The organism is Paraburkholderia fungorum (assembly GCF_902833645.1).
GTDB lineage: Bacteria > Pseudomonadota > Gammaproteobacteria > Burkholderiales > Burkholderiaceae > Paraburkholderia > Paraburkholderia fungorum.
Genome location: NZ_CADFGE010000014.1, coordinates 57672 through 115342, shown reverse-complemented (window position 1 = coordinate 115342; position 57671 = coordinate 57672). Strand labels below are relative to the sequence as shown.

Here is a 57671-nt window from a genome sequence, read left to right as displayed (position 1 = left end):
CTCAAATTCGTCAGCATGATCGGCAATGACATGAAGCTCGATTCGGGCGTCGGCGTGTGCGGCAAGGAAGGCCAGAGCGTGCCGGTCGGCGTCGGTCAGCCGACGCTGCGTATCGACCGGATGACGGTTGGCGGCACGGCCTGATTTTAATGTGGACGCATACTTCGTGCATGATATTCACGAAGTATGCGGATTTTCCGCATTTTTACACCTTGTAGCTTGCCAGCCCAGCTTACCCGGGTTATAAAGTCACTCACCCTTTTTGACCAGCGACCTATTTCGCCATGTCCGCCAAGTTTTACTTTTACTTTTTTTGGCATCTCAGACCGCTGGCGGATCGAGAGGGGTGTTAGTGCACGCAAGACACTCAGAATTCACGAAAACCGCCAGCTAGCCTGGCGGTTTTTTTTTCGCCCCACGTCTTTGAAACTTTTGCCGTTGAAATCTTTTTGATTGTGGTTCGCCCTGGCAGCGCTGCCTGATCGCCGTCTGATCGCAGCCTTCGTTGCCCGCGCGAACACGCTACGACCCGATTCAGGAGAACAAACATGCCCCCGCACAACACCGACGATGTCCGCATCCGCGAATTGAAAGAACTCACACCGCCCGCTCACCTGATCCGCGAATTCGCCTGCGACGAAACGGTGTCCGACGTGATCTACAACTCGCGCAACGCGATGCATCGCATTCTGCACGGCATGGAAGACCGGCTGATCGTCATCATCGGGCCGTGCTCGATTCACGATACGAAGGCGGCAATGGAATACGCCGGGCGTCTCGTCGAACAGCGCAAGCGCTTCGCCGGCGAACTCGAAATCGTGATGCGGGTGTATTTCGAAAAGCCGCGTACGACGGTGGGCTGGAAGGGTCTCATCAACGACCCGTACATGGACAACAGCTTCAAGATCAACGACGGCCTGCGCACCGCGCGCGAACTGTTGCTGCGCATCAACGAACTCGGGCTGCCGGCCGGCACCGAATACCTGGACATGATCAGCCCGCAGTACATCGCCGATCTGATCTCATGGGGTGCAATCGGCGCGCGTACGACCGAATCGCAAGTGCACCGCGAACTGGCTTCGGGCCTGTCGTGCCCGGTCGGTTTCAAGAACGGCACGGACGGCAACGTCAAGATTGCCGTCGACGCGATCAAGGCCGCGTCGCAGCCGCACCATTTCCTTTCCGTCACCAAGGGCGGCCACTCGGCAATCGTCTCGACGGCCGGCAATGAAGACTGCCACATCATCCTGCGCGGCGGCAAAACGCCGAACTACGATGCGGACAGCGTCAACGCGGCATGCGCCGACATCGGCAAAGCGGGTCTCGCGGCGCGTCTGATGATCGATGCGAGCCACGCGAATAGCTCGAAGAAGCACGAGAACCAGATTCCGGTGTGCGCGGACATTGGTCGCCAGATTGCTTCGGGTGACGAACGGATTGTCGGCGTGATGGTGGAATCGCATCTGATCGCCGGGCGCCAGGATTTGCAGGAAGGCTGCACGCTCACGTACGGTCAGAGTATCACCGATGCCTGTATCGGCTGGGACGAAAGCGTTGCCGTGCTGGAAGGTCTCGCCGAAGCGGTCAAGCAACGGCGCGTGACGCGCGGTAGCGGTAATTAAATGCCGCTTCAAGCCCGTTGCGCGCGTTGCGCATCGGTGCGATTACTGTAGTGTTTGCATCGAAAACCCGGCTCGACGAGCCGGGTTTTTTTATTGGCCGAACGGACGAATGGTGCTTCAAGCGCCGCCTATGTACCTTACCAACTCGTTGCCGGGTCGAAGACGACTTGACCGGGCTGAATGATGAGTATAAAATTTTGTACATCAAAGGTGCGTATGGAGCAGGAAAAAGAAATTCGCTGGATGGGCTCCAGCTATCACGATTTACTCACCTTTCCTGAAGAACCACGTCGCCGGGCCGGCTTTCAGTTGGGCAAGATTCAGGCTGGCCTCGACCCCGACGATTGGAAGCCGTTTGATTCGATCGGCGCTGGAACACGCGAGATTCGCATCAGAGAGGCTGATGGCATTTATCGCGTGATGTACGTCACGAAGTTTGTGGAAGCGCTGTACGTTCTGCATTGCTTCCAGAAGAAAACTCAGAAACTTCCGCCCCAGGATAGAAAGATTGCCGAGACGCGGTATCGCGCCATCATCAATGATAGGAAACCTTAACAAATGACGATCGACACAAAAATCCGTCACGTAACCAAACCCGGCGCAAACCTGTTTCTCGAACTCGGCTTTTCCGCCGCAGAAGCGAAGCGTTTGCACGCTGCTTCACAGAAACAGATTAACGACACGCGGCTGCTCAAGGAACAGTTGATGACCGAACTGTCCAGCTGGATCGAACAGCATCATCTGAAGCAGGCCGAGGCCGCTGAGATTTTGATGGTGTCGCGACCGCGCGTGTCGGACGTGGTCAACAAGAAGAGCGCCAAGTTCACCATCGACACACTGGTCGAAATGATGAGCCGGATCGGCAAGCCGGTCACACTGGCGATTGGATAAGGCGCATGCCGGGCCCTACGCGGGCTTTCCCACACCGCTCGCCATGCGCCCTCGCTTCACTGCACCGCGCCTGAACCGAACACTTCAGTGTGAATCCGCGTTGCATCTACACCGAGCGCGGTCAACGACTCGCATTGCGCGCGCATGAACGGCACCGGGCCGCAGATGTAGTAATCCGCGTCGGGAATCATCACCTTGCCGGTAATTTTCGTGAGGTCGAGGCGGCCTTCGAAGTCGTAGTCGACACCCACGCGATCCTCCGTTTCAATGGCTTCGTAGAACACCGCGCGCGTAACATTGGGATGCGCGGCAACCGTGTCGTTAAGCCACTGCCGGAATGCATGCACGCGTCCATTGCGGCAGGCATGCACGAAAGTCACGCTGCGCTCGCTGTGATCGGCGAGCAAGGTGGAGAGCATCGAGGTCATCGGCGTTACGCCCACACCGCCGCTCATCAGCACCACGGGCGTCGTCTTCTTGCGCGCCAGCGTGAAATCGCCCATGGGCGCGCTGACATGCACCACCTCGCCCACTTCCACACCGTCGTGCAGAAGGTTCGATACATGGCCGGGAGCCTGATCTTCGCGCCCCGCCTCGCGCTTCACCGAAATACGCAGCCATTTTCCGTTCGGCGCGTCCGACAAGCTGTACTGCCGCGGCTGATCGACGCCGAGTTCATCCACGAAACGCTTCACGCTCAGATATTGGCCAGGCTTGAAGCCGCAGGCCGGCGAGCCATCGGCGGGCGTCAGATAGAACGACGTGATTTCATCGCTCTCCACTTCCTTGCGCACAACCTTGAACGGCCGGAAACCACTCCATGCCGCACCTTCATAGAGCTTCGCTTCCGCGCCGATAAAGATATCCGCGAGTTGCCCATACGCGACTTCCCACGCGCCAAGCGTCTCCTGATCGACCGCATCGCCGAGCACATCGACGAACGCACCCAGCAGGTGCCGCCCCACGATCGGATACTGCTCCGGCCGGATATTCAGACTCGCGTGCTTATGAGCGATTCGCGAGACAGTCGGGCCCAGCGCGCCGAGATTATCGATATTAGCCGCGTATGCGTACACCGCTTTCGCGAGCGTTTCCGGCTGATTGCCGCTCTTCTGGTGCGTCTGGTTGAACACATTCTTCAACTCAGGATGATGCGCGAACATGCGCTTGTAGAAGTGTTTGGTGATCGTTGTGCCGTGTTCGGCGAGCACAGGTACGGTGGCTTTGACGCGGGCGATCTGGTCGGCGGTAAGAACGGTCATGACTACTTCTCCTTAAAGATGCATTTACGATACATTTTTAAGAAGCAAGTTTGACCCGGACAGATTGTCACAGTACTCATACGGCTTAAAGGGACCGAAGCGCGATGCTAGCCGGCCCTACCGATCGTGCTGCCATAACACGTCGCTACCGCCATCCGCGCGATTGAGTACACGCGCGAGCACGAACAGCAGGTCGGACAGACGGTTCACATACTGGCGCGGTGCCTCATTGATCGCCTCGCTTTCACCCAGGGCCACGATCGACCGCTCGGCGCGCCGGCACACCGTACGGCACACGTGCGCAAGCGCGGCCGCGCGCGAGCCGCCGGGCAAAATGAATTCCTTTAGCGGCGGCAGGGTCGCGTTGTAGTCGGCCAGCCAGCCGTCGAGTTGGCCGAGCTGCTTGTCGGTGATCATCGTATGACCAGGAATGCAAAGCTCGCCGCCAAGATCGAACAGGTCGTGCTGAATTGCGACCAGCGCCGCTCGCACGTTGTCAGGCAGCGTTTCGCACAGCAACACGCCAAGATTCGAATTGAGCTCGTCAACGTCGCCGATGGCGGCAATGCGCGCACTGTCTTTGCGTACGCGGCGGCCGTCGCCGAGACCGGTGGTGCCGTCGTCGCCCGTACGGGTGGCGATTTTGCTCAAGCGGTTGCCCATGATGTCTCCCATGCATTCACATTCAGTAACGATGCGTTGGCGCGGTGCGGCCGAATCCATCCGGCGCATCCGGCAAACAGGCCACCGCGTTAGCCACCGCGTTTATCCATATTGCGCGCATCGCGAGGTCGCCGCCATTATAGGAGCGGCAGCCGCGCCCGACGCCGGTCCCCGGGCGATCGGCGTAAAATGAAGCACAAGCTGTAGAACAGCTCTGCCCTACTATCAGGAGACATGCGTGAATCATCCCGTGCCGCCGGCCCCATTGCGCCGGCCGTTTCCCGCCGAATTGCTGGGCGCCCTCAAAGCCGCGTTCGGCGAGCGCGTCTCTACCGCTGAAGCCGTGCGCGCCCACCATGGCCGCGACGAATCCCCGTTCGATCCGCAACTGCCCGACGCCGTCGTGTTCGCGCGCAACACAGAAGACGTGCAAACCATCGTCAAGCTGTGCGGCCAGTACGACGTACCGATCATCCCTTACGGCAACGGATCGTCGCTCGAAGGGCACCTGCTGGCGGTCCAGGGCGGCGTATCCATCGACCTGTCGGAAATGAACCGGGTGTTGTCGATCAATGCCGAAGATCTGACCGTCACGGTCGAACCCGGCATCTCGCGCAAGCAGTTGAACGAAGCGCTACGCGATACCGGCCTGTTTTTCCCGATCGACCCGGGTGCCGACGCGAGCATCGGTGGCATGTCGGCTACGCGCGCGTCGGGCACCAACGCCGTACGCTACGGCACGATGCGTGAGAACGTACTCGGGCTGACGGTGGTGCTCGCCGACGGCCGCGTGATCAAAACCGGCACGCGCGCGCGCAAGTCGTCGGCGGGTTACGATCTCACGCGTCTGTTCGTCGGCTCGGAAGGCACGCTCGGCGTGATTACCGAAATCACCGTTCGACTGTATCCGCAGCCGGAGGCGGTCTCGGCCGCGGTCTGCACCTTCCCGTCGATGGGCAACGCCGTGCGCGCGGTGATCGAAACGATCCAGATCGGCGTGCCGATCGCGCGGGTCGAATTCGTCGACTCACTGGCGATCCGCTCGATCAATCGCCATGCGAACCTGACGCTGCGTGAAGCACCTACGCTCTTCTTCGAATTCCATGGCACCGAAGCCGGTGTGAAAGAGCAAGCCGAACTAGTGCAGGAAATCGCCGCGCAGAATGCCGGCGAAGGCTTCGAATGGGCAACCCGGCCGGAAGATCGCAGCCGCCTGTGGAACGCGCGCCACAACGCGTACTTCGCCATGCTGCAACTAAAGCCCGGCTGCCGTGCCGTCACAACCGACGTCTGCGTGCCGATCTCGCGCCTTGCGGAATGCGTGGTGGAAACCGAGCAGGATCTGAACGCGTCGCCGCTGCCTTGTCCGATCGTCGGCCATGTCGGCGACGGCAACTTCCACGTTGCGATCCTGATCGATCCGGACAAGCCGGAAGAACTCGCCGAAGCCGAGCGCCTGAACCATCGCATCGTGCAGCGCGCGCTGCGCATGGACGGCACCTGCACCGGCGAACATGGTGTCGGTCTGCACAAGATGAATTTCCTGCTGGAAGAACATGGTGAAGTCGCCGTCGACACGATGCGCTCCATCAAGCACGCGCTCGATCCGCGCAATCTGATGAACCCGGGCAAGATTTTTTCCTGGGCGGCTTGAGGCGCCGGTCGCACCTCGCCCGGTTGCGACAGCGGCACCGGCAGTGGCAACGCCTGCTGCCGCACAACGCGACTCGACCGGGCACGCAGAGTGAACGACATCAGGAGACAAGTCATATGAACGCACCCGTCGAACTGACGGCCGAAGTTCTCGCCCAACGCCAGCGCGAAGTCGTGCAGGCGCTGATGGCCGTGCTGCCGACCCACTGCCTGCTGTATCGCGAAGAAGATACCGTCGCTTACGAGTGCGACGGCCTCGCCGCCTACCGGCGTCTGCCGCTCGCGGTTGCGTTGCCGGAGACGGAATCGCAGGTTCAGCGCATCGTGCAGATCTGTCACCGGCTCGACGTGCCGATCGTGCCGCGCGGCGCGGGCACCGGTTTGTCCGGCGGGGCGATGCCGATTCGTCACGGGGTGGTGGTGTCGCTCGCACGCTTTCGCAAGATCGTCGAAGTCGACTCCTACGCCCGAACCGCCACGGTGCAACCGGGCGTGCGCAATCTGTCGATTTCCGAAGCCGCCGCGCCGTACGGCCTGTACTACGCACCTGACCCGTCTTCGCAGATCGCCTGCACGATCGGCGGCAACGTCTCGGAGAATTCAGGCGGCGTGCACTGCCTCAAATACGGTCTCACCGTGCACAACGTGCTGCGTGTGCGTGCCGTGACGATGGAAGGCGAAATCGTCGAGTTCGGTTCGCTCGCGCCGGATGCGCCGGGGCTCGATCTACTCGCGGTGCTGATCGGCAGTGAAGGCATGTTCGCGATCGTCACCGAAGTCACCGTCAAGCTGATCCCGAAACCGCAAACGGCGCAGGTCATCATGGCCAGTTTCGACGACGTCGTTAAAGGCGGCGATGCGGTCGCCGGCATCATTGCGGCGGGCATTATTCCGGCCGGTCTGGAGATGATGGACAAACCGGCTACGCGCGCGGTCGAAGAATTCGTCAATGCAGGCTACGACCTCGACGCGGCGGCGATCCTGCTATGCGAGTCGGATGGCACGCCGGAAGAAGTGGCCGACGAAATCGTGCGCATGACCGCGGTGCTGCGCGAACAGGGCGCTACCCGTATCCAGATTTCACGCTCGGAAAATGAGCGGCTGCGCTTCTGGTCCGGGCGCAAGAACGCATTTCCGGCGGCCGGCCGCATTTCTCCCGACTACTACTGCATGGACGGCACCGTGCCGCGCCGCAGTATCGGGCCGCTGCTGGCGCGCATCGAAGCGATGGAGAAGAAGTACGGCCTGCGCTGCATCAACGTCTTCCATGCGGGCGACGGCAACATGCATCCGCTGATCCTGTTCAACGGCAACGATCAGGACGAATGGCACCGCGCGGAGGCATTCGGTTCCGACATCCTCGAAACCTGTGTCGAACTGGGTGGCACCGTGACGGGCGAACACGGCGTGGGCATCGAGAAGATCAATTCGATGTGCGTGCAGTTCTCACCCGAAGAGCGCGACACGTTCCACGCGGTCAAACGCGCTTTTGACGCACCCGGCCTGCTCAATCCCGACAAGGGTATTCCCACCCGTGCCCGGTGCGCCGAGTACGGCAAGATGCACGTACGCGGCGGCTTGCTGCCGCATCCGGACTTGCCGCGGTTTTAAACCGGCTGTAAGACCGCTTAGGACGGCCTCGACGGCTTCGACGGCCTCGACGCTGCCGGCTCAAGTCGGGCCCGCAGCGTCTATCGCGTGCCCGCCGCGCGGTCCCGCTTGCCCAGATACCGGGACTTCCACCTCTGCCAGCCTCCGCGCGACTCCCCGCGCCGACGCATTCCGCCTGTGCCGCGCCAGCATGCCTTCCAGCGCCCACCCTGATTACCCGATACGGGTCCGCTCCGGGTTGCCAGCGAGCCGCCGCCCGGTACAATCGATCGAAACACAACGAAGCAGGGCACCATGGAAGAGGATGACATCGTCGCCATCTGGTCTGAGCGCGTGCGTTCAGCCAGCGCCGAAGGGCGCACATTGCGCATCCGTGGCGGCGGCACCAAAGACTGGTACGGCCAGACGCTGGAAGGTGAGATCCTCGATACGCGCGCTTACCGCGGCATCATCGCTTACGACCCGGCTGAGCTGGTTATCACGGCGCGCGCGGGCACGCCCCTGCTGGAGATCGAGGCCGCACTCGCCGAACGCGATCAGATGCTCGCCTTCGAACCGCCGCATTTCGGCTCGCAAGCCACCTTCGGCGGCTGCATCGCGGCGGGCATTGCCGGTCCACGCCGCCCTTCGGCAGGCGCCGCGCGCGACTTCGTGCTCGGCGCGGTGGTCATGAACGGTCAGGGCCAGGCGCTGCATTTCGGCGGCCAGGTGGTGAAGAACGTCGCCGGTTACGACGTCTCCCGTTTGATGGCGGGTTCACTCGGCACACTTGGGCTGATCCTCGAGTTGTCGGTCAAGGTACTGCCGGTGCCGCAAGCCGAAACCACGCTCAAATTCGATATGAACGGCACAGACGCGGTCCGCAAGCTGAACGAATGGGGCGGCCGGCCGCTGCCGATTACCGCGAGCGCATGGCGTCACGGCACGCTGGCCGTGCGGATGGCCGGCGCGGAAGCTGCGGTCAAGGCCGCGCGCACGGCGCTTGGCGGCGAAGTCGTAGACGCGGTCGAAGCGGAGCGTTTCTGGGCCGGCCTGCGTGAACAGACCGACTCGTTCTTCGCGGCTATCCCGCCGAAAGCCGCGCTGTGGCGCCTCGCCCTGCCGTCGATCACCGAGCCGCTGCAACTGCCCGGCGCGCAACTGATGGAATGGGGCGGCAGCCAGCGCTGGTGGATCACCGATACCGACGCACAAACCGTGCGTATCAGCGCCAAACAGGCCGGCGGCCACGCCACCATCTTCCGTACCGGCCACGGCTACGACCGCGGCGCCGGGGTGTTCACGCCGCTGCCCGCGCCGCTGATGAAAATCCATCGCGGCCTGAAATCCGCCTTCGACCCAGCCCGCATTTTCAATCGCGGCCGTCTCTACCCCGACTTCTGAGCCACGCGATGCAAACCAACCTCGCGGACTTCATTCGCAACACGCCCGATGGCGACGAGGCCGATGCCATTCTGCGCAATTGCGTGCATTGCGGTTTCTGCACGGCGACCTGCCCGACTTATCAGATACTCGGCGACGAACTCGATGGCCCGCGCGGGCGCATCTATCTGATCAAGCAGATGGTGGAAGGCGCGGCGGTCACGCGCAGCACCCAGGTCCATCTGGACCGCTGCCTCACCTGCCGCAACTGCGAAACGACCTGCCCGTCCGGCGTGCAATACGGCAGGCTGGTCGAGATCGGCCGCAAGATCACCGAGGAAAAAGTCACACGTCCGCTCGGTCAGCGGATGGTGCGCAGGCTGCTCGCGAGCTTCGTGCCGAACAGCGCGCTGTTCACGCCGACCATGCGCCTCGGTCAGCATGTGCGCGCGCTCCTGCCCAAAAAACTGCGCGACAAGGTGCCCGCCCGGCAGCGTCCGCTCGAATGGCCGACCGCGCAACATCCACGCAAGATGCTGATGCTCGCCGGCTGCGTGCAACCGTCGATGATGCCGAACGTCAACATCGCCACCGCGCGCGTGCTCGACGCCCTGGGCGTGGAAACGCTGATCGCGCCGGAGGCAGGCTGTTGTGGCGCGATCCGGCTGCACCTGGGCTACACCGACGAAGCGCTCGACGACTTGCGCGCCAACATCGACGCATGGTGGCCCTATATCGAGCAAGGTGTCGAGGCGATCGTCATGAACGCGTCCGGCTGCGGCGCGACGGTCAAGGAATACGCGCATCTGCTGCGCAACGATCCCGTGTATGCGGAAAAAGCGCGCCGCGTGACCGAATTGACGCGCGACATCGCGGAGATCCTGCCGGAGTTCGAAGAAGCGCTCGCCGCCGTGACACGTCGCCGCGCGATCCATACGGTGGCGTTCCATCCGCCGTGCACGTTGCAGCATGGTCAGCAGGTGCGCGGCAAAATCGAACATCTGCTGGCGGCGCTCGGCGTGGAAGTGCGCCTGCCCGCCGACAGTCATCTCTGCTGCGGCTCGGCCGGCACTTATTCGCTGACGCAGCCCAGGCTCTCGTACGCTCTGCGCGATCAGAAGCTCGAGCAGCTGCAGGCGCAGGAGCCGCAGGTGATCGTCTCGGCGAACGTCGGCTGCATCGCGCATCTGCAAAGCGGTACGTCCACGCCGGTCGCGCACTGGATCGAACTGGTGGAGCATATGCTGTCCGCCTGAAGCGATCGACTCCGATCGCGAAGCGCGGCGTCCGTATAATTCGACCATTGTCTTTCGCTGGACTTCCGGTTCCATCCCATGCCAGATCTGATCCACAACCTCGAAGCGGTGCGGCAGCGCATCGCCCTCGCGGCGCAAGTCGCCGGACGCGATCCGCATTCGATCACCCTGCTCGCGGTCTCGAAGACGTTTCCCGCCGAAGACGTGCGCGCCGCCTACGCAGCCGGTCAGCGCGCGTTCGGTGAAAACTATGTGCAGGAATCGCTCTCCAAGATCGAAACGCTGGCCGATCTGCGCAGCGCGCTCGAATGGCATTTCATCGGACCATTGCAATCGAACAAGACACGGCCGGTTGCCGAGAATTTTGACTGGGTACATTCGGTCGACCGTCTGAAGATCGCGCAGCGGCTGTCGGAGCAGCGTCCGGACAACCTGCCGCCGTTGAACGTCTGCCTGCAGGTCAACATCAGCGGCGAAGCGTCCAAAAGCGGCGTGAGCATTCCCGAGGCGGTGGAAGTCGCCCAGACCATCGCCGCGCTGCCGAAGCTGAGGCTACGCGGCCTGATGGCGATTCCCGAACCGGCCGGTGGCATCGAAGAACAGCGCGTGCCGCATCGGCAGCTACGCGAGTTGTTCGAACGCCTGCAAAATGACGGCCTTGAACTCGATACGCTGTCCATGGGCATGTCGAGCGACCTCGAAGCCGCCGTGCTGGAAGGCGCGACGATCGTGCGTGTCGGCACCGCGATTTTCGGCGCACGAGATTACTCCAACTGACCGTTTCGGCCCTTGGCGGCCTCACACGGAACTTCTCCCGGAACATCATGAAAATTGCTTTTATCGGTGGTGGCAACATGGCGGCGGCGTTGATCGGCGGCCTCATCAAGCGCGGCGTCGCGCCCGCTGACCTGTACGCGATCGATCCCAACGAAGAGGCGCGCAAGCGCAACGAGCAGCAGTTCGGCATCAAGACCGGCGCCGCCGCGGACGCCGCGCTCGCCCCGTACGACGCCGTCGTGCTGGCGGTGAAGCCGCAGATTCTGAAGAGCGTCGCCGGGTCGCTGGCGCCGCATCTGCAGGCGTCGCAACTGGTCATCAGCATCGTCGCGGGCATTCGCATGGATGACATGTCGCGCTGGCTGAACGGCCATGCCCGCATCGTGCGCGTGATGCCGAATACGCCGGCGCTGATCGGCATGGGCGTAACGGGCCTCGTCGCAACCGGCAGCGTCGACGAGACCGGTCGCGCGCTCGCGTCGCAGGTGTTGGGCGCGGTCGGCGAAACCGTCTGGTTCGACGACGAAGCGAAGATCGACGCCGTCACCGCGATCTCGGGCAGCGGTCCCGCTTACGTGTTTTATTTCATCGAAGCGTTGCAGGAAGCCGCGCGCCAACTCGGCATGGATGAAGCGCAAGGCCGCGCGCTGGCGGTTGCGACTTTCACCGGTGCGGCACAATTGGCCGCGAACTCGGACGAACCCCCGAGTCTGTTGCGCGAACGTGTGACGTCGAAGGGCGGCACCACCGCGGCCGCGCTGGCGTCGTTCGATGCCAGCGGAATCAAGGACGCAATCGTCCGCGGCGCACTCGCCGCCGATGCACGCGCCAGGGAAATGGGCGACGAGTTCGGCAAGCAGTAAGCGCGGTTCGAGATTTGCGGGTTGGCTGGCGCGAAAGAATTAAAACGAAGCAGCCGCGTAATGCGCGGCAATGCCGACAAACAACGCGCCGCCCAACCAGTTGTTATGACGGAACGCCGCGAAGCACGCCATCCGCTCGCGATTGCGGATCAACTTGTAGTGATAGATCGCGCAGCCCACCGCCGCTACCCAGCCCAGCCAATACAACATGCCGAAGCCGAGCACTACGCCGATGCCGACGTAAATGCCCAGCGTGGCCGCGTAGCACAGCATGATCGCCGCCACGTCGAAGCGGCCGAAGGTCAGCGCCGAGGTGCGGATGCCGATCTTGATGTCGTCGTCGCGATCGACCATCGCGTATTCCGTGTCGTACGCAACCGACCAGAATATATTGGCCAGCAGCATGATCCACGCGAGCATCGGCACATGATCCTGAATCGCGGCAAACGCCATCGGAATCCCGAAACCGAACGCAATGCCCAGGTACGCCTGCGGAATCGCGAAGAAGCGCTTTGTGAACGGATATGAACCGGCGACGAACAATGCCGCCACCGATAGCTCCTTGGTCAGCGTATTGAGCGGCAGGATCAGCAAAAACGCCAGCAGCGACAAACCGGCCGCCAGCGCCACCGCCTCCCATGCCTTGATCTTGCCCGACGTGATCGGACGGTTTTCCGTGCGCTTCACATAGCGGTCGAAGTCGCGATCCGCGTAGTCGTTGATCGCACAGCCCGCCGAGCGCATCAGCACCGTACCCACCGTGAAGATCACCAGCAGCGGCCACGAAGGATGGCCGTCGGACGCAATCCACAGCGCATTGAGCGTCGGCCACAGCAGCAGCAGGCTGCCGATCGGCTTGTCCATGCGCACGAGGCGCAGATACAGGGGAAGTCGGGCGAACATGGGTGGATTCGTGAAGTGCGGACGGTGCCGTTATTTTACGGGATGCGGGCGGCGGACGAACCGGCTAGCAGGCAGCCCGAGCCGCGCTTAGAGGGAGTGCCGGTGTTCTCAAGCACTTTTTCCGTTCATTCAGTTGTTTTTGTTGCCGGACTGTCGACCGGCAGAACCAGGCGCAAGACCTGTCCCGAAAGTTACGGAAGCGACGCCAGATTAGGAGTAGTCCTATTTAGATAGTTTACACGGAGATTACATTCTCGTCCCGACTGCGCAACTTTGTGCACGTATTGAAAGCCTTTGCACGAATCACGAAGCGCACGTTACGACGAACATGAAATTTAACTCCATCTCAGAAAAAGCCGCGCATTGCGCGACGGAAAAATATCGCGCGCTTTTAGAAAGTGAAAATTTCACGACACCCGGCGCACCGCTACCCGCGCTGGTCTATGCCGGAGCGTTGCTCGCCACCGTCGCCACGCCCGCACTCGCGCTCGAACCGGTCATCGCGAACCCGATCGACCGAACGCTGCATGAGCAGCAGCAACAACGTCTGCTGGACAACGCACGCACTCAGCGCGAAGAGCTCAGCAAGCAACAACCAGCTGCAGCTTCGGCGCCGCGTCACAGGCAATCGGCGGCGACGAGACTGAATGTCGATGCGGCGCGTTGCGTCGACGTCGCGGACGTCACGTTCCATGGTGCGGACACTCTGCCGAGGTCCGTCAAACTGCGGATTCACGCGAACTATTCGGGCCGGTGCCTGCAACAGGCCGATCTCGACCGCCTGCTCGACGAGGTGAACGACTGGTATGTCGAGCACGGCTACATCACCAGTCACGCCGAATTGCCTCGCCAGAACCTGGACGGCGCGGTGCTGGTCGTGGAGGCGGTGGAAGGCAAACTCGGCCGCATCTATTTCGCTGGCAACGACTACACCGTCGATCAGGCCGCGCGGCTTTCGTTTCCTGGTTCGCCCGGCGACGTGCTCAATCTGCGCAACATCGAGCAGGGCGTCGAACAGATCGAACGGGTCGCGCCCACCGGCGTGAAAGTCGCGATCCGCCCCGCGCCGCTCGAAGGCTATTCGGACGTCGTGTTGACCGGCAGCGCCGCACCGAACGTCGGCATTTCGCTTTCCGCGGACAATAACGGCGCCGAAAACACCGGCCGCAATGAAATCGCCGCAGCGCTCACGTTGAACAACACGCTCGGCTTCGGCGAGCAGATCCAGTTTTCCGCCGATACCACCGCGCCGATCCACGCCGACCGCTTTCGCCGCAACTTCGGCGTCAACGCGTCATTGCCGGTCGGCTACTGGACCTTCAGCTACTCGGCCTCGGGTGGCAACTACGCGATCCCGCTCGAATTCTATGGCCTCGCGTTGAATTACCACGGCAGCAGCATCCAGCACCGGCTCACCGCATCGCGCACTGTACAGCGCAACGCGCGCAGCAAAACCGATGTGTTCGCTTCGCTATCCCACTATAGAGGCGACGTCTATCTGGACGAGTTCGCACTGCAGAACAGCAGTGAACGGCAAAGCGCAGCGCAGCTCGGCATCAGCTATGCGACGCGCGTTGGCAGTGACAGCTATTTCACCGCCGCTCCGGTCTTCACCCAAGGTCTCGCTCCAGGCAGCACCAATCTCGCCGACGCGGGCGGCCCCAATGCGCACTTTCGCAAGGCCGCCGTCAGCGCAAGTTTCTACAAGGCGCTCACGCCGCGCGTCGCGTTTCTATCGTCGGCGTACGGGCAATGGTCGCCGGATGCGCTGTACGGCAGCGAGCGCGTCACGGTCGGCAGCGATGCATCGGTACGCGGCTTTCGCGATCGCTATCTGTACGGCAACACCGGCGCCTATTGGCGCAACCAGATCGACTGGCGTGCACCGGCGCCGTCGTGGGCCGGCCGGGTGACGCTCAGCGCAGCCGTCGACGCCGGCCGTGTCGTACCGGTAGCCGGCGAGCCGTTATCCGGCGGGACCGTGCTCGGCGCGGCGCTAGCGGCTTCGACGGCATACAGAAACGTCGCTGGTTCGGTTTCCGTCGGCACGCCGTTGCGCTTTCCGGCGCAACTCAAGGCCGATCCTATTGTGGTCAACGTCAAGCTGACCACTTCTTTCTAAGCAAAAAGGGAATCTCAATGAAGCAATTCCAATGCAACATACTCGCGCTGGCCGCCATGACCGCCGTCGCGCTGGCGGGCACCAGCGCCTATGCCGGCGGCGTGACCGGCAGCGGCGGCACGCAGGTGAGCAACGTGGGCGCCACGCCGGTCGTCAACATTAACGCGGCCAATGCAGCCGGGATTTCGCGCAACACGTTCAGCAACTTCGACGTCGACAAAAACGGCGTCGTGTTCAACAACATGCTGGCCGACGGCCGTAGTCAGCTGGTCGGCGCGTTGAAGGAGAATGGCAACCTGAAAGGCAGGCAGGCGAGCGTGATCGTGGCAGACATCAATTCGGCACAAGCGTCGAAAATCAACGGCCCGATGGAAGTGGCCGGCGTGCCCGCGCACCTGCTGATCGCCAACGCGGCGGGCATTTCGTGCAACGGCTGTAACACCATCAATGCCCCGATGGTCACGCTCGCCGCCGCGCGCTTCGCCCCGCGCGCGGACAGCCCGCTCGCGCTCGAAGTCGACACCTCGCGCGCCACACCCGCCATGCTCGAAATCGACGGCGACGGCATGGACGCCGGTGCGGGTCAGTTGAACCTGTTGTCGCGCGCCACGAAGATCAACGCGATCGTGAAGGGCTGGAAGATCGATTCGATCACCGGCAGCTCGTTTGACGGCGACGCCAACGGCAACTTCCAGGGCAAACTCGTGCGCGACGTGGCCAACGCGCCGCAAGTCGCGCTCGACGTGTCGGCGCTGGGCGGCATGTACGCGAACAAGATCATGCTCGAAGGTTCGGAGCGCGGCCTTGGCGTGAACAACGCGGGCGTGATTCAGGCCGGCAAGGGTGGCCTGGCCGTTGAACTGTTCGGTGGCAAGCTGAAGAACGAGGCAGGCGCGTCGGCCAGCGGCGAGGTCATGTACACGGTTTGGACGAACCCGGCGAACGAGTTGAACAGCTTCATGTCCGACCGCCGCTCGATGCGCGACCTCGTAGCGATGACGGCGTCCATGCGCGGCACCGACAAGATGGATGGCTGGAGCAACGCGCGCAAGCTCCAGGAATTGAACACTGTTTTCACGAACGCGCCAAAACCGGGTGGCGCCGCTGTGGCACCCACCCCGACCGAGCCGTCGCAAGCCGACGAGCAGGCCCGCGCTGAAGCAGAAGCGAGAGCCCGTGCCGAAGAAAAGGCCCGCGCTGAAGAGGCCCGGATCGCCGCCGAGCAGAAGGCCCGCGAAGAAGCAGCGCGTCTCGCAGCGGACGATAAAGCCCGCGCAGAAGCGGCCTTTAACCCGGCCAGCCATGAAGCCGAACTGGCCGCGCAAGCTGCCTGGCTCAAGGCTAACGAGCAGGCGCGTGCCGACCAGCAGGCTCAACGCGACGCGGAATACTTCGCGCAGCAGGAAGCGAATGCGCGCTACCTGGCGGACAAGCTCGCGAACTACGGAGTGCAACAGCCTGCGGCTCCGACGATGAAAATGGGCTACTCGTACTGAGTGTGCAATTGCGCTATCACATGCGGCTTCTGTTCGGATAAGCCGCCAGACTTCGCGTAAAGAAAAAGGCCCCGCGTGTGCGGGGCCTTTCCGTTTCACCGGTGCCCGTTCTGTTCCGGGCGCCGTTCGAGTCTCTTACGCCAGCATCGAGCGCAGCATCCACGCGGTCTTTTCGTGCGTTTGCATGCGTTGCGTGAGCAAATCGGCGGTCGGTTCGTCGTTAGCCGCTTCCGTCGACGGGAAAATCGCGCGCGCGGTGCGCACCACGGCTTCCTGACCTTCCACCAGTTGACGAATCATTTCTTCCGCGGGCGGCACACCGTCCGCTTCCGGAATCGACGAGAGCTTCGCGAACTCCTTGTAGCTGCCCGGCGCATGCACGCCCAGCGCGCGAATCCGTTCCGCGATCGAATCGACCGCCAGCGCCAGCTCGTTGTATTGCGTTTCGAACATCAGGTGCAGCGTGTTGAACATCGGACCCGTCACGTTCCAGTGGAAATTGTGGGTCTTCAGATACAGCGTGTAGGTGTCGGCGAGCAGTCGCGACAAGCCTTCTGCAATCTTCTTGCGATCCTTGTCGCTGATCCCGATATTGACGTGCTGTACAGCTTCTTTCTTGGCCATGATGACTCCTTTGAAGAGTGATACGAACCGATCGGCAATGTGACGGTGCGCGGTTAGCAAACCCGCAAACCCGGCACCGCGAACGCCCGCCAGTTTATCTTAGAAAGCAAATGCGTTCGTGTGACGCGTGGTCGCTTGCCGCACTCGCCGGCTCGTGCCCGATCACATGCAATTACGTGCAATCACGCACCCAGCGTGTGTTGCAGCGCCTGCGCAACGATCACTGTCCAGCCGCTCAAGACGATCGCGAATCCCACCGACTTGCGCAGCATCAAGGCTTGCCGCTGCTGCGCCGCGCGTTCTGAGGGCACACCGCCGATAGTGGACATCATCATCTGGATCATGATCGTGCTCCTTCGATTCACATCATTACCGGTGGGGCGCCGCTGCGCCCCACCCTGCTGCATCAACTCAATTCAAGTCAACTGCTTACTTCTTGCTACTTTCGGCGAGTTCGGCCAGCGCGGCGATCACGCCTTCCGCGTATGCCGGATCGGCGCGGCGGAAATGCTCGATCTGACGCACGACGATCTCATGCGGCACACCGTTGATATGACGTGCGATATTGCCGAACAAGCGCTGACGTTGCGCTTCGTCGAACAGGGCAAACAACATACCCGGCTGCGTGTAGTAGTCGTCGTCCGCGCGATGGTCATAACGATCCACCGTACCCGCTGCGAGCGGCGGCTCCGACGCGTTGCCGTCCTGCGCGAAATCGCCGAAGCGATTCGGCTCGTAGTTCACGCTGCCGCCGAGATTGCCGTCCGTGCGCATCGCGCCGTCGCGATGGAACGAATGGTGGACCGGGCAGCGCGGCGCATTCACCGGAATCTGATGGTGATTGACGCCGAGGCGATAGCGCTGCGTATCGCCATACGAGAACAAACGGCCCTGCAACAGACGGTCCGGGGAGAAGCCGATACCCGGCACCACATTGGCCGGCGTGAACGCGGCTTGCTCCACGTCCGAGAAGTAGTTAGCCGCGTTGCGGTTCAACTCGATCGTGCCGACGTCGATCAACGGGTAGTCCTTCTGTGACCACACCTTCGTGATGTCGAACGGATTGAAGCGATAGCTCGCCGCTTCCGCTTCCGGCATCACCTGAATCGCAAAACGCCATTTCGGGAAGTTGCCGGCATCGATGCTCGTGAGCAAATCCTGTTGCGCGCTTTCACGATTCTGTGCAACCACTTGCGCCGCTTCGGCGTCGGTAAAGTTCTCAATGCCCTGCATCGACTTGAAGTGGAACTTCACCCAGAAACGCTCGTTGTTCGCGTTGATGAACGAATACGTATGCGAACCGAAGCCGTGCATCTGCCGGTAGTTCTTCGGAATGCCACGATCGCTCATCAGAATGGTGACCTGATGCAACGACTCCGGATGACGCGACCAGAAATCCCACGCCGCAACATTGCTGCGCATGTTGGTGTACGGGTCGCGTTTTTGCGTGTGAATGAAGTCCGGGAACTTCAACGGATCGCGGATAAAGAACACCGGCGTGTTGTTGCCGACCACGTCCCAGTTGCCTTCTTCGGTGTAGAACTTGATCGAGAAACCGCGCACGTCGCGTTCCGCGTCGGCGGCGCCGCGCTCACCCGCCACCGTCGAAAAACGCATGAAGAGCGGTGTGTCCTTGCCGACTTGCGCAAACACTTTGGCCTTCGTGTAACGTGAGATATCGTGCGTGACCTTCAGCGTGCCGAATGCGCCGGAACCCTTGGCATGAACGCGGCGTTCCGGAATCACTTCGCGATCGAAGTGAGCGAGTTTTTCGAGCAACCACACGTCTTGCAGGACGACCGGACCCCGCGCGCCGGCGGTCATCGAATTCTGGTTGTCGGCGATGGGTGCGCCGGCTGCATTGGTGAGCTTACGTTCGGACATGGGGAACTCCTGTGTGGCTTTTATCGGAAACAGAATGCGGGAGGTGGTGCGGCGCGCTAACGCTACGGCTCAAGCGAGTCAAGCGGCTCAAGCTGACAGGGCCCGGTCGACCAGCAAGGACAGCGCAACCGTGCGCAAACCCCGCACCGATGCGGCGAAGCTGCCGTTGGTCACGCGAGTGGCTTGAGCGGCGACGGCTTGGACTTGCTGCGGGTTCGACTGCGTCATGATTTCCTCCGGGTCTTGGGGATCGGGCGATCCATGGAGGACACTATATCAATGCTATCGAATTATCGTGTTTGATTAATTTTATCTATTCGATAGGGACGGCAGCTATCGGCACCAAGGCGGCTGGCCGCTGGCCGCTCACGGCGGTGCACGGCGGCCGGCCTGGGTACGTCGTGCCGCCTAGTTGACGGCGACAGGCAGATCGAGCTTTTTGACACCCGCCAGATCGCAGGCGTTGATGGCGTCGCAGATCGCTTCGATCGCGGGCATCCGCGTGAAACTCTTGCGCCAGGCGAGCACGACGCGGCGATCCGGCACCGGTTCGTCGAAGGCGACATAGCTGAGCAAGCCTGCGTCGATGCCGCCGGCGTGCGGCTTGACCTCAGTCACCGACATGCGCGGCAACACGGTTATGCCGACGCCGCTTGCCACCATATGACGGATGGTTTCCAGCGACGACCCTTCGAAGGTCTTCTGGATGCCGTCTGCGTTCTGCGAGAAACGCATCAGTTCAGGACACACGCCCAGTACGTGGTCGCGGAAGCAGTGGCCGCTGCCGAGCAGCAGCATGGTTTCCTGCTTGAGATCCTCGGCATCGATCCGCGGGCGGTTTTCCCACGCATGACCGGACGGCAGCGCGACGACGAACGGTTCGTCATAGAGGGGCCGCAGCATCAGACCCGTTTCCGCGAACGGCAGCGCCATGATGGCGACGTCGATTTCGCCCTGCTTGAGCAGTTCGATCAGCTTGACCGTGTAATTTTCCTGCAGCATCAGCGGCATCTGCGGAACGCGCTTGATCATCTGCTTGACGAGGGTAGGCAGCAGATACGGCCCGATCGTATAGATCACGCCCAGCCGCAGCGGTCCGACCAGCGGGTCTTTACCCTGTTTCGCGATTTCCTTGATGGCAAGCGTTTGTTCAAGAACCCGCTGAGCTTGCGTGACGATCTGTTCGCCGATCGGCGTGACACTCACTTCGCTGGTGCCGCGCTCGAAAATCTGCACGTTGAGTTCGTCTTCGAGCTTTTTGATGGCCACCGACAGAGTCGGCTGGCTGACGAAACACGCTTCGGCGGCCCGGCCGAAGTGCCGCTCGCGGGCAACCGCGACGATGTATTTCAATTCGGTGAGCGTCATTGGGGGACCAATCAGTGCGGATAGTTCGATAGGTTCTAGTTATACACCTATAGGGTCGGTTCGCCAACTTTTTGGTCCTTCCGGCGTCAGGCGGACGGGTTTGTCCGGTATCAAAAGGCCCTTTTCATGCCTTCAGATATTGCTCGCGAGCTCCGAGCCAGCGGGCCAGGTGCTGCAAAACCACATCGGGATACTTCTCGAGCAAAGCCGCGGCGGCTTCTCTCGCCGGCTCGATGAGCCACTGATCGTTCTGCAGATCGGCGAACCTCAACATGGCCGCGCCCGACTGCCGGGCACCGAGAAATTCCCCCGGACCGCGAATCTCCAGGTCACGCCGGGCGATTTCGAACCCGTCGGTCGTCTCCCGCATGGTCTGCAAGCGCGCTCGCGCCGTCATCGACAATGGCCCCGTATAGAGCAGCACGCAAACCGATGCCGCGCTGCCGCGCCCTACCCGTCCGCGCAACTGGTGCAATTGCGCGAGGCCGAAGCGCTCGGCATGCTCGATCACCATCAGCGACGCATTTGGCACGTCGACCCCCACCTCGATCACCGTGGTCGCCACCAGCAACTGCACCTCGTTGCGCGTGAACGCATCCATCACCGCGGCCTTCTCCGCCGGCGCAAGGCGGCCGTGCACCAGCCCAACCTTCAGTTCGGGCAACGCGGCCACCAGCGTCTCGTAGGTCTCCACCGCGGTTTGCAACTGCAAGGTCTCGCTTTCCTCGATCAGCGGACACACCCAATACACTTGCCGACCCGTCAGCGCGGCCTCGCGCACGCGGCCGATCACCTCTTCGCGCCGCGCGTCGGAGACCAGCTTGGTCAGAATCGGCGTGCGCCCGGGTGGCAGTTCGTCGATGGTCGAAACGTCGAGGTCGGCGTAATAGGTCATTGCCAGCGTGCGCGGAATCGGCGTCGCGGACATCATCAGTTGATGCGGTTGGAAATCGTGCGCGCCGTCGGCGGCGTTCTGCGCCTTGGCGCGCAACGCGAGGCGTTGCGCCACGCCGAAGCGATGCTGTTCGTCGACGATGACCAAGCCCAGCCGCGCGAATTCGACCGCATCCTGAATAATCGCGTGCGTGCCGATCACGAGTTGCGCCGTGCCGAGCGCCGCCGCTTCGATCGCGGCGCGCTTCTCTTTGGTTTTCAGACTGCCAGCCAGCCACGCGACGCTCACGCCCAGCGGCTCCAGCCAGCCGCGCAATTTGCGCGCGTGCTGTTCGGCGAGGATTTCCGTGGGCGCCATCAGCGCGGCCTGGTAACCGGCGTCGATCGCCTGCGCCGCAGCGAGCGCGGCCACGATCGTCTTGCCACTGCCGACATCCCCCTGCAGCAGCCGCTGCATCGGATGAGGCTGCGTCAGATCGAGCGCGATCTCGCCACCCACGCGCTCCTGCGCCTTCGTCAGCGAGAACGGCAATGCCTTCAGCAAACGCGCCACAAGCGCCGTTTCGTCGCCCAGCTTGCGGCGCGGCATGGCCGGCGCCGCCCGCGTGCGACGCTCGTCATGCGCGCGCTTCAACGACATCTGCTGCGCGAGCAGTTCCTCGAACTTGATCCGCACCCATGCCGGATGCGTGCCGTCGATCAACGCGGTCTCGTCGGACTGCACGCCCGGATGATGCAGCGTGCGCACCGCGTCCATCAGCGTCGGCACGCCGAGCGGCTGCATATAAGTTCGCGCGATCGGCTCGGGCAGCAATTCCGGCAAGGACGTGCGCGACAACGCGTTGTCGATCGACTTGCGCAGATATGCCTGTGTCACGCCCGCGGTGCTTGGATAAACCGGCGTCAACGCCTGCGGCAGCGGCGTGTCTTCGTCGACCACGCGCACCGCGGGATGCACCATCTCCATGCCGAAGAAACCGCCGCGCACATCACCGCGCACCCGCAATCGCGCGCCGATCGCCATCTGCTTGACCTGCGAGCCGTAGAAATTCAGAAAGCGCAGCACGAGTTCGTCGCCGGCGTCGTCGCGCAGTTTCACCAGCAACTGCCGACGCGGGCGATAGGCAATCTCGTTGTCGAACACCACGCCTTCTGTCTGCGCAATGCCACCGGGCAGCAGGTGCCCGATCGGCGTCAGGGAAGTCTCGTCTTCGTAGCGCATCGGCAAATGCAGGACGAGGTCGATGTCACGCGTAAGGCCCAGTTTGGCGAGCTTGTCGGCGGGTTTGGCCGCGGGTTTGGCGCCCGCCTTGGCCGCCGGCCCGGCGGCGGTTTTGCCTGCGGGCTTGTCGCCGAAGGGATTGACCGGCTCAGCTTCGCGCGCGGCCGGTTCGCTCGGCGGGCTGTCGCCCGCGCCGATGTCGTTCGACCCCGCCGCCGCCTTGTCCCGCGCGCCGCGGCGCTTGGGCTCGGCGCTCACTTCGTCGGTGGCGGAGGGCATTCGGCGTTCGGACAAAGGCATGGGTTGCTTCGCAAGTACAATATCGGCTGTCAAAGGTGTTGGCGCCAGGCAGCGCGCGGGCTCGCGGGCCGCTCCGGCGTCCCGCAATCATAGCCGCCCGGCTCCGGCTTCGGCTCAATTCAGTCTCAATTCGCTTCCAGTCGTCCGCATGTTTACGCTTTCCGATTTCGATTTCGATCTGCCACCCGAGCTGATCGCGCAAGTCGCGCTGCCTGAGCGCAGCGCCAGCCGTTTGCTCGAAGTGGACAACACGGTGAACCCCGCGCGCCTTACAGACCGCGGCTTTGCCGAACTGCCCGAATGCATCGCGCCCGGCGATCTGCTGGTCTTCAACGATACCAAAGTCCTGAAGGCGCGTTTCCTCGGCCAGAAGGCCAGTGGCGGCAAGATCGAAGTACTGGTGGAGCGCCTGACCGGCGAGCGCACCGCCCTCGCGCAGATCCGCGCGAGCAAGAGTCCGCAGCCGGGCACCACGATTCGTCTGGCCGACGCGTTCGACGTAACGGTCGGCGAGCGCGTCGAGCCGTTCTACACGCTGCATTTCCCGGACGACTGCCTGACGCTGATCGACCAATTCGGCCGCCTGCCGCTGCCGCCGTACATCGAGCACGACCCCGACTCGACCGACGAAACGCGTTACCAGACGGTGTTCGCGCAGAATCCCGGCGCGGTGGCCGCGCCCACCGCCGGCCTGCATTTCGACGACGCGCTGCTCGCGCGGCTCAACGCCCGCGGCGTGGAGCGTGCGACCCTCACGCTGCACGTCGGCGCCGGCACCTTCCAGCCGGTGCGGGTCGAAAATATCGCCGAACACAAGATGCACAGCGAGTGGTATCACCTGCCGCAATCGCTCGCCGACAAGATCGCGGCGACGCGTGCGCGCGGCAACCGCGTGATCGCGGTGGGCACGACGTCGATGCGCGCGCTCGAAGCCGCCGCGCGCGACGCGGAAGCGGCTGGCCGCCCACTCGGCGCGGCCAGCACGGAAACCGATATTTTCATCACACCCGGTTATCGATTCCGCGTGGTCGACCGCCTGGTGACGAATTTCCATTTGCCGAAATCGACGCTGCTGATGCTGGTGTCGGCATTCGCGGGCGTCGATACAATTCGCGAGGCCTACCGCCATGCGATCGAACAGCGCTACCGCTTTTTCAGCTATGGCGACGCGATGCTGCTGACGCGCCGCGACGCCTGACATCCGGCACGCCGCTTCAAAGTTTTTGTCATCCCCAAGCCGCCGCGAGACTTTCCGGCGGCGATTAACATTTGCGCCGGACTGTTTTCCGGTAGCACAGGAGTTAGCCCATGACCGACGGTCATACCCACGATACGAGCGGTACCTGCAATACCTGCGCGAGCCACGGCGAGCGCCCTGAAAACGGCCTCAAATTCGAACTGCTCGGCACCGACGGCCAGGCGCGGCGCGGCCGCGTCACGCTGAATCACGGCGTGGTCGAAACGCCGATCTTCATGCCGGTCGGCACCTACGGCACGGTGAAGGCGGTCCAGCCGCGCGAGCTCGAAGAAATGCACGCGCAGATTATCCTCGGCAATACGTTCCACCTGTGGCTGCGCCCGGGCCTGGAAACGATCGAGGCGCACGGCGGCCTGCACGGCTTCATGGGATGGAAGAAACCGATCCTGACCGACTCGGGCGGTTTCCAGGTGTTTTCGCTCGGCGATCTACGCAAGATCACCGAAGATGGCGTCACGTTCGCGTCGCCGATCAACGGCGACAAGCTGTTCCTGTCGCCGGAAGTATCGATGCAGATCCAGAAGGTGCTGAATTCGGACATCGTCATGCAGTTCGACGAATGCACGCCGTACGCGACCAACAATGTGCCGACTTCGCATCAGGAAGCCGCCGATTCGATGCGAATGTCGATGCGCTGGGCCAAACGCTCGATCAATGAATTCAACCGCCTCGGCAATCCGAATGCGCTGTTTGGCATCGTCCAGGGCGGCATGTTCGAAGATCTGCGCGACGAATCGCTGGCGGGTCTCGCGGAGATGGATTTCCACGGCCTCGCGATCGGCGGCCTGTCGGTCGGCGAACCGAAAGAAGACATGATGCGCGTGCTGAACCATATCGGCCCGAAGCTGCCGGCCGACAAGCCGCATTACCTGATGGGCGTCGGCACGCCGGAAGACCTGGTGGCGGGCGTGGCCGCCGGCGTCGACATGTTCGACTGCGTGATGCCGACCCGCAACGCGCGCAACGGCTGGCTCTTTACCCGCTTCGGCGACATCAAGATCCGCAACGCCGCGCACAAAAACTCACTGCGTCCGCTCGACGAGCAATGCGGTTGCTACACCTGCCGAAACTTCACCCGGGGCTACCTGCACCATCTGCATCGTGTAGGGGAAATCCTCGGTGCGCAGTTGAACACGATTCACAACCTGCACTATTACCTCGAGTTGATGCAGGAAATGCGCGACGCGATCGACGCAAAACTGTTCGGGCCGTTCCGTCAGCGCTTCCACGAGAACCGCGCGCGCGGCATCGATTAGCCGGCAAATGGAAATCAACTGACGAATTTGACGGCGGAATCCGTCGGCGCTGCACGGAAAACCTTACAATTAACTTTCGGATGCAGCAGAAAAGGCTTTAAACGGTTGATCGGAAAGCCGATTCGCCGCGCCGACCCCCGTCAGGCCAGTGGTAGAATAACCGGCTGATTTTTTTGATCGTTTTGATTTATAACGGAGAGACCAACGTGTCGTTCATTTCCAATGCCTTCGCCCAAGGCACAGCAACAGGTGGCATTGAATCGAACCTGATGAGCTTCCTGCCGCTGATCCTGATGTTCGGCGTGCTGTACTTCATCATGATTCGCCCGCAAATGAAGCGCCAGAAGGAGCATCGCAACATGCTCGCCGCCATGGCCAAGGGTGATGAAGTGGTGACGAATGGCGGCATCGTCGGCAAGGTGACCAAGGTGGGTGAAGCTTACGTCGGCGTCGAAATCTCGGAAGGCACGGAAATCACCGTGCAAAAAGCGTCGGTCACGACGATTCTCCCGAAGGGCACGATCAAGTCGCTGTAAGGCCTGCTCTCTCGCGTCCGGCGCGGCCTCGCCGGCGGTTCTCGCGGAACATCGCTGAGCCGCCCGCGCTCATCGCCGGACGCATCGCTTCCAAGCCAACCTTCCCGTTGGACCACTCATGAATCGCTACCCCCTCTGGAAATACGCCGTGATGCTGGTGGCTCTGGTCATCGGCCTCGTGTACACGCTGCCCAATCTGTTCGGCGAAGCGCCGGCGGTGCAGGTGTCGAGCGGCAAGGCAACCGTCAAACTCGACTCGACCACGCTGTCGGCCGTCGAAGCCACGCTTGCCGCCAATCAGATCAAGCCTGACGAAGTCACGTTCGACAATTCGTCGACCAACGCGAACATTCGCGTGCGTCTGCTGGACACCGACACGCAACTGCGCGTGAAGGACCTGCTGCAAAAATCGCTGAACAGCGACCCGACCGATCCGCAGTACATCGTCGCACTGAACCTGCAGAGCGCTTCGCCGCGCTGGCTGACCGCCCTGCACGCGCTGCCGATGTACCTCGGCCTCGATCTGCGCGGCGGCGTGCACTTCCTGCTGCAGGTCGACATGGCCGGCGCGCTGAACAAGAAGCTCGATTCCGACGCCTCGGATGCGCGCACCATGCTGCGCGACAACAACATCCGCGACGGCGGCGTGAACCGCGTCAACCAGACGGTGGTGATCAATTTCGCCGACCAGGCGACGGCGGACGCGGCCATCAAGCAACTGAGCCGCGGTATCAGCGAACTCCAGTGGGCCTCGCAAACCAATCCGGACGGCGGTGTGCAACTGGTCGGCACGTTCACGCCGGCGGTGCAGAAAGCCGTGCAGGACGCCGCGCTCAAGCAGAACATCACCACGCTGCATAACCGCGTGAACGAACTCGGCGTGGCCGAGCCGGTGATCCAGCAGCAAGGCTCGGACCGTATCGTGGTCGAACTGCCGGGCGTGCAGGACACGGCGAAGGCGAAGGACATCATCGGCCGCACGGCAACGCTTGAAGCGCGCCTCGCCGATCCGGTCAACACGCATCCGAATCCGGGCGATCCGGTGCCGCCGGGCGACGAGCTGTTCACCCAGGGCAACCAGACGCCGGTGCTGCTGCGCAAGCAGATCATCTTCACGGGTGACCGCATCATCGACGCGTCGGCCGGCTTTGACGAGCATCAACGTCCGTCGGTCAACATCCGCCTGGATTCGGCGGGTGGCCGTGCGGTGCGCAGCGTCTCGCGCGACAACATCGGCAAGCCGATGGCGATGGTGCTGTTCGAGAAGGGCAAGGGCGAAGTGCTGACCGTGGCGACCATCCAGTCTGAACTGGGTGACCGCTTCCAGATCACCGGCCAGCCGAACCCGCAAGCTGCCGCCGACCTCGCGCTCCTGCTGCGCGCCGGTTCGCTCGCCGCGCCGATGGACATCATCGAAGAACGTACGATCGGCCCGAGCCTCGGCGCGGACAACATCAAGAAGGGCTTCCACTCGGTGGTCTGGGGCTTTGTAGCGATCGCTGTCTTCATGATCGCGTACTACATGCTGTTCGGCGTGATCTCGATGATCGGCCTGTCGGTCAACCTGCTGCTGCTGATCGCCGTGCTGTCCATGTTGCAGGCCACGCTGACCTTGCCGGGTATCGCCGCTATCGCGCTCGCGCTCGGTATGGCGATCGATGCGAACGTGCTGATCAATGAGCGCGTGCGCGAAGAACTGCGCCACGGCGCGCCGCCGCAACTTGCGATCCAGAACGGCTACGCGCATGCATGGGCGACGATTCTCGACTCGAACGTCACCACGCTGATCGCCGGCCTCGCGCTGCTCGCCTTCGGCTCCGGCCCGGTGCGCGGCTTCGCGATGGTTCACTGTATCGGCATCTTGACGTCGATGTTCTCGGCGGTGTTCTTCTCGCGCGGTATCGTCAATCTCTGGTACGGCGGCAAGAAGAAGCTCAAGTCGCTGGCTATCGGTCAGGTGTGGCGTCCGCAACCGGAAGGTATCGACGGCGCCGCGGCTTACCTCAGCAACGACGACACCACGACCGATACGGCACGGGCCGTCGCCGCGGCAAGCGCCAAGCCCAAGGCCAAAGCCGCCCCGGCCCAGGCGCGTGCCGGCAAGCCGACTGTGCGCCGCCGCAACGCGTCCAATACGCCGCAGAAACCGGGTTCATCCCGCTGAGTCCCGGAGAACAAGACCATGGAATTTTTCCGTTTCCGCAAAGACATTCCGTTCATGCAGCGTGCGTTGATCTTCAACGCAATCTCGCTGCTGACGTTCATCGCCGCTGTATTTTTCCTGCTGCATCGCGGGCTGCATCTGTCGGTGGAATTCACCGGCGGTACCGTCATCGAAGTGCAGTATCCCGGTGCGGCACCGCTTGACCCGGTACGCGGCACGCTCAACAAGCTGGGCTATCCCGACGCGCAGGTGCAGAACTTCGGCACCTCGCGTGACGTGCTGATCCGTCTGCCGCTCAAGCAGGGCTACACGTCGGCGCAACAGAGCGACCAGGTGATGGGCGCGCTGAAGGGCGAGGACCCGCAGGTGCAGTTGCAACGCGTCGAGTTTGTCGGCCCTCAGGTCGGCAAGGAACTCGCAACCGACGGCCTGCTGGCGCTGGCCTGTGTGGTGATCGGCATCGTGATCTATCTGTCGTTCCGCTTCGAATGGAAGTACGCGGTCGCCGGCGTGATCGCGAACTTGCACGACGTGGTGATCATTCTCGGCTTCTTCGCATTCTTCCAGTGGGAGTTCTCGCTCTCGGTGCTGGCCGCGGTGCTCGCGGTGCTCGGCTACTCGGTGAACGAATCGGTCGTTATCTTCGACCGGATTCGTGAAACCTTCCGCCGCGAACGCAAGATGACCGTGATCGAGGTGATCAACCACGCGATCACCAGCACCATGTCGCGCACGATCATCACCCACGGCTGTACGCAGATGATGGTGCTGTCGATGTTCCTGTTCGGCGGCCCCACGCTGCACTACTTCGCACTGGCGCTGACGGTCGGTATTCTGTTCGGTATCTACTCGTCGGTGTTCGTCGCGGCGGCGCTCGCCATGTGGCTCGGCGTGAAGCGCGAAGACCTGATCAAGGACAAGAAGGAACGCGTCGATCCGGACGATCCAAACGCAGGCGCGCAAGTCTGACTCTGCTGCAGGCAGACATCTGACTCGATCGCAAAAAGAAAGGCCGGTTCTCTCGAACCGGCCTTTTACGTTTACCGCCTGTGCGCCTCAGCGAAACCCGAGCTTGCGGCGCGCCGCCATCAGCGCCGCCAGGCTAATAGCCGCGGCGAAAATCATGTAGTAGCTTGGCGCGGCCTTCGAGCCCGTAAAGCTGATCAGCCACGCGATGATGAACGGCCCGAAACCGCCGAAGATCGTCACGGCGATGTTGTAGGCCAGCGACATGCCGGTCGTGCGCGTCTGCACCGGAAACATCTCGGAGAGCAAACCCGGCAGCGCGGCAAAGTAGCCGGTCATCAGAAAGCCGAACACGATCTGCAACGCGATCAGCGTGCCGAAGGTCGGATGCGCGACCAGATACACGAAAGCCGGATTGATCAGGATGAGCAGCAGCAGCGCCGAAATCAGCATGATCGTGGTGCGCCCATGGCGATCCGACAGATGGCCGATCAGCGGCGAGAAAACCATCTGGATCAAGCCGGTCAGCGCAATTGCCGCGAATGCAACCGAAGGCGCGAGCCCCAACTGCTTCACGCCGTACGTTGGCATAAACAGCACCAGATAGGTCGACACCGTACCGAGCACCACCACGCCGATCGCAATCACGAGGCGCAGCTTCTGGCTGCTGAAGGTATCGCGCAGCGGCGTGGCGGTGGTTTCCGCCGCGAGGAACTCAGGCGTTTCGTCGAGTTTGGTCCGGATATACCACGCCACCGGCCCGATCAGAAGACCAAAGAAGAACGGCACACGCCACCCCCACGAGGCCATCTGCTCCGGCGACAGTTTGCCGGTCAGCACCACGCCGAAGCCGGCTGCGAGCAGCGTGGTGAGCCCCTGGCTCGCGACCTGCCAGCTTGCGAAGAAGCCGCGCCGCCCCGGTACGTGTTCCGCGAGAAACGCCGTGGCGCTGCCGAACTCGCCGCCCGCCGAAAAACCTTGCATCAGACGCGCGATTACGAGAATGATCGGCGCCGCAATGCCGATGCTTTGATACGTCGGCAGAACCGCGATGATCAGCGTGCCGCACATCATCAACAGAATCGACAGCGTGAGCGCCGCCTTGCGTCCGGCGCGGTCGGCGTAAGCACCGATCACGATCGCGCCGAGCGGCCGCATGAAGAACGACACGCCGAAGGTGCCGAGCGTCAGCAGCAACGAAACCGTGTCGTTGCCCGCCGGGAAAAACAGCTTCGCGATGATGACCGCGAAAAAACCGTACACCACCAGATCAAACCATTCCAGCGCGTTGCCGATCGAGGCGGCCACCACCGCGCGCCATGAATTCTGGCGGCTCCGCGCGAGGCTTGCCGTTGCCGTTGTGTTCATAAAGATCTCCAATGCGCGCGAAATATTTTTCACGTAAGTTTTACGCCGGGTATTGCCCGACTGGATGCGCGCACAACCAGTTCGGAACCAGCGCTCTATGTACCTGAAAAATTAAACGGAGGCGAGCGGCAAATCACCCGAGGCCGCCGCACAAGGCTTCCGGCGCTTCAGCCGGACAATAAAAAACCGCTTCATCGCAAATGCGAACGAAGCGGTTCTTTTTGTTGCGACGCAGCGGCCGCACCCTGACGCGCCTTGAATACCGAGTGGCGCAAGGCTCGTTGAGGCGCTTATTGCTTGATGCCTTCCGACTGGATATGCAGCTTGGTGTCCATGCTGAAGCCGTACTTGGCGCCGAAATCCATGCCGTACTGGCTGCGGTCGAAATGCGCGCTCGCTTCCACGCCGCACACTTCGCGCTTGAGCACCGGGTGCTGCATGCACTTGAAGGATTCGATCTTCAGATTCAGCGGCTTGGTCACGCCGCGGATCGTCAGGTTGCCGATCACTTCGACGGGCTTGTCGCCGTCGAACCTGATCTCCGTGCCCTTGTAAGTCACCGACGGATACTTGGCGACGTCAAAGAATGCATCCGTCTTCAGATGTTCGTCGAGCTTGCTGTTGCCGGTATCGACCGACGCCGGATCGACCGTGACGTCCACCGTACCGGTTTTCGCCGCGCGGTCGAGGGTGACGGTGCCGGAGCTCTTGGTGAACTTGCCGCGCCATACCGAGAGGCCGCCGAAGTGGTCCGCCTCGAAGCTCGGATAGGTGTGGGTCGGGTCGAGTTGATAGGTGTCGGCGGCAGCCAACGCGCCAAGCGAGAACGATGAGGCCAATGCGCCGACGGCGATCAACAGGGAAGTTTTCAATTCAGGCTCCTTACGTTTTCTGAAATGCTTGAAGGATAGCGGCTACGCCCAACCAGCGCGGCGAACCTCACTTGCGTGCGGCAACAATATGAAATTTGATCACCACCTCGTCGGCGACCACCGAGGTGTCTTTCCATTCGCCGGTGCCGATGTCGAATTGCGAACGCTTGATCGGCAGCGAGCCGTCGAACGTCTGCGTCGCGCCCTGCTGGGTGACCGTGACCGGCACCACGACAGTCTGCGATTTACCCTTGATGGTCAGCTTGCCGGTGACCTTGAACTGATTGCCGCCGGCCGGGGCGATCGCGCTCGACACAAAGGTGGCAGTCGGATAGGTCTTTGCGTCGAACCAGTCCTTGCCACGCACCTGATCGTTGTAGCTTTCGTCGCCGAGGTCGTAGCTGCCGACGTCGATACTGAGCTGTGCACTGCCGTCGGCCGGTTTTGCCGGGTCGAACTTCACCTGCGCGGTAAATTTACCGAACTTGCCTTCCACCGGCACGTTCATCTGCTTTGACGTGGCCGTCACCGAGCTTTTGGCGACGTCGACTTGCGCGAGCGCGCTGCCGGCCGCGGTCAGCGAGGCTGCTGCGAACGCGGCGAGCATATAGCGATAAAACGAAACTTTCATGGTTATCCTTATTTGATGAAAGGGAGCATGCGCGACAACAGACCGTCGCGGTCCAGCCATTGATGCTTGAGCGCCGCCACGACGTGCAGCGCGACCAGCACGAGCAACGTGTAATTCAACGCAATATGCACGTTCTTCAACAGTTCCTTGAGGTGCGGGTCCGGTGCGATCAGACGCGGCAGCGGAATCAGGCCGAGGTACACCACCGGTATATTGGCCGCCGAGCTATACAGATAGCCGGAAGCGGGAATCACGATCATCAGCACGTAGAGCAGCAGATGCGTGAGATGCGCGGCGCCGCGCTGCCAGGCCGGCATGCGGCGCGGCAGCGGCGGGGCCGCGTGCGTGGCGCGCCACAGAATGCGCAGCACGGCGAGCGCGAACACCGTCACACCGATCCATTTATGCCACGAGAAATAGCGCAGCTTGGTGGGCGTAAAGCCGGGGATGTCGGTCATCACCCAACCGAGCGCGAAACCGCATACGATCAGCAGCGCGATCAGCCAGTGAAAGGCGATGGCAGTCCGCGTGTAGGACTCCCGGCCACCGAAAGAAGGATTGAGTGCCATGACAGGTCAACGCAAGCTAAGAGAGGATAACGGCGCAGCCGGCCCTGCTATTCCATGCTGCATCGTACAGTTCGATAAAAAGCGTGGCGGCTGCGGCACACGCCAAGGCCGCCATGCTACCGCAAGCGGAAGAAGCTGGCTTGGCCTGGTCCGATGCGAAGCGGGTGGCCGGGATCGCCGCCGGTTAGAAAATTTTCCCGCGTATCGAACGGTATTGAACAATTGGGGACGGAGAGTGTCAGAATCAGTCGATTGTATGTAAGACTAGTCGTGATGCCGACGTCGCCCGCACACAACAGCGCCTGGGCCAACGGCCGGCCCGGCGGCGAAGCGCGTTTGATACTATTGCTCCAGGCTTACAGTTTCACTTTTTCTCCGGCCTGCCGCGAAACCGGCATTGCACGCCTGTCCTCACGTCGTTAGCCCTTCTGCCGTATGGAACATAACAACCTGATTGCGTGCCATGAATGCGATGCGCTGTTCAGCAAGCCCCGGCTTGTCGGGCGGTCGGTCGCGCGCTGCCCGCGCTGCGGCGCGACGCTCTATCGCGGTGTCTCCCGCAAGCTCGACAGCATCTGTGCGATGACACTGGCTGCGCTGATCACCTTCATCATTGCCCAGGCTTTCCCGATCGTCGAACTCGAAACCAACGGCATCACCTCGCAAACCACGCTGTTCGGCGCGCTCATCGCGCTATGGGGCGAGGACATGCAGATCGTCGCGGTCATGGTGTTCTGCTCGACCATCCTGTTCCCGCTGACCGAACTGGTCGCGCTGCTTTATGTGCTGATCCCGCTGCGCGCCGGTTACGTGCCGGTCGCCTTCAATCATGTGTTGCGCGCCATTCAGTTCGTGCGGCCGTGGGGCATGATCGAAGTATTCATGCTTGGCGTGCTGATTACCATCGTGAAGATGGTGAGTCTCGCTCGCGTGATTCCCGAAGCGGCGCTCTTTGCGTTCGGCGTGCTGACGCTGATGATCGCCGTGGTCCTCACGTTCGATCCGCGCGTGCTGTGGGACCTCGCCGACGAAATGAACGACCGCAGCAAGAAACCGCTGCCGCGCACCGCTGCGGATAGCGCAGCGGCTGCCGTCAGTTCCCTCGATACGCCGCCCGCGTCGCCCGATGTCCAGGGCACGAATCAATCCGCATTGCCGCCGGCTGTCCCGCCGGCGCCGCACCAGGGATGAGCGCACGATGAAATATGTGACCGCGAAGAGCGCGGGTCTGGTCTCCTGCCACGCATGCGGACGCGTGGAGCCGCGCATCCGCTCGGTCACGGCCCAACACTGCAGCCGCTGCGGCGCGGTGCTGCACCGGCGCAACCCCGACAGCCTGATGCGCACCTGGGCGCTGCTGATCGCAGCGGCCTTGCTGTATATTCCCGCAAATTTGCTGCCGGTGATGCATACGTCGTCGCTGCTAGGCTCGGAGGACGACACCATCATGAGCGGTGTCGTGTACTTCTGGACCTCGGGTGACTGGCCGTTGGCCGTGATCGTGTTTATCGCCAGCATCATGGTGCCGATGCTCAAACTCAGCGTGCTCGTGCTGCTCACCGCCACTGCGCAGCGCCGCTCGCGCTGGCGGCCTGAGCAACGCACCACGCTCTACCGGATGGTCGAGCGGATCGGGCGCTGGTCGATGCTCGACGTGTTTGTCGTCACGCTCACCGTCGCGCTGGTCCGCTTCAAGTCGCTTGCCGTGATCACGGCCGGACCGGGCGCGATCGCGTTCGGTTCGGTGGTGATTCTGACGATGATGGCATCCATGCAATTCGATCCACGGCTCATCTGGGACAACGTGGAAGGCAGTACCCAAAAACCCTCAGGACCTCGACCATGACTAGCCCGCAAGGACCGACGCCCGCCTCCGATGCGCCGCGCAACGATTCGAACGGACCGAAGCTGCCGCCCCAATTGCCGGACCCAGACATCGAACCGCGCAGCCGGTGGCTGCCCTCGCTCGTCTGGGTCATTCCGTTGATCGCCGCACTGATCGGCCTCGCGCTCGTGATCAAGTCGGTGACCGAGAAAGGCCCGACCATCACGATCAGTTTCATTAGCGCCGAGGGCCTCGAACCCGGCAAGACCAAGGTCAAGTACAAGGACGTCGACGTCGGCTCGGTGAAGACCATCACGTTGTCCAAAGATCTTTCGCACGTGCTGGTTCAGGTGCAGCTCACCAAGGAAGGCGAAAACTTCGCAGTGAAGGATTCGCGTTTCTGGGTGGTGCGCCCTCGCATCGGCGCGAGCGGCGTGTCCGGGTTGACCACGCTGCTCTCGGGCGCATATATCGGCGCCGACGCCGGCCATTCGCCGGACACCGAAAAGAACTTCGTCGGCCTCGAAACGCCCCCGCCTATCACGGGCGACCAGAAGGGCCACCAGTTCATTCTGCACGGCGACTCGCTCGGCTCGATCGACATCGGCTCGCCAATCTTCTACCGGCGTGTGCAGGTTGGCCAGGTGGTCGGCTTCTCGCTCGACAAGGACGGCACCGGCGTAACGATGCAGGTGTTCGTGTCGGCGCCGTTCGACCAGTACGTCGGCACCAATTCACGCTGGTGGCATGCGAGCGGCGTCGATCTGCGGCTCGACTCGAGCGGCTTCAAGCTGAACACGCAATCGCTCGCGACGGTGATCGTCGGCGGTTTGTCGTTCCAGTCGCCGCCGGGCCAGGGCGTGGGCGCGCAGGCGCCGAACAACATGACGTTCCGCCTCGCCTCGGATGAACAGGACGCGATGCGCGAGCCGGATGGCGTGCCGTTGCGCGTGGTGATGAACTTCAACCAGTCGCTGCGTGGGCTGTCGGTCGGCGCGACCGTCGATTTCCGCGGCATCGTGCTGGGTCAGGTGACCAACATCGGCATCGACTACGATCCGAAGACGCGCAGCTTCACGATGCCGGTCACGATGAATCTGTATCCGGACCGTCTCGGCAAGCGCTTCCGCGAAACCGCGCCGACCCCGGGCACGCTCGCCGGCCAGACCTTGCTGCAACAGCTCGTCAAGCACGGCTTGCGCGGCCAGTTGCGCACCGGGAATCTGATTACGAGCCAGTTGTATGTGGCGCTCGATATTTTCCCGAAAGCGCCGCCGGCCACGGTTGACGTAACGGGCGATCCGCTCGAGTTGCCGACCATTCCGAACACGCTCGACGAACTGCAACTGCAAGTTGCCGACATTGCGAAGAAGCTCGACAAGGTGCCGTTCGACGAGATCGGGACGAACCTGAACAGCGCGTTGAAGAATGCCGACCAGCTGTTCACGCGACTCGACAAGGAAGTCGTGCCGGAGGCCCGCGACACGCTGGCCTCGGCGAAGCGCACGTTCGGTTCGGCGGAGGCGACGTTGCAGCAGGACTCGCCGTTGCAGTCGGATGTTCATCAGGCGTTGCAGGAACTGACACGCACGTTGCAGTCGCTGAATGCGCTGTCGGATTATCTGGAGCGTCATCCGGAATCGCTGTTGCGCGGTAAATCAGGAGATAAACCATGACGTTTGCCCGGCTCCCCCGCCCGCCGCGCGGGCTTGTGCGCGGCGCTGTTTATGTCGGCGCTCTGGCCGGACTGATGGCGATGGCGGCGTGTTCGTCGCCGAGCAGCCGCTTTTATACGCTCGGCGCGGATGGCGCGCCTGCCGGTTCTGCGGCGCCGGTCAGCGCCCGGACGGCTGCGCCTGCATGGCTGATCGAAGTCGCGCCGATCGATGTGCCGCCGCAAGTGGCGAAGAATCAGTTGGTGGTGCAGACGGGGCCGACGCAGGTCCAGGTACTCGAACAGGAGCGTTGGGCTTCGTTGCCCGGTGACGAGATTCGTCGGGCTTTGTCGACCAGTCTGACGCAGCAGTTGGGCACGATCGATGTGTACGGCACCGCGTATCCGGATACGACGCCGGTGTACCGGGTCAGCATGAATGTGCAGCGGTTCGAGTCGTGGCCGGGGTCGCATGCGTTGATCGATGCGGTGTGGAGTGTGCGGGCTGTGCGTGGGACGGCTGTGATGACGTGCCGGAGTGTGGTGAGGGAGCCGGTTAGCGGCGGCTACGATGCGCTTGTTGATGGGCATCGGGCTGCGTTGCAGAGGATTGCTTTGCAGGTGGCTCGTGGTGTGCAGGCTATGGCTGCTGCTAAAGGTGGCTCCGCCGGGAAGGGGGGTGGGGTTGCTGTGCCGGTGTGTCCTCCCGCTGTGGAGGCTGGTGCCGCTGGCAGTTGAAAAAGGGTTTTGCCTTGTCGGCGGTCTGGTTGTCCGTGCGCTTGGGGTGTTGGCCTTTCCTTGCTTTGTTCGTGGTCTATTAGCGTTGCCCCTGTGCGGGGCGGCACCTACTTTTCTTTGCCTGCCGCAAAGAAAAGTAGGCAAAAGAAAGCGGCTCAAACCGCTAATTCTTAAGCGGGTCCCCCGCACAGCCACGGTAGTGGTGCATCTGGAATCCGTCACCTCGCACACTCCGCGTTAGTGACAAAGCACTCATCAGCTCCCACTCCGCACTGCGTGCGTCGCGGACGGGTCTGCCAAGGAAACCGGCGGCCGGGTGGGGCGCCTGGTACACTTGGTACACCTGATGGTTTGGGAAACGGGTATCGGCGCGCGCAGCGCCGCCGGAGGTATGACTGCCTTGTCACTAAGGCGAAGTGTGCGAGGCGACAGATTCCAGATGCACCACTACCGCTACTGTGCGGGGGACCCGCTTATGAGCTGGCGGGGTGAAGCCGCTTTCTTTGCTTATCTTTCTTTGCGGCGGCAAAGAAAGTAAGTGCCGCCCCGCACAGGGGCAACGCTAATAGACCACGAACAATTCAAGGAAAGGCCAAAAAGGCTAAAAGACCAAAGCACAGATCAACAAGGAACCCGCCGAAACAGGCAAACAAAGCAAAATGTTCACTTCAATCAAAAGATTCATAAAAAAATGGCGTGCCTCCCGCGACGGCGGCCACCAGTTGGACGCCCTGCTAGCGATCGCAGACAAAACCGCCCCTTATCCAGACCGCAGCGAATGGCTGATCGAACTCGCCCACTGGATCCACCGCGGCCGCACAGTCCAACCCGACCATCTCGACGCCGCCGAAACCACCACCCCAGCGCACACAAGAATCCGCTATCTCCTCCACGTGCTGGACCGCAACCCGGCCTGGAAAGCCAACGTCGCCGGCATTCTCCGCGCGCTCCTGCGCGAAAGCGACGGCCTCTCGCTGCTCTGCGACGCCGGCATGCCCGTCCACTCCGGGTTCTTCGGCGCACTCTTCGAACGCCTCGAAGCCTCGCTCATCCCGCCCGCGCCAAACCGCCGCGACCTGCGAGCAATCGTCACGCTGATGTTCGGCCAGCAACGCGACGCCGAATGGATCGCCAATCTGCCCACCGATCTGCTCACCCGCATCCGCGCCCTCCTCGACTACGACCAGAACGACAGCGAACAACGCGACGTCACCCCTTTCTCGCTCGACCTGCTGGCCGCGCTGCACAACCTCACCTGCCAGATCAGCTCAACCGGTCTGTCGCAAACCGTCCGCAGCCGGCTCGGCGAAGTCGACCTCCGCGATGCCGGCGATGTACGCGTCGCCATGGAAAAGCAGCCGTTCTACCGGCTCACGCGCGCCATGCTGGCCGTCGAAGCAGCCCATCAGGCCGTCAGCGCAGGCGGCCCGCAAGACAAGCTGCTGCATGAGGTCAACTACCTGCGCCTGCTGCTCGACGAATGCCGCAGCGCCACCGACAACGTCTTCGCCCATCTTTACCGCAATGGCGTCAGTGTCGACATCGTGTTCCAGGTCGAACGCATGCGCATGCGCATCGTGCGCGCGGAACATCTGCTGAACGCCTGGATGACGCAGGACGATCCGCACGCCAGCGCACGTCTCGCCGCCGAACTGGTGAACGCGAATCACGCGAGCCAGAGCGTCGCCCATCTCGTACGCAGCAATTTCTCGCTACTGGCGCGCAAGGTCGTCGAGTACAGCGCCGATACCGGCGAACACTACATCGCGCGCGATCGTGCCGAATACCTGAAGATGCTGCGCATGGCAGCTGGCGGCGGCCTCGTGACCGTCGTCACGGTCTGCGTGAAATTCGCTATCACCGGTGCACATCTGCAATCGATGTTCGAAGGGCTGCTCGCCGGCATCAACTACTCGGCCAGCTTCCTGCTGATGCACTTCCTGCACTTCTCGCTCGCCACCAAGCAACCAGCAATGACCGCGCCCACCCTCGCCCGTGAACTGGACGGCGTCGGCACGCCAGCAGGCGTGGACAGCTTCGTGAGTTCGGTGACCGCACTGATGCGCACCCAGGCAGCCGCGGTGCTCGGCAACGTGCTACTGGTGTTTCCGGTGTGCTTCGGCGTGCAATTGCTGTGGCATGCGCTCTTCAATGCCAACATCATTTCGCCGGAGAAGGCGCACGCCACGCTGCACTCGTTCTCGCTGCTCGGCCCGACACCGTTCTATGCCGCGTTGACGGGCGTGCTGCTGTGGTCGTCGAGTTTGCTGTCGGGCTGGGCGGACAACTGGTTCGTCCTGCATCGCGTGGCCGACGCGCTTGCCTATAACCGGCGCCTGCGCATGACACTCGGCGTGGCCGGCGCCGCCCGGCTCGCCGCGTTTTGCCGCTCGAACGTAGCCGGCGTGGTGGGCAATATCACGCTCGGCCTCATGCTCGGACTCGTGCCAGCGATCCTGACCGCGTTCGCCTTCACTTTCGAAGTGCGTCACGTGACGCTCAGCGCCGGCTCGATCGGCGTGGCGCTCGGCGTGCTGGGTAAGGACGCGCTGAAACTACCGGAGCTGTGGTGGGCGGTCGCGGGCGTCGGCAGCATGGCGATCCTCAACGTGGCCGTGAGTTTCGCCCTCGCCTTCTACATGGCGGTGAAATCGCGCGACTTGCGGCGCAATGCGGTGCGCTCGCTGCGTGGCGCGATCTGGCAGCGGGTGTTCAGGCATCCGCTCGAGCTGGTATGGCCGGCCAAAGCGGCGCCACAAGACAAATAGAGCCATTCGCGGGGGTCGCCCGGCAATCGGCTGCCATGCCTTCCATGTGCGGCGCCGGGCGTCCCTGAAACCACGCGCTGCTCATGCGCTGCTCATGCGCTGCTCATGCGCTACTCACGCATTACTCACGAGCGCAGGCCGCGCGCATACACCGCCGCGCCTCCGGGAACGCCCCCTGCCTGGGCCGTCACCCCGACCGCGTACAATAGCGCCTTATCTAACGCCTTCCGGCAACCTCAATGTCCTTCGATTTCTTCCTTCCCTGTCCGCGCGGCCTTGAAGCCTCGCTCGCCACCGAGCTCGCCGAAATTGCCGCGAAGCACCTGAACGGCGCACCGTTCACGGCCGGCGCGCAAGTGCCCGGCGGTGTGCATTTCCGCGGCGGCTGGGCCGCCGGCATGGCCGCCAACCTGTACTCGCGCCTCGCGAGCCGCGTGCTGCTGAAAATCGCGCATCGGCCGTATCGCAGCGAACAGGACATTTACGCGCTCGCGCTCGAACAGCGCTGGGAGCAGTGGTTCTCGGCGAATGAAACGCTGCGCGTGGACGTCACCGCGATCAAATCGCCGCTGCGCAGCCTCGAATTCACGACGCTGCGGGTCAAGGACGCAATCTGCGACCGTTTGCGCGAAGTGAGCGGCGCCCGTCCGAGCATCGATACCGCCATGCCCGACGTGCGCGTGTTCGCGTTCCTCACCGCCACCGATTGCACGCTGTACCTCGACACCTCCGGCGATCCGCTCTTCAAGCGCGGCTGGCGTCTCGACAAGGGCGCGGCGCCACTGCGCGAGAATCTCGCGGCGGGCATCCTGCGCCTGACCGGCTGGACTGCCGGCACGCCGCTGTACGACCCGATGTGCGGCAGCGGCACCTTCCTCGCGGAAGCCGCGCAAGTGGCGCTGAATATCGCGCCAGGCGCGGAGCGCCGCTTCGGCTTCGAGAAGCTCAAGCAATTCGAAGCCAAAACCTGGCAACCGATGAAGGCCGCCGCGCTCGACGCCAAACACGCCGCCCGTAGCTCGCGCGCCGATCTGCAGATCTTCGGCAGCGACATTTCCGGGGACATGCTCGACAAAGCACGCGCTAACTTCCAGCGCGCCGGCCTGCCGACTATTCCGCTCAAGCAGGTTGACGCGCGCGGCATGACGGCGCCGTCGGCCGAACCGGGCATTCTCGTGGCGAATCCGCCGTATGGCGAACGGATCGAAGTGCGCGGCCGCAACGCACGCGGCGAAATCCGCGAAGGTCGCGCCACGCGTGAAGGCCGCGACGACGATAGCTTCCGCCGCGCTCAGGAAGAAACGCCGGACAGCGAATTCTTCCAGTCGCTCGGCGATGCGCTGAAGCAGCGCTTTACCGGCTGGCATGCGTTCATTCTGACGTCGGATCGCAAGCTGCCGGGCCAGATGCGTCTGCGCGAGTCGACCAAGACGCCGCTCTTTAACGGCGCGCTCGAATGCCGGCTGTTCCGCTTCGATCTGATCGCGGGCAGCGTGCGCCAACGGCCGCAGAACAACGACACGCCGGCGGCCTAAGCCGGAGCAGAACGACATCGAACAACCGCGGACCTGGTCCGCGGTTTTTTTTCGCCCGCACCTCAGTATTGCGGCACCCGCGACTCCCGCGATTCCCGCCACGCCCTACTGACACTACGCTGTCAGTAGCCCTCACGCACACTCCTTCTCACGCCATCCGGCGCTTTGCACGGCTTACCGCCATTCACAGGAGAGTGTCATGTCCGCTTCATCCAAAGTTGTTGCATGGTTCGAGATTCCGTCCGTCGATTTCGCTCGCGCCGTGCGCTTTTACGAAGCCGCGCTCGACGTCAAGCTGCGCCATGAGGAAGTCGGCGGCCAGCCGATCGCCATCTTCGGTTATGAGGAACCGGCCACCGGCGGCGCAATCGTCCATAGCCCGTCGACGACGCCGAGCGGCGACGGCGTGCTCGTCTATCTGAACGCCCAGCCGACGGTCGACGCCACCCTCGCCCGTATCGAAAAGGCCGGCGGCAAAACCGACGGTCCGGTGATCAAGCTGCCGCAGGACATCGGCTACATCGCGTTCTTCACCGATACGGAAGGCAACCGCCTCGGCCTGCACTCGCTGACCAACGGTTGAGCACGTGACTCGGCGCATCAGCGCGGCGGCCGGCAGGCGCCGCACGGAACGCTGACCGGAGCGCGGCATGCGGCGCTATCATCGTGGGTCTGTCCCCGTCCTTTTCTACAAGACGCCCACGATGACGCGACGCGCCGACCGCCTGTTCCAGATCGCCGAACTGTTACGCGGCCGACGTCTGACCACCGCGCAACAACTCGCCGACTGGCTGAATATCTCGCTGCGCACGGTCTATCGCGACGTGCGCGATCTACAGCTCTCAGGTGTGCCAATCGAAGGCGAAGCGGGTATCGGCTACCGCCTGAGCCGCGCGGCGAGCCTGCCGCCCCTCACCTTCACCGCCGACGAGTTGGCCGCGCTCGCAGCGGGCGCACGCATGCTCGAATCGTGGGGCGGCGCCGGCTTCGCGAGCGGCGCACGCGGGGCGTTGGCGAAGATCGCCTCGGCAATGCCCGCCGACAAACGCGCCACGCTCGAACGTCTGGCGATCTTCGCGCCGTCGTTTCATATCAAGGCGGATTTTTCGGCGAAGGTAGACGTGCTGCACCGGGCGATCGATGCACGTCAGGTGGTGAGCTTCGCCTATACCGATGCGAACAGCGCGGAGACCGAGCGGCGCGTGTGGCCACTGTCGATGGCTTATTGGGGGGCGCGCTGGACGCTCGGCGCGTGGTGCGAATTGCGCGGCGATTTCCGCAATTTCGGGCTGGAGAGAATCCGCGATCTTCAGGTGCTTGAAACGTATCCGGATCAGGAAGGACGACGATTGGCGGATTGGCTACGGCACGTGACTGGAAAGCCGCGGTAGCGTCATGGGATACGCTTTGGTGACGCGAGTGCGCGCGCGTTGGAGAACCCGATGTCCGTCCGGGCGATTCGCGGCCCACCACGAGGCAGGCCGCGCAACAACAGTTGCCCGTATTATTCCACCGCCTTCACCATATCTTCGATCACCTTCTTCGCGTCGCCGAACACCATCATCGTCTTGTCCATGTAGAACAGGTCGTTGTCGAGACCGGCGTAACCCGCTGCCATCGAACGCTTGTTCACGATGACCGTGCGCGCCTTGTACGCCTCGATGATCGGCATGCCCGCGATCGGCGACTTCGGATCGTTCTTCGCCGCCGGATTCACCACATCGTTCGCACCGAGCACCAGCACCACGTCCACCTGACCGAACTCGCCGTTGATGTCGTCCATTTCGTAGACCATGTCGTAGGGCACTTCGGCTTCCGCGAGCAGCACGTTCATGTGCCCCGGCATGCGCCCGGCCACCGGGTGAATCGCGTACTTCACCTCGATGCCCTTTTCGACCAGCTTGTCGGTGAGTTCCTTCAGCGCATGCTGCGCACGCGCCACCGCCAGCCCGTAACCCGGCACGATCACTACGGTTTCGGCATTGCCGAGCATGAACGACGCATCGTCGGCGGAACCCGATTTCACCGGACGCTGCTCGGCCGCGCCACCCGCCGCCGCCGCGCCCGCCTCGTTGCCGAAGCCGCCGAGAATCACGTTGAAGAACGAGCGGTTCATCGCGCGGCACATGATGTACGACAGGATCGCACCCGACGAACCCACCAGCGAGCCCGCGATGATCAGCATCGGATTGTTCAGCGAGAAGCCAATGCCTGCCGCCGCCCAGCCCGAATACGAGTTCAGCATCGACACCACCACCGGCATATCCGCGCCGCCGATCGGGATGATGATCAGCACGCCGAGCACGAACGCGATCAACGTCATGATGATGAACGGCAGCCACGACTGCGTGAGAAAGAAGATCACGCCGAAGCCGAGCATCCCGATCGCAAGGAACAGGTTGATCAGGTGCTGCCCGGCGTAAACCACCGGTGCGCCCTGGAACAGCCGGAACTTGTACTTGCCCGACAGCTTGCCGAACGCAATCACCGATCCCGAGAACGTGATTGCGCCGACGAACGTGCCGATAAACAGTTCGATCCGGTTACCGTAAGGCAGGAAACCCGGCAGCGTATTCTCCGGATCGACCAGACCGAAGGCCGCCGGCTCCGACACCACCGCGTAGGCAATACACACGGCCGCCAGACCGATCAGCGAGTGCATCGCCGCAACCAGTTCCGGCATCTTGGTCATCTCGACGCGCGCCGCGACGAACGCGCCAATCGCGCCGCCGATCACCAGCGCGACCAGCAGCAGGCCGAGCCCGAGGCCAAGATTCGAGCCGAGCGCGTTCGCCTGTTTGACGATCAGCGCGATGGTCGTGAGGATCGCAATCGCCATCCCGACCATACCGAACGTATTGCCCGTGCGCGCCGTCTTCGGATTCGACAGCCCCTTGAGCGCCTGAATGAAACAGACCGACGCGACCAGATAAAGCAGCGTGACGACGTTCAGACTCATTACGCGTTCTCCTTGGCGGTCTTATCGGCGATCAGCTTCTTCGGCTCTTTCTTGCGGAACATTTCCAGCATTCGCCTCGTCACGAGAAATCCGCCGAACACGTTCACCGCCGCAAGCGCGACGGCCAGCGTGCCGAAGAACTTGCCGGTGTCGCCCACGGTGAGGCCTGCCGCCAGCATCGCGCCGACGATCACGATCGCCGAGATCGCGTTGGTCACCGCCATCAGCGGCGTATGCAGCGCGGGCGTGACGTTCCAGACGACGTGGTAGCCGACGTAGATCGCCAGCACGAAGATGATCAGGTTGATGACGGTGTGGTTGATGACTTCCATCGCCGCTCTCCTATGTATTGATTCGATGTCGGCCGGAGTTGGCGCTTTAGCTCTCGATCAGCGTTGGCGCTTACTTCGGTCCCATGTAATTCATTTCTCAGGTCTTGCGCGTGACTTCGCCGTCGCGGGCCAGCAGCGTGGCAGCGACGATGTCATCCGCGAGATCGATGTTCAGGGCGCCTTCCTTGCTGATGATCAGCTTCAGGAAGTCGAGCAGGTTGCGTGCGTAGAGCGACGACGCGTCGGCGGGCACCATCGAGGCGAGATTCGTATAACCGAGGATCGTCACTCCATGCTTCACGACAACCTGGTCCGCTTCAGTCAGCGGGCAGTTGCCGCCGCGCCGGCCTTCGTACTCGGCGCCGCGTCCAGCGGCCAGGTCGACCAGCACGGAGCCCGGTTTCATCGCCTGCACGGTTTCCACCGAGATCAGCGTCGGTGCGGCGCGGCCTGGGATCAGGGCGGTCGAGATCACCACGTCGGCCTGTTTCGCTCGTTCGTGCACCAGCGCGGATTGACGCGTGAGCCACGAAGGCGGCATCGGCCGCGCGTAGCCGCCGACGCCCTGCGCGGCTTCGCGCTCTTCATCGGTTTCGTACGGCACATCGAGGAATTTGGCGCCGAGGGATTCGATCTGCTCCTTGACCGCGGGCCGCACGTCGGAGGCTTCGATGACCGCGCCCAGGCGCTTGGCGGTCGCGATGGCCTGCAATCCGGCCACACCCGCGCCGAGTATCAGCACACGGGCCGCTTTTACGGTACCGGCTGCCGTCATCAGCATCGGCATGAAGCGCGGATAGAGCGTGGCGGCCAGCAGCACCGCCTTGTAGCCCGCAATGTTCGCCTGCGAGCTCAGTACGTCGAGGCTCTGCGCACGGGTGGTTCTTGGCGCGGCTTCGAGTGCGAACGCGGTCACGCCGGCAGCCGCCAGCTTTGATGAGTTTTCGGCATTAAACGGATCGAGCATGCCGACCAGCGTCGCGCCGCGCTTCAGAAGCGGCAGTTCGGCGTCGGTCGGAGACTGGACCTTCAGAACGAGATCGGCCCCAAAGGCGGTCGCGGCGTCGACAATTTCCGCGCCGGCGGCCGCAAAGGCTTCGTCAGGAAAGCTCGCGCCGGTGCCGGCGCCGCTCTGGATCGTGACCCGGTGGCCCTGGGTCACATATTTCTTGACCGCTTCGGGCGTCGCGGCGACGCGGGTTTCGTGCGCGCGCGTCTCGGCTGGCACTCCGATGTGCATCTTTTTTCCTCCTCGACTTCCTGTTTTACGACAGAGCTGCCGACGAGGCACGCCGGCTTGCAAGTGCAACGGCTAACGGCGTCACTTTAACCGAAACCTGGGGGTGTGCAGAAATCGGGGACAATCCGGGGGTCGCGGCCCGACGGGCGCCTTGCAGGATGCCGGCCGTGGGCTACCGGTCATGCTGCTCATGCCGCTTGCGCGTGAGTGGCCAGTCGCCCGCCGCCGGTCGCCCGCTGCCGGTCGCCCGCTGCCGGTCGCCCGCTTCCCGGCAGCCCAGGCCTATAAACGGTAAAATGCGCACCCATGAAACCGGAAACCTGGCTGCCGCACGTTACCGTTGCGGCGATTGTCGAGCGTGATGGGCGTTTTCTCGTCGTCGAGGAACATACCGCCGACGGCCTGCGCCTGAATCAACCCGCCGGCCACCTGGAAGCGGGCGAAACGCTGGTGGAAGCGGTCATCCGCGAGACGCTCGAGGAAACCGCGCATCCTTTCACGCCCGAGGCGCTAGTCGGCATGTATATGACGCATTTCGAGCGGCCCGGCAGTGAGGGCGTGACGTATCTGCGCTTCACCTATTGCGGCACGAGTGGCAGAGCGGTTGCAAAGCGCGCCCTCGATCCCGACATTGCCCGCACGCTGTGGATGAGCGCCGACGAATTGCGCGCCTGCCCTGAACGGCATCGCACGCCGCTCGTCATGCAATGTCTCGACGACTACCTCGCGGGGCGGCGTTTCCCGCTTGATTTCGTGCACACGCATTCGGTCGGGCGCAAACAGGCAGAGTAAGCAGGCAGCAACAGACGTCCCAAGGTCTAACCCGTCAAGCAAGCCGGATCCGTCACGAGCGGCCAGGCAGGCGGGCGAGTAACACGGTCAACCCACGATCCATGAAGTCACGCAGTACCCAGTGAGCACCTTATGAGCAAGCAGAAAGTCGTAGTAGGCATGTCAGGCGGCGTCGATTCGTCCGTTACCGCGTGGCTGCTGAAGGAACAGGGCTACGACGTGGTCGGCCTGTTCATGAAAAACTGGGAAGACGACGATGACAGCGAGTACTGTTCGACCCGGCAGGACTGGATCGACGTCGTCTCGGTGGCGGACCTGATCGGCATCGACGTCGAAGCGGTCAACTTCGCCGCCGAATACAAAGACCGCGTGTTCGCCGAATTCCTGCGCGAGTATTCGGCCGGACGCACGCCGAATCCCGACGTGCTGTGCAACGCCGAAATCAAATTCAAAGCCTTCCTCGATCACGCCATGTCGCTTGGCGCGGAAACCATCGCGACCGGCCACTATGCGCGCGTGCGAGAGAACAATGGCCGCTTCGAATTGCTGAAGGCCTTCGATCATACGAAGGACCAGTCGTATTTCCTGCATCGGCTAAACCAGGCGCAATTGTCGAAGACGCTGTTTCCGCTCGGCGAGATTCCCAAGACGAAAGTGCGCGAGATCGCCGAACAGATCGCGCTGCCGAATGCGAAGAAGAAGGATTCGACCGGCATCTGCTTTATCGGCGAACGGCCGTTCCGCGATTTCCTGAACCGCTATCTGCCGACCAAACCGGGCCCGATGAAAACCCCCGACGGCAAAGTGATCGGCGAACACATCGGCCTCGCGTTCTACACGTTCGGGCAACGCAAGGGCATCGGCCTTGGCGGCAGTAAGGACGGCAGCGGCGAGCCGTGGTTCGTTGCCGGCAAGGACATTGCGTCGAATACGCTGTATGTCGTCCAAGGCCATGACCATCCGTGGCTGCTGAGTCATACGTTGAGCGCGGGCAATACGAGCTGGGTCGCGGGTGAACCGCCGGCTGAAGGTTTCGCATGCGGCGCGAAAACCCGCTATCGGCAAGCGGATGCACCGTGCACCTTCAGCGCGGCCGGTGTCGGCGAAGGCCTCTTCGAACTGAATTTCGACGCCGCTCAATGGGCTGTCACACCGGGGCAATCCGCGGTGCTCTACGATGGCGACGTGTGTCTCGGCGGCGGCATCATCGAACACGCTGTGACCGGGCAACCAACCGTGCGCGAGGCGCAACAGGCAGTGTTGCTGACCGCCCGTTGACCTGCGGGTTTGAGCCAGCTTCCCTTGAGCCGGCTTCCCTTGCACCAGCTTCCCAATAACAAGCAGTCGTTCGTTTCCCTTCGCGGCTGATTCCGCCTGCGCCGAGCGCGTCGACGATCCCTCCGCGACGATCCCCACTGCACTGGAGTCCCCATGCTTTCTCGACGTTATCTGGCAATGTGGTGCGCAGTCATTCTGCTCGCAGCCTGTGCGGTGCTCGCTGCGGCGCATCACATTTCGTGGTTCTGGATCATCGTGCCGGTGGCGCTCGTCGCGCTGGGTTTGTTCGATCTGACGCAGCAACGCCATGCGATTCTGCGCAACTATCCGCTGTGGGGCCACTTCCGCTTTCTCTTCGAATTCATCCGCCCGGAAATCCGCCAGTATTTCGTCGAGGACGACACCGACGAGAAACCGTTCTCTCGCGCGCAACGCAGCATCGTCTATCAGCGTGCGAAGAACGACGTCGATAGCCGCCCGTACGGCACCGAACTCGATGTCAAAGCCGTCGCGCACGAATGGATCAGCCACTCGCTCGCGCCGACCACGATCGCCAGCCACGACTTCCGTATCGTCGTCGGGCCCGACCGTGCGCAGCCTTATTCGATGTCGATCTTCAACGTCTCCGCGATGAGCTTCGGTTCGTTGTCGGCGAACGCGATCATGGCGCTGAACCTCGGCGCGAAGAAAGGCAACTTCGCGCACGACACGGGCGAAGGTTCGATGTCGAAATACCACCGCGAGCATGGCGGCGACATCATCTGGGAAATCGCTTCGAGTTACTTCGGCTGCCGCAACGACGACGGCACCTTCAGCGCGGAGAAGTTCGCGAAGCAGGCCGCCGAGCCGCAAGTGAAGATGATCGAAGTGAAGCTCTCGCAAGGTGCGAAGCCCGGTCACGGCGGCGTGCTGCCGGCCGCCAAGATCACACCCGAGATCGCGGAAACGCGCGGCGTGCCGATGGGCCGCGATTGCATCTCGCCCGCCACCCACGCCGAATTCTCATCGCCGCGCGGCCTGCTCGAATTCGTCGACCGCTTGCGCACACTGTCCGGTGGCAAGCCGACCGGCTTCAAGCTGTGCATCGGGCATCCGTGGGAATTCTTCGGCATAGCGAAAGCGATGCTGGAAACGGGCATTCTGCCGGACTTCATCGTGGTCGACGGCGCGGAAGGCGGCACGGGTGCGGCGCCGCTGGAGTTCACCGACCACGTCGGCGTGCCGTTGCAGGAAGGCTTGCTGCTGGTGCACAACACGCTGGTCGGCATTGGTTTGCGTCAGCGCATCCGCATCGGCGCAAGCGGCAAGATGATCACCGCGTTCGACATCACGAAGACGCTGGCGATCGGCGCGGATTGGGTCAACGCGGCGCGTGGCTTCATGTTCGCGGTCGGTTGTATTCAGGCGCAGACCTGCCACACCGGCCGCTGCCCGACGGGCGTCGCGACGCAAGACCCGGTGCGCCAACGTGCGCTGGTCGTGCCGGACAAGGCCGATCGCGTGTTCAACTTCCATCACAACACGTTGCATGCGCTGAAGGAAATCATTCAGGCCGCGGGGCTCAAGCATCCGGCGGAGCTGCGCGCGCATCACATCGTGCGGCGTGTGTCGTCGCATGAGGTGCAGTTGATGTCCGAACTGCTGAAGTATCTCGATCCGAACGACCTGCTGAACGGCAACTATCGCTACACGCTGTACGAGAAATATTGGCCTATGGCGCAAAGCGATTCGTTTGCGCCGAAGATTGAACTGGCCGCGACGTAGGCCGGTTGTGACGGCGGTGGGTTCTTATTGAACCGATCGCCGTCTGATTCTTAAGTTTTGGCGGGGATTTCTTTCAGAAAAATAAGAATCCTTAGGAACCCGTCTTATATACAACTGCTGCGACGGATCGTACATTGGCGGGTCTTCTGCACCCGCTTAATGTTCATGCTCACATCCTCTTATGCTCCGCTGCCGCTTGCCGCTCATACGCAACTCGTCCAGACCCGGCACGGCTGGATGCTTGCCAATCCCAACGACTTCTATCTAGGCCGGGCGCTCATCGAATACGGAGAGTGCTGCGAGTTGGAGTCCGCCGTGCTGCGACAGTTACTGGTGCAGCCGGGGATCGTTGTGGAAGTCGGCGCGAATATCGGCGTGCATACCGTCATGCTGGCTCACGAGGCGCTGGCGCGACGCCAGGTGCTGGTTGCATTCGAGCCGCAGCCGGTGATCTTTCAGAACCTCTGTGCGAATCTCGCGGCCAATGGTTTGCGTAACGTGCTGGCCTGGCCGTATGCATGCGGGGCGAGTGCGGGCACACTGCATTTTTCGCGGCCCGACTACGACGCGCCGGGCAACTTTGGCGCCGTGTCGATGCAGACCGAGGCTGCGGCAAACACGATTCCGGTTCCGTGCGTCCGGCTTGACGATGTGCTGCGCTCGCATACGGTCGGCTTGCTGAAGCTCGATGTGGAGGGCTTCGAGTTAAGCGCGCTGCAAGGGGCGGAGGAAACCATCGCCCGCTCGCGGCCGGTGATTTACGTGGAGAACGACCAGCGCGATCGTTCGCAGGCGTTGATCGAGTGGCTGTGGTCGAAGGACTATCGGATGTGGTGGCATTTGCCGCCTTTATTCAATCTTGGGAATTTCTTTGGGCGCGCGGAGAATATTTACGACAGTGTGGTGTCGTGCAATATGCTCGCTCTGCCGCGGGAACTGGAGATGGAGATCGAGGGGTTTGAGGAGGTGACGGATTCGTCAGTGCATATGTTGGTGGGTGGGAGTGGCTAACCGCGAAACACCTCCCACGAACACGAACCACAACCGGCCGCCGAAAGCGGCCTTTTTTCGTTTGGGGAACACTTCAGTTCCCGTCAGACCCCGCAAAACGGACACCCCCCTCCCTTTCCGTTAAAATCTATGGTTTAGCACTTCGCTCCACGGTCAGCCCGCGCGCTCCGGCGTTTGCGGCGCGGCCCTATGCCCGAAAGGCACTTCATGCTCACGTTTCAGCAAATCATCCTGACACTGCAGTCCTACTGGGATAAGCAGGGTTGCGCGTTGCTCCAGCCGATCGACATGGAAGTCGGCGCGGGCACGTCCCACGTCCATACCTTCCTGCGCGCAATCGGTCCGGAACCGTGGCGCGCCGCCTATGTTCAGCCGTCGCGCCGCCCGAAAGATGGCCGCTACGGCGAGAACCCGAACCGCTTGCAGCATTACTACCAATACCAGGTGGTGCTCAAGCCGGCGCCGGAAAACATCCTCGATCTGTACCTCGGCTCGTTGGAGGCCCTCGGCTTCGATCTGAAGCAGAACGACGTGCGCTTCGTCGAGGACGATTGGGAAAACCCCACGCTCGGCGCCTGGGGCCTCGGCTGGGAAGTGTGGCTGAACGGCATGGAAGTGACCCAGTTCACCTACTTCCAGCAGGTCGGCGGGCTGGATTGCAAGCCGGTGCTCGGCGAAATCACCTACGGCCTGGAACGTCTCGCGATGTACCTGCAGAAGGTGGAAAACGTCTACGACCTAGTCTGGACCGAATGGGAAGAGCAGGGCCCGAACGGCCCGGAACTGCGTCGCCTGACTTACGGCGACGTGTACCACCAGAACGAAGTCGAACAGTCGACCTACAACTTCGAGCACGCGAACGTCGATCTGCTGTTCACGTTCTTCAACAGCTACGAAGCGGAAGCCAAGCGCATGATCGAAGCGCAGATCGCGCTGCCCGCTTATGAACTGGTGCTGAAGGCCGGCCACACGTTCAACCTGCTCGACGCCCGCGGGGCAATCTCCGTCACGGAACGTGCGGCCTATATCGGCCGGATCCGCGCGCTGTCACGTCTGGTCGCGCAGGCTTACTACGAATCGCGCGAAAAGCTCGGTTTCCCGATGCTCGGCAATCCGGTGCACGGCGTGCCAGGCCTCACGACCGACGAACAGGATGCAGCCAAGCCCGCATGGGCACCTCCGCTGAAAATCGAACGCAAGATCGATCCGGACTGACGAGAACATCAAGAAATGACTCAACCCCATCAAGCTACCCTGCTCGTCGAGCTGCTGACCGAAGAACTGCCGCCGAAAGCGCTCGCGCGCCTCGGTGACGCGTTCGCCGAAGGCATTGCGCAGCGCCTCGCGGCGCGCGACCTGATCGAAGGCGAACTGTCGTTCGAACGTTACGCCACGCCGCGCCGTCTCGCCGTCACCATCAAGAACGTACGTGCGGTCGCGCCGGAAAAACACGTGCGCGAAAAAGTGCTGCCGGTTTCGGTCGCGCTCGATAAAGACGGCCAGCCCACCGCGCCGCTCGCCAAGAAACTGGCCGCGCTCGGCTTCCCCGACTTCTCGGTGAACGACCTGGAACGCGCGCAGGACGGCAAGGCCGAAGCCTTCTTCCTGCGCTACGCCGCGCCGGGCGCCACGCTCGTCGAAGGCCTGCAAAGCGCGCTCAACGAAACGCTCGCCAAGCTGCCGATCCCGAAGGTGATGACGTATCAGCGCCCGGACGGCACCAACGTGCAGTTCGTGCGTCCGGTGCATCGCCTGACCACCCTGCACGGCGACCAGGTCGTGCCGGTCACGGCGCTCGGTATCGACGCCGACGACACCACGCTCGGCCATCGCTTCCTGTCCGAAGGCCTCGTGCAGATCCAGCACGCGGACTCGTACGCCGATACGCTGTTGCACAAGGGCCGCGTGGTCGCGAATTTCGCCGACCGCAAGGAAACCATCCGCACGCATCTGCTCGCGCAAGCCGACGGCGACCAGGTCGTGATGCCCGAATCGCTGCTGGATGAAGTGAATTCGCTGGTCGAATGGCCGGTGGTCTACGCCTGCCGTTTCGAGGACGAGTTCCTGCAAGTACCGCAGGAATGCCTGATCCTGACCATGCAGACGAACCAGAAATACTTCGCGTTGACGGATGCGAACGGCAAGCTGCGCTCGCGCTTCCTGATCGTGTCGAACATCGAAACGAAGACGCCGGGCGATATCGTCGAAGGTAACGAACGCGTGGTGCGTCCGCGTCTGGCCGATGCGAAGTTCTTCTTCGAGCAGGACAAGAAGAAGCCGCTCGCCGAGCGCGTCCCGCTGCTCGCCAATGTCGTCTATCACAACAAGCTGGGTTCGGCGCTGCAACGCGTCGAGCGCGTCGAAGCGCTGGCGGGTGCAATCGCCTCGTTGATCGGTGCGGATGTCGGACTGGCAAAGCGCGCCGCGCGCCTCTCGAAGGCCGACCTGATCACCGACATGGTGGGCGAGTTCCCCGAGTTGCAAGGCACGATGGGCACGTACTACGCGCGCCACGACGGCGAGCCGGAAGAAGTCGCGCTGGCCTGCTCGGAACACTATCAGCCGCGTTTCTCCGGCGATGCATTGCCCGCCACGGCAACCGGCACCGTCGTCGCGCTTGCCGACAAGCTCGAAACGCTGGTCGGCATCTGGGGCATCGGCCTGCAACCGACCGGCGAGAAAGACCCGTTCGCGCTGCGCCGTCATGCGCTGGGCGTGCTGCGGATTCTGGTCGAGAAGCAATTGCCGGTCGATCTGATCGAACTGTTGCGCACCGCTTACGCGCAATTTGCCGCCGTGCCGGGTGTCGCCGATTCGACGCAGGCAATTTACGAATTCAGCATGGACCGCCTGCGCGGTCTGCTGCGCGAACGCGGCTACGCGCCGGGCGAAATCGACGCGGTGCTGGCACTGAACCCGACGCGCTTCGACGACATCGTCGCGCGTCTGGATGCGGTGCGCGAGTTCGCGGCGCTGCCGGAAGCGGCCTCGCTCGCGGCGGCCAACAAGCGCATTTCGAACATCCTGAAGAAGTCGGAAGGCTCGGTCACCGGCGGTGTGCTGGTCACGCTGCTGACCGAAGCGGCGGAAAAAGCCTTGCATGCGCAACTGGAGCAGGTCGCACCGCGCGTGCAATCGCAACTCGCCGTGCGCGACTACACCGGCGCGCTGACCGCGCTCGCCGCATTGCGCGAACCGGTCGATACGTTCTTCAACGACGTGATGGTCAACGCCGAAGATCCGGCGTTGCGCGCCAACCGTCTGGCTTTGCTCGGCGCGCTGCATCAGCAGATGAATTGCGTCGCCGACATTTCCCGACTCGCCGCCTGAGCCCCGCGCCATGCCGACCAAAAAAGTGGTGATCCTCGACCGCGACGGCGTGATCAACGTCGATTCCGACGCGTTCATCAAGTCGCCGGACGAATGGGTCGCCCTGCCCGGCTCGCTAGAAGCGATCGCGCGGCTCAACCAGGCGGGTTATCGCATTGCGGTCGCGACCAACCAGTCGGGCATCGGCCGCGGTCTCTTCGACATGAACGCGCTCAATGCGATGCATCTGAAAATGCATCGCATGGCGGCGGCAGTCGGCGGGCGTATCGACGCAGTGTTCTTCTGCCCGCATACGGCGCAGGATCACTGCGAATGTCGCAAGCCAAAGCCCGGTATGCTGAAGATGATCGCCGAACGTTTCGAAGTCGATCCGCAGCATACGCCGGTGGTCGGCGACGCGATGCGTGACCTGGAAGCGGGCGCGTCGCTCGGACATCCAACCCACCTGGTGCTGACCGGCAAGGGCCGCAAAACGCTCCAGGCCGGCGGACTGCCCGAAGGCACGCGCGTGCATGACGACCTGCGGGCGTTCGCGCTCGACTTCCTTTCCGACGCTCAAGAGTGACTCGCACCACGCGCGTCCCCAACCCTCACAGACCACGCCGATGCGCTTCATTCGTTCCCTGCTGCTCCTGATCTATTTCGTGCTCTTCACGGTGCCGTATGCAACCGCGTGCTTCATCGCGTTTCCGTTCATGCGCGCCGACAGCCGCTACTGGATGGCAGCCGGCTGGTGCCGCGCCACGCTGCGCACGGTGCGCTGGCTGAACGGCATCCGCTACAGGATCGAAGGCTTCGAGAATCTGCCCGACGGTCCGGCCGTGCTGCTGTCCAAGCATCAATCGGCGTGGGAAACGCTGGCGTTTCCGGCGCTGATGCCGCGGCCGCTGTGCTACGTGTTCAAGCGCGAGCTGCTGTACGTGCCGTTCTTCGGCTGGGCGCTCGGCATGTTGAAGATGGTTCACATCGACCGCAAGGAAGGCAAGTACGCGTTCGAATCAGTCATCAGGCAAGGCAAGCAGCGCATGGCGGAAGGCGCCTGGGTCATCATGTTTCCGGAAGGCACCCGTACGCCCACCGGCAAGCAGGGCAAGTACAAAACCGGCGGCGCGCGTTTCGCGATTGCCACCGGCGCACCCGTCGTGCCGATCGCGCACAACGCCGGGCGCGTGTGGCCGCGTAACTCGTTTCTCAAATATGCGGGTATAGTCACAGTGTCGATCGGCAAGCCGATTGACACGACGGGGCTCACGCCCGATGAAGTGAACACGCGCGTCGAACAATGGATCGAAGCAGAAATGCGTCGCATCGATCCTACTGCGTACCGCGCGGCGGATAGCAGTTCCGCCGCCGCACCAATCTGACGCGCCCGCGCCCTCGAAGGCGCATTTGCGCGAAGCCGAATCCGATGCAGAAGTCTCCTACGTCGCAGCCCGCTGTGGCGCTCGATAACCGGCAGCTCGATCTCCCGCTCTTCGCCGAGCCGGGGTCGACGTCGTCGTCCCCAACACCCTCCGCTCCGTCCGCGGGTTCGCAAGGCGGGCAGCAACCGGCCGTGCCGCTCGCACCGGATGGTACCAAGCTGCGCAGTATCACCATCGGTTCGCGCACGCTGCACTATGTGCTCAAGCGCTCGGCCCGCCGTTCGATCGGGTTTGCAATCGACAGCACCGGCCTGATGATTACCGCACCACGTTGGGTCACGCTCGCCGATATCGAAACCGCGATCACCGAAAAGCAGCGCTGGATCTTCACGAAGCTGATCGAGTGGCAAACGCGTGTCGAACAACGCGCGCTGCCCAAGGTCGACTGGAAAGACGGTGCCGAAGTGCCGTATCTCGGCCAGCCGGTGCGTGTGAAGCTCGGCTCGCCGCAAGGCACGCTCGCGTTCAATGCGGATGAAGCCGCGTTGCAGGTTCCACTGCCGTTGCAAGCCGATCCGCAGCAGATCAAGGATCGCGTGCAAGGCTGGCTGCAGGGCGAAGCAAAACGTCTGTTCGGCGAGCGCCTCGCGATCTACGCGGAAAAGCTGGGTGTCAACTATCGTGCGTATGCGCTCTCTTCAGCGGCCACCCGTTGGGGCAGTTGTTCAAGCGACGGCAAGATCCGCCTGAACTGGCGGCTGATTCACTTTCCGTTGTCGATCATCGACTACGTCGTGGCGCACGAACTCGCGCATCTGCGGGAGATGAATCACAGTCCCCGCTTCTGGCAGACGGTCGAATCGATTTTTCCGGAATTCCGCGAAGCGCGGCAGACGTTGAAGTCGCATCCGCCGGAATTATTGCCGACGCTTTAGAACCTTCGGGCTTTCTTCGGCACAAAGCCGCGAAACCTCAAAAAGCCGGTGCCTCAGCCCAAAGCCGACGCACCGGCGTTCCAAAACCCGCCACTTACTCCGTGCAGAAGGTTTCCTGCAGGTGACGCCACATCACCTTGCCGTGTGCGTCGAGTTCCAGCACCGCTGTCGAGCGTCGCACGTTCGCATTGCCCGCGCTGTCGCGTTGATACTCGCGATATTTCACCACCGCGCCCGACGGATACTCGGCGACGATTTCCATATCGCGGATAGTGATCTGCGAGCCGGGACGCGCGCCGCTCAGCTTCGTGAAAGTCGCGCGCAGACCCGCGTGGTCGAGTACGAGACCGGACGGCATGACCAGCGTGAACTGCGGGGCAAAGCGCGCCATGATGCGTTCCAGCGCGCCGTGATCCGCGGAGCCGTCAAACAGCGCCTGAATTTCGACGTGAATGTCGGCAAGTTCGTTGAAGTAGGGATTGCTGTTATTCATCGCTTGTCCTCGCCCTGCCGCTTAAGTCATTTTTTCTTCTGGATGAACTCGATCTTGTAGCCATCCGGATCTTCGACGAAAGCGATCACGGTAGTGCCGTGCTTCATCGGGCCGGCTTCGCGCACGACCTTGCCGCCTTGCGCCTTGATCTTGTCGCACGCTGCATAGGCGTCTTCCACTTCAACCGCGAGGTGGCCAAAGCCGTTGCCGAGGTCGTACGACGGCGTGTCCCAGTTATGTGTCAGTTCGAGAACGGTACCGCTGCGTTCGTCTTCATAGCCGACAAACGCCAGCGTGAATTTACCTTCCGGATAATCCTCGCGGCGCAGCAATTTCATGCCGAGCAGGTCGGTGTAAAAAGCAATCGAACGGTCCAGGTCGCCGACCCGGAGCATGGTGTGAAGCAGGCGCATCGTGTACTCCCTAGTGCGTGGTGTCGAGAACAAGAATGTACCCGGAATTACGCCACGCTGCAGGGAGCCTCAACGTTGCAGCATGTCGGACACCCAAGTCAGGACACACGACACGCCCGTTTTCAGCCCGCGCTTTTCACCTCGTCGCGCAATACGCGCCGCAAAATCTTCCCGACGTTAGTCTTTGGCAGTTCGCTGCGAAACTCGATGATTTTGGGGCGCTTGTAACCCGTCAGTTGCTCCTTGCAGAAGGCGAGAATCTCCGCTTCGGTGAGCGCCGGGTCTTTCTTGACCACATAAAGCTTCACCACCTCACCCGCCTCGGCGTCCGGCACGCCGACCGCGACCACTTCGAACACGCCCGGATGCTTCGCCACCACGTCCTCGATTTCGTTCGGATAGACGTTGAAGCCCGACACCAGAATCATGTCTTTCTTGCGATCGACGATTTTCACAAAACCTTCTTCCGTCATCAGGCCAATGTCACCAGATTTGAAGAAGCCATCCGGCGTCATCACCTTCGCGGTTTCATCGGGACGGTTCCAATAGCCGGCCATCACCTGCGGTCCGCGAATGCAGATTTCGCCGCGCTCGCCGAGCGGCACTTCGCGACCGGCGTCGTCGCGAATCGAAATATCCGTGGACGGCAACGGCAAGCCGACGGTCCCGGTGAATGCGGTGGACGTCGGCAGATTGGTGGTGGCGCACGGCGAGGTTTCCGAGAGCCCATAACCTTCGACGATCGGCACGCCAGTCAGCGCTTGCCAGCGTTGCGCAACGGCTTGCTGCACCGCCATGCCGCCGCCGTTCGATTGCACCAGCTTCGAGAAGTCGAGCGTCTTGAAGT

52 protein-coding genes and 1 pseudogene (2 of these 53 cut by a window edge) are annotated in these 57671 nt (G+C 62.6%); 34 read left to right on the top strand and 19 right to left on the bottom strand.

The genetic code is table 11. The features are described 5' to 3' along the window. From tldD to HWX91_RS33135, 4 genes are all read left to right on the top strand, one after another. A protein-coding gene (gene tldD / locus HWX91_RS33150) for a metalloprotease TldD (protein ID WP_028198840.1) crosses the window boundary here: on the top strand, positions 1-144 show its end. Its footprint begins 1323 nt before the window's first position; the window shows 144 of its 1467 coding nt (coding positions 1324-1467); its start codon lies beyond the left edge, outside the window; it ends in the stop codon at positions 142-144. Positions 145-548: 404 nt separating this feature from the next. Then, positions 549-1622, top strand: a complete 1074-nt coding sequence (gene aroG, locus HWX91_RS33145) for a 3-deoxy-7-phosphoheptulonate synthase AroG (protein ID WP_028198841.1) — start codon at positions 549-551, stop codon at positions 1620-1622. 216 nt (positions 1623-1838) lie between these two features. Beyond that, positions 1839-2177 (top strand): type II toxin-antitoxin system RelE/ParE family toxin, encoded by a 339-nt coding sequence (locus tag HWX91_RS33140; RefSeq protein ID WP_028198842.1) that lies wholly within the window; start codon positions 1839-1841, stop codon positions 2175-2177. A 3-nt stretch (positions 2178-2180) separates the two neighbouring features. Then, positions 2181-2513, top strand: coding sequence for a helix-turn-helix domain-containing protein (locus HWX91_RS33135; protein ID WP_028198843.1), 333 nt, complete (start codon positions 2181-2183; stop codon positions 2511-2513). A gap of 56 nt (positions 2514-2569) precedes the next feature. Here the strand turns inward: HWX91_RS33135 and hmpA are convergent, their stop codons facing one another. Then, positions 2570-3775, bottom strand: a complete 1206-nt coding sequence (gene hmpA, locus HWX91_RS33130; RefSeq protein WP_028198844.1) for an NO-inducible flavohemoprotein — start codon at positions 3773-3775, stop codon at positions 2570-2572. 117 nt (positions 3776-3892) lie between these two features. Next, entirely contained in the window at positions 3893-4438 is a 546-nt protein-coding gene (locus HWX91_RS33125) for a cob(I)yrinic acid a,c-diamide adenosyltransferase (RefSeq protein ID WP_028198845.1), read from the bottom strand. A gap of 238 nt (positions 4439-4676) precedes the next feature. Between HWX91_RS33125 and HWX91_RS33120 the strand changes: the two genes are divergently transcribed. The 6 genes from HWX91_RS33120 (at position 4677) to proC (ending at position 11960) form a co-directional block, all read left to right on the top strand. Continuing rightward, a complete protein-coding gene (locus HWX91_RS33120; protein ID WP_028198846.1) occupies positions 4677-6092 on the top strand; it encodes an FAD-linked oxidase C-terminal domain-containing protein in 1416 nt (471 codons plus the stop codon). A 116-nt stretch (positions 6093-6208) separates the two neighbouring features. After that, positions 6209-7702 carry an FAD-linked oxidase C-terminal domain-containing protein gene (locus HWX91_RS33115; RefSeq protein ID WP_028198847.1) on the top strand — a complete coding sequence of 498 codons (1494 nt, stop codon included), beginning with the start codon at positions 6209-6211 and terminating at the stop codon, positions 7700-7702. 294 nt (positions 7703-7996) lie between these two features. After that, positions 7997-9085, top strand: coding sequence for a glycolate oxidase subunit GlcE (glcE, locus tag HWX91_RS33110; protein ID WP_028198848.1), 1089 nt, complete (start codon positions 7997-7999; stop codon positions 9083-9085). A gap of 8 nt (positions 9086-9093) precedes the next feature. Further along, positions 9094-10320, top strand: a complete 1227-nt coding sequence (glcF, locus tag HWX91_RS33105; RefSeq protein ID WP_028198849.1) for a glycolate oxidase subunit GlcF — start codon at positions 9094-9096, stop codon at positions 10318-10320. 78 nt (positions 10321-10398) lie between these two features. Then, positions 10399-11097 carry a YggS family pyridoxal phosphate-dependent enzyme gene (locus HWX91_RS33100; protein ID WP_028198850.1) on the top strand — a complete coding sequence of 233 codons (699 nt, stop codon included), beginning with the start codon at positions 10399-10401 and terminating at the stop codon, positions 11095-11097. Positions 11098-11144: 47 nt separating this feature from the next. Beyond that, positions 11145-11960: a pyrroline-5-carboxylate reductase gene (proC, locus tag HWX91_RS33095; protein ID WP_028198851.1), complete on the top strand. Its 816-nt coding sequence runs from the start codon at positions 11145-11147 to the stop codon at positions 11958-11960. 39 nt (positions 11961-11999) lie between these two features. Here proC and ubiA read toward each other — a convergent pair whose 3' ends face one another. Then, complete coding sequence (ubiA, locus tag HWX91_RS33090; protein WP_028198852.1) at positions 12000-12863, bottom strand: 4-hydroxybenzoate octaprenyltransferase; 864 nt, start codon at positions 12861-12863, stop codon at positions 12000-12002. A 328-nt stretch (positions 12864-13191) separates the two neighbouring features. On the opposite strand from ubiA, the gene HWX91_RS33085 reads away from it, so the two are divergent. After that, positions 13192-14985 carry a ShlB/FhaC/HecB family hemolysin secretion/activation protein gene (locus tag HWX91_RS33085; protein WP_028198853.1) on the top strand — a complete coding sequence of 598 codons (1794 nt, stop codon included), beginning with the start codon at positions 13192-13194 and terminating at the stop codon, positions 14983-14985. Positions 14986-15002: 17 nt separating this feature from the next. After that, entirely contained in the window at positions 15003-16481 is a 1479-nt protein-coding gene (locus tag HWX91_RS33080; protein WP_052660803.1) for a filamentous hemagglutinin N-terminal domain-containing protein, read from the top strand. A 135-nt stretch (positions 16482-16616) separates the two neighbouring features. Here the strand turns inward: HWX91_RS33080 and HWX91_RS33075 are convergent, their stop codons facing one another. The 6 genes from HWX91_RS33075 to recG form a co-directional block, all read right to left on the bottom strand. Continuing rightward, the gene (locus HWX91_RS33075; RefSeq protein WP_028198854.1) at positions 16617-17105 is read right to left on the bottom strand and encodes a Dps family protein; all 489 of its coding nucleotides are present in this window, start codon (positions 17103-17105) and stop codon (positions 16617-16619) included. A 182-nt stretch (positions 17106-17287) separates the two neighbouring features. After that, entirely contained in the window at positions 17288-17449 is a 162-nt protein-coding gene (locus HWX91_RS33070) for a hypothetical protein (protein WP_167346780.1), read from the bottom strand. A gap of 85 nt (positions 17450-17534) precedes the next feature. Next, on the bottom strand, positions 17535-18989 hold the full coding sequence (locus HWX91_RS33065; protein ID WP_028198855.1) for a catalase: 1455 nt from the start codon (positions 18987-18989) through the stop codon (positions 17535-17537). A gap of 87 nt (positions 18990-19076) precedes the next feature. Next, complete coding sequence (locus HWX91_RS33060) at positions 19077-19217, bottom strand: hypothetical protein (protein ID WP_167346781.1); 141 nt, start codon at positions 19215-19217, stop codon at positions 19077-19079. A 180-nt stretch (positions 19218-19397) separates the two neighbouring features. Beyond that, positions 19398-20357, bottom strand: coding sequence for a LysR substrate-binding domain-containing protein (locus tag HWX91_RS33055; protein ID WP_028198856.1), 960 nt, complete (start codon positions 20355-20357; stop codon positions 19398-19400). Between the two features lie 124 nt (positions 20358-20481). Next, positions 20482-22773, bottom strand: a complete 2292-nt coding sequence (gene recG / locus HWX91_RS33050) for an ATP-dependent DNA helicase RecG (RefSeq protein WP_028198857.1) — start codon at positions 22771-22773, stop codon at positions 20482-20484. A 148-nt stretch (positions 22774-22921) separates the two neighbouring features. On the opposite strand from recG, the gene queA reads away from it, so the two are divergent. From queA to secF, 5 genes are all read left to right on the top strand, one after another. Continuing rightward, on the top strand, positions 22922-23971 hold the full coding sequence (gene queA / locus HWX91_RS33045; RefSeq protein WP_028198858.1) for a tRNA preQ1(34) S-adenosylmethionine ribosyltransferase-isomerase QueA: 1050 nt from the start codon (positions 22922-22924) through the stop codon (positions 23969-23971). Between the two features lie 110 nt (positions 23972-24081). Continuing rightward, a complete protein-coding gene (tgt, locus tag HWX91_RS33040; protein WP_028198859.1) occupies positions 24082-25287 on the top strand; it encodes a tRNA guanosine(34) transglycosylase Tgt in 1206 nt (401 codons plus the stop codon). A 206-nt stretch (positions 25288-25493) separates the two neighbouring features. Beyond that, complete coding sequence (gene yajC / locus HWX91_RS33035; protein ID WP_007179286.1) at positions 25494-25823, top strand: preprotein translocase subunit YajC; 330 nt, start codon at positions 25494-25496, stop codon at positions 25821-25823. Positions 25824-25941: 118 nt separating this feature from the next. Continuing rightward, the gene (gene secD / locus HWX91_RS33030; RefSeq protein WP_028198860.1) at positions 25942-27987 is read left to right on the top strand and encodes a protein translocase subunit SecD; all 2046 of its coding nucleotides are present in this window, start codon (positions 25942-25944) and stop codon (positions 27985-27987) included. A gap of 18 nt (positions 27988-28005) precedes the next feature. Then, complete coding sequence (secF, locus tag HWX91_RS33025; protein ID WP_028198861.1) at positions 28006-28956, top strand: protein translocase subunit SecF; 951 nt, start codon at positions 28006-28008, stop codon at positions 28954-28956. Positions 28957-29043: 87 nt separating this feature from the next. Here the strand turns inward: secF and HWX91_RS33020 are convergent, their stop codons facing one another. The 4 genes from HWX91_RS33020 to HWX91_RS33005 form a co-directional block, all read right to left on the bottom strand. Then, positions 29044-30321, bottom strand: coding sequence for an MFS transporter (locus tag HWX91_RS33020; protein ID WP_028198862.1), 1278 nt, complete (start codon positions 30319-30321; stop codon positions 29044-29046). 290 nt (positions 30322-30611) lie between these two features. After that, a complete protein-coding gene (locus HWX91_RS33015; RefSeq protein ID WP_028198863.1) occupies positions 30612-31181 on the bottom strand; it encodes a YceI family protein in 570 nt (189 codons plus the stop codon). Between the two features lie 79 nt (positions 31182-31260). Then, entirely contained in the window at positions 31261-31824 is a 564-nt protein-coding gene (locus HWX91_RS33010) for a YceI family protein (protein WP_028198864.1), read from the bottom strand. A gap of 8 nt (positions 31825-31832) precedes the next feature. Then, complete coding sequence (locus HWX91_RS33005; protein WP_028198865.1) at positions 31833-32393, bottom strand: cytochrome b; 561 nt, start codon at positions 32391-32393, stop codon at positions 31833-31835. Positions 32394-32828: 435 nt separating this feature from the next. On the opposite strand from HWX91_RS33005, the gene HWX91_RS33000 reads away from it, so the two are divergent. From HWX91_RS33000 to HWX91_RS32965, 8 genes and pseudogenes are all read left to right on the top strand, one after another. Continuing rightward, positions 32829-33584: a paraquat-inducible protein A gene (locus HWX91_RS33000; protein WP_028198866.1), complete on the top strand. Its 756-nt coding sequence runs from the start codon at positions 32829-32831 to the stop codon at positions 33582-33584. A gap of 7 nt (positions 33585-33591) precedes the next feature. Beyond that, positions 33592-34243: pseudogene (locus HWX91_RS32995) on the top strand (paraquat-inducible protein A). Continuing rightward, positions 34236-35894 carry a PqiB family protein gene (locus HWX91_RS32990; protein ID WP_028198867.1) on the top strand — a complete coding sequence of 553 codons (1659 nt, stop codon included), beginning with the start codon at positions 34236-34238 and terminating at the stop codon, positions 35892-35894. The pseudogene HWX91_RS32995 and the gene HWX91_RS32990 overlap by 8 nt, the downstream one beginning before the upstream one ends. After that, positions 35891-36610: a PqiC family protein gene (locus tag HWX91_RS32985; RefSeq protein WP_028198868.1), complete on the top strand. Its 720-nt coding sequence runs from the start codon at positions 35891-35893 to the stop codon at positions 36608-36610. Before HWX91_RS32990 ends, HWX91_RS32985 begins: the two co-directional genes overlap by 4 nt. A 659-nt stretch (positions 36611-37269) precedes the next feature. Continuing rightward, on the top strand, positions 37270-39378 hold the full coding sequence (locus HWX91_RS32980) for a site-specific recombinase (RefSeq protein WP_028198869.1): 2109 nt from the start codon (positions 37270-37272) through the stop codon (positions 39376-39378). 239 nt (positions 39379-39617) lie between these two features. Then, positions 39618-40913 (top strand): THUMP domain-containing class I SAM-dependent RNA methyltransferase, encoded by a 1296-nt coding sequence (locus HWX91_RS32975; RefSeq protein WP_028198870.1) that lies wholly within the window; start codon positions 39618-39620, stop codon positions 40911-40913. 199 nt (positions 40914-41112) lie between these two features. Further along, complete coding sequence (locus HWX91_RS32970) at positions 41113-41496, top strand: VOC family protein (RefSeq protein ID WP_028198871.1); 384 nt, start codon at positions 41113-41115, stop codon at positions 41494-41496. A gap of 67 nt (positions 41497-41563) precedes the next feature. Next, positions 41564-42304, top strand: a complete 741-nt coding sequence (locus HWX91_RS32965; RefSeq protein ID WP_028198872.1) for a helix-turn-helix transcriptional regulator — start codon at positions 41564-41566, stop codon at positions 42302-42304. A 113-nt stretch (positions 42305-42417) separates the two neighbouring features. On the opposite strand, the gene HWX91_RS32960 is transcribed toward HWX91_RS32965, so the two are convergent. The 3 genes from HWX91_RS32960 to HWX91_RS32950 form a co-directional block, all read right to left on the bottom strand. Continuing rightward, positions 42418-43872 carry an NAD(P)(+) transhydrogenase (Re/Si-specific) subunit beta gene (locus HWX91_RS32960; RefSeq protein WP_028198873.1) on the bottom strand — a complete coding sequence of 485 codons (1455 nt, stop codon included), beginning with the start codon at positions 43870-43872 and terminating at the stop codon, positions 42418-42420. Further along, entirely contained in the window at positions 43872-44204 is a 333-nt protein-coding gene (locus HWX91_RS32955) for an NAD(P) transhydrogenase subunit alpha part 2 (protein ID WP_028198874.1), read from the bottom strand. Before HWX91_RS32955 ends, HWX91_RS32960 begins: the two co-directional genes overlap by 1 nt. Positions 44205-44301: 97 nt before the next feature. Further along, positions 44302-45444: a Re/Si-specific NAD(P)(+) transhydrogenase subunit alpha gene (locus tag HWX91_RS32950; RefSeq protein ID WP_028198875.1), complete on the bottom strand. Its 1143-nt coding sequence runs from the start codon at positions 45442-45444 to the stop codon at positions 44302-44304. Between the two features lie 306 nt (positions 45445-45750). On the opposite strand from HWX91_RS32950, the gene HWX91_RS32945 reads away from it, so the two are divergent. From HWX91_RS32945 to HWX91_RS32905, 9 genes are all read left to right on the top strand, one after another. Then, positions 45751-46236, top strand: a complete 486-nt coding sequence (locus tag HWX91_RS32945; RefSeq protein WP_028198876.1) for an NUDIX hydrolase — start codon at positions 45751-45753, stop codon at positions 46234-46236. Positions 46237-46368: 132 nt separating this feature from the next. Next, positions 46369-47514: a tRNA 2-thiouridine(34) synthase MnmA gene (gene mnmA / locus HWX91_RS32940; protein WP_028198877.1), complete on the top strand. Its 1146-nt coding sequence runs from the start codon at positions 46369-46371 to the stop codon at positions 47512-47514. A gap of 153 nt (positions 47515-47667) precedes the next feature. Next, on the top strand, positions 47668-49278 hold the full coding sequence (locus tag HWX91_RS32935) for an FMN-binding glutamate synthase family protein (protein WP_028198878.1): 1611 nt from the start codon (positions 47668-47670) through the stop codon (positions 49276-49278). A gap of 165 nt (positions 49279-49443) precedes the next feature. After that, on the top strand, positions 49444-50289 hold the full coding sequence (locus tag HWX91_RS32930; RefSeq protein ID WP_208459052.1) for an FkbM family methyltransferase: 846 nt from the start codon (positions 49444-49446) through the stop codon (positions 50287-50289). A gap of 207 nt (positions 50290-50496) precedes the next feature. Continuing rightward, on the top strand, positions 50497-51504 hold the full coding sequence (glyQ, locus tag HWX91_RS32925; protein ID WP_081833198.1) for a glycine--tRNA ligase subunit alpha: 1008 nt from the start codon (positions 50497-50499) through the stop codon (positions 51502-51504). Positions 51505-51519: 15 nt separating this feature from the next. Beyond that, entirely contained in the window at positions 51520-53619 is a 2100-nt protein-coding gene (gene glyS / locus HWX91_RS32920; protein WP_028198879.1) for a glycine--tRNA ligase subunit beta, read from the top strand. Positions 53620-53629: 10 nt separating this feature from the next. Continuing rightward, positions 53630-54184, top strand: coding sequence for a D-glycero-beta-D-manno-heptose 1,7-bisphosphate 7-phosphatase (gene gmhB / locus HWX91_RS32915; RefSeq protein WP_028198880.1), 555 nt, complete (start codon positions 53630-53632; stop codon positions 54182-54184). 40 nt (positions 54185-54224) lie between these two features. Next, positions 54225-54983: a lysophospholipid acyltransferase family protein gene (locus tag HWX91_RS32910; RefSeq protein WP_028198881.1), complete on the top strand. Its 759-nt coding sequence runs from the start codon at positions 54225-54227 to the stop codon at positions 54981-54983. A 44-nt stretch (positions 54984-55027) separates the two neighbouring features. Continuing rightward, positions 55028-55918: a M48 family metallopeptidase gene (locus HWX91_RS32905; protein WP_028198882.1), complete on the top strand. Its 891-nt coding sequence runs from the start codon at positions 55028-55030 to the stop codon at positions 55916-55918. 94 nt (positions 55919-56012) lie between these two features. Here the strand turns inward: HWX91_RS32905 and HWX91_RS32900 are convergent, their stop codons facing one another. The 3 genes from HWX91_RS32900 to HWX91_RS32890 form a co-directional block, all read right to left on the bottom strand. Beyond that, positions 56013-56411 (bottom strand): DUF4440 domain-containing protein, encoded by a 399-nt coding sequence (locus HWX91_RS32900; RefSeq protein WP_028198883.1) that lies wholly within the window; start codon positions 56409-56411, stop codon positions 56013-56015. A gap of 26 nt (positions 56412-56437) precedes the next feature. After that, positions 56438-56824 carry a lactoylglutathione lyase gene (gloA, locus tag HWX91_RS32895; protein WP_028198884.1) on the bottom strand — a complete coding sequence of 129 codons (387 nt, stop codon included), beginning with the start codon at positions 56822-56824 and terminating at the stop codon, positions 56438-56440. A 122-nt stretch (positions 56825-56946) separates the two neighbouring features. Next, positions 56947-57671 carry the final stretch of a long-chain-fatty-acid--CoA ligase gene (locus HWX91_RS32890; protein ID WP_028198885.1) on the bottom strand. Its footprint extends 928 nt past the window's final position, so 725 of the gene's 1653 nt are visible here — the last part of the coding sequence; the start codon falls outside the window, past its right edge — the gene reads right to left on this strand; the stop codon is at positions 56947-56949.

Excerpts from the sequence above, each read along its gene's own strand:
- aroG (WP_028198841.1), top strand. The coding sequence starts at position 549 with ATGCCCCCGCACAACACCGACGATGTCCGCATCCGCGAATTGAAAGAA.
- HWX91_RS33140 (WP_028198842.1), top strand. The coding sequence starts at position 1,839 with ATGGAGCAGGAAAAAGAAATTCGCTGGATGGGCTCCAGCTATCACGAT.
- HWX91_RS33135 (WP_028198843.1), top strand. The coding sequence starts at position 2,181 with ATGACGATCGACACAAAAATCCGTCACGTAACCAAACCCGGCGCAAAC.
- hmpA (WP_028198844.1), bottom strand. The coding sequence starts at position 3,775 with ATGACCGTTCTTACCGCCGACCAGATCGCCCGCGTCAAAGCCACCGTA.
- HWX91_RS33125 (WP_028198845.1), bottom strand. The coding sequence starts at position 4,438 with ATGGGCAACCGCTTGAGCAAAATCGCCACCCGTACGGGCGACGACGGC.
- HWX91_RS33115 (WP_028198847.1), top strand. The coding sequence starts at position 6,209 with ATGAACGCACCCGTCGAACTGACGGCCGAAGTTCTCGCCCAACGCCAG.
- glcE (WP_028198848.1), top strand. The coding sequence starts at position 7,997 with ATGGAAGAGGATGACATCGTCGCCATCTGGTCTGAGCGCGTGCGTTCA.
- glcF (WP_028198849.1), top strand. The coding sequence starts at position 9,094 with ATGCAAACCAACCTCGCGGACTTCATTCGCAACACGCCCGATGGCGAC.
- HWX91_RS33100 (WP_028198850.1), top strand. The coding sequence starts at position 10,399 with ATGCCAGATCTGATCCACAACCTCGAAGCGGTGCGGCAGCGCATCGCC.
- proC (WP_028198851.1), top strand. The coding sequence starts at position 11,145 with ATGAAAATTGCTTTTATCGGTGGTGGCAACATGGCGGCGGCGTTGATC.
- ubiA (WP_028198852.1), bottom strand. The coding sequence starts at position 12,863 with ATGTTCGCCCGACTTCCCCTGTATCTGCGCCTCGTGCGCATGGACAAG.
- HWX91_RS33085 (WP_028198853.1), top strand. The coding sequence starts at position 13,192 with ATGAAATTTAACTCCATCTCAGAAAAAGCCGCGCATTGCGCGACGGAA.
- HWX91_RS33080 (WP_052660803.1), top strand. The coding sequence starts at position 15,003 with ATGAAGCAATTCCAATGCAACATACTCGCGCTGGCCGCCATGACCGCC.
- HWX91_RS33075 (WP_028198854.1), bottom strand. The coding sequence starts at position 17,105 with ATGGCCAAGAAAGAAGCTGTACAGCACGTCAATATCGGGATCAGCGAC.
- HWX91_RS33070 (WP_167346780.1), bottom strand. The coding sequence starts at position 17,449 with ATGATCCAGATGATGATGTCCACTATCGGCGGTGTGCCCTCAGAACGC.
- HWX91_RS33065 (WP_028198855.1), bottom strand. The coding sequence starts at position 18,989 with ATGTCCGAACGTAAGCTCACCAATGCAGCCGGCGCACCCATCGCCGAC.
- HWX91_RS33060 (WP_167346781.1), bottom strand. The coding sequence starts at position 19,217 with ATGACGCAGTCGAACCCGCAGCAAGTCCAAGCCGTCGCCGCTCAAGCC.
- HWX91_RS33055 (WP_028198856.1), bottom strand. The coding sequence starts at position 20,357 with ATGACGCTCACCGAATTGAAATACATCGTCGCGGTTGCCCGCGAGCGG.
- recG (WP_028198857.1), bottom strand. The coding sequence starts at position 22,773 with ATGCCTTTGTCCGAACGCCGAATGCCCTCCGCCACCGACGAAGTGAGC.
- queA (WP_028198858.1), top strand. The coding sequence starts at position 22,922 with ATGTTTACGCTTTCCGATTTCGATTTCGATCTGCCACCCGAGCTGATC.
- tgt (WP_028198859.1), top strand. The coding sequence starts at position 24,082 with ATGACCGACGGTCATACCCACGATACGAGCGGTACCTGCAATACCTGC.
- secD (WP_028198860.1), top strand. The coding sequence starts at position 25,942 with ATGAATCGCTACCCCCTCTGGAAATACGCCGTGATGCTGGTGGCTCTG.
- secF (WP_028198861.1), top strand. The coding sequence starts at position 28,006 with ATGGAATTTTTCCGTTTCCGCAAAGACATTCCGTTCATGCAGCGTGCG.
- HWX91_RS33020 (WP_028198862.1), bottom strand. The coding sequence starts at position 30,321 with ATGAACACAACGGCAACGGCAAGCCTCGCGCGGAGCCGCCAGAATTCA.
- HWX91_RS33010 (WP_028198864.1), bottom strand. The coding sequence starts at position 31,824 with ATGAAAGTTTCGTTTTATCGCTATATGCTCGCCGCGTTCGCAGCAGCC.
- HWX91_RS33005 (WP_028198865.1), bottom strand. The coding sequence starts at position 32,393 with ATGGCACTCAATCCTTCTTTCGGTGGCCGGGAGTCCTACACGCGGACT.
- HWX91_RS33000 (WP_028198866.1), top strand. The coding sequence starts at position 32,829 with ATGGAACATAACAACCTGATTGCGTGCCATGAATGCGATGCGCTGTTC.
- HWX91_RS32990 (WP_028198867.1), top strand. The coding sequence starts at position 34,236 with ATGACTAGCCCGCAAGGACCGACGCCCGCCTCCGATGCGCCGCGCAAC.
- HWX91_RS32985 (WP_028198868.1), top strand. The coding sequence starts at position 35,891 with ATGACGTTTGCCCGGCTCCCCCGCCCGCCGCGCGGGCTTGTGCGCGGC.
- HWX91_RS32980 (WP_028198869.1), top strand. The coding sequence starts at position 37,270 with ATGTTCACTTCAATCAAAAGATTCATAAAAAAATGGCGTGCCTCCCGC.
- HWX91_RS32975 (WP_028198870.1), top strand. The coding sequence starts at position 39,618 with ATGTCCTTCGATTTCTTCCTTCCCTGTCCGCGCGGCCTTGAAGCCTCG.
- HWX91_RS32970 (WP_028198871.1), top strand. The coding sequence starts at position 41,113 with ATGTCCGCTTCATCCAAAGTTGTTGCATGGTTCGAGATTCCGTCCGTC.
- HWX91_RS32965 (WP_028198872.1), top strand. The coding sequence starts at position 41,564 with ATGCGGCGCTATCATCGTGGGTCTGTCCCCGTCCTTTTCTACAAGACG.
- HWX91_RS32960 (WP_028198873.1), bottom strand. The coding sequence starts at position 43,872 with ATGAGTCTGAACGTCGTCACGCTGCTTTATCTGGTCGCGTCGGTCTGT.
- HWX91_RS32955 (WP_028198874.1), bottom strand. The coding sequence starts at position 44,204 with ATGGAAGTCATCAACCACACCGTCATCAACCTGATCATCTTCGTGCTG.
- HWX91_RS32950 (WP_028198875.1), bottom strand. The coding sequence starts at position 45,444 with ATGCACATCGGAGTGCCAGCCGAGACGCGCGCGCACGAAACCCGCGTC.
- HWX91_RS32945 (WP_028198876.1), top strand. The coding sequence starts at position 45,751 with ATGAAACCGGAAACCTGGCTGCCGCACGTTACCGTTGCGGCGATTGTC.
- mnmA (WP_028198877.1), top strand. The coding sequence starts at position 46,369 with ATGAGCAAGCAGAAAGTCGTAGTAGGCATGTCAGGCGGCGTCGATTCG.
- HWX91_RS32935 (WP_028198878.1), top strand. The coding sequence starts at position 47,668 with ATGCTTTCTCGACGTTATCTGGCAATGTGGTGCGCAGTCATTCTGCTC.
- HWX91_RS32930 (WP_208459052.1), top strand. The coding sequence starts at position 49,444 with ATGCTCACATCCTCTTATGCTCCGCTGCCGCTTGCCGCTCATACGCAA.
- glyQ (WP_081833198.1), top strand. The coding sequence starts at position 50,497 with ATGCTCACGTTTCAGCAAATCATCCTGACACTGCAGTCCTACTGGGAT.
- glyS (WP_028198879.1), top strand. The coding sequence starts at position 51,520 with ATGACTCAACCCCATCAAGCTACCCTGCTCGTCGAGCTGCTGACCGAA.
- gmhB (WP_028198880.1), top strand. The coding sequence starts at position 53,630 with ATGCCGACCAAAAAAGTGGTGATCCTCGACCGCGACGGCGTGATCAAC.
- HWX91_RS32910 (WP_028198881.1), top strand. The coding sequence starts at position 54,225 with ATGCGCTTCATTCGTTCCCTGCTGCTCCTGATCTATTTCGTGCTCTTC.
- HWX91_RS32905 (WP_028198882.1), top strand. The coding sequence starts at position 55,028 with ATGCAGAAGTCTCCTACGTCGCAGCCCGCTGTGGCGCTCGATAACCGG.
- HWX91_RS32900 (WP_028198883.1), bottom strand. The coding sequence starts at position 56,411 with ATGAATAACAGCAATCCCTACTTCAACGAACTTGCCGACATTCACGTC.
- gloA (WP_028198884.1), bottom strand. The coding sequence starts at position 56,824 with ATGCGCCTGCTTCACACCATGCTCCGGGTCGGCGACCTGGACCGTTCG.